We start from the raw sequence: 54,763 nt of genomic DNA, 5'->3' as shown, positions 1-54,763 counted from the left end.
GAGGACGCGCCGGACTACCGGTTCAACCCCTTCGACCTGACCAAGGTGTGGCCGCACGGCGACTACCCGCTGATCGAGGTCGGCCGGATGACCCTGGACAGGAATCCGGACGACTACTTCATCCACATCGAGCAGGCCGCCTTCGAGCCCTCGAACCTGGTGCCGGGCATCGGCCCGTCGCCGGACAAGATGCTGCTGGGCCGGCTGTTCTCGTACCCGGACACGCACCGCTACCGGATCGGGGCGAACTACACCCAGCTGCCGCCGAACCGGGCCCGCTCGCTGGTGTCCTCGTACGCGAAGGACGGGGCGATGCGCTTCGAGGCCTCCGCGGCGGCCCGCCCGTACGCGCCCAACTCGTACGGCGGCCCCGCCGCCGACACCGCCCGCTTCGGCGAGCCGGCCGGCTGGGCGACGGCGGGCGAGATGGTCCACCAGGCGTACACCCTGCGCAGCGAGGACGACGACTGGGGCCAGCCGGGCACGATGGTCCGGGAGGTGCTGGACGACGCGGCCCGCGACCGCCTGGTCTCGAACGTCGCCGGGCATCTGGCGGACGGGGTCAGCGGCCCGGTCCTGGAGCGCGCCTTCCAGTACTGGCGCAACATCGACAAGGACGTCGGCGACCGGATCGCTGCGGCGTTCCAGGGCGGCTGAGAAGGCCCCCGACGTAAAGGACCGCCCCGCGGCGTGCTCGCCGCGGGGCGGTCCTTTACGTGGCCCGTGCGGGGCCGGTTCCTACGGCTGCTGCTGCTGTTGCTGCGGCGGGTTCGGCCTCGGGAGGATGAACGACTTCGTCGGGTCCGGGGTCTTCGTCGGGCCCGACGGGCCGCCAGAGGTGTCCGGCGGCTTCGGCGAGCTCTTCGTCGGATCCGGCTTGTGCGAGCTGCCGGTCGGGTCCGGGGAGACCGGCGTCCGGCTGGGGGAGGCCGGCGCGCTGGAGGACTTGCTCGGGGTGGAGGACGGCGAGCTGCTGCGGCTCGGAGCCTGGGTCGGGCCCATCTCCGCGTCCGAGACGTCGAACTCGCCCGTCTTCACGCCCTTGAGCGCGGCCAGCGTGTACGCCTTCCAGATCTGCGCGGGGAAGCTGGAGCCGCCCGCGCGGCCACCGCCGGCGGTGCCGGTCAGGGTGACCTGGCTGTGGCTGCCGGGTTCCTCGCCGAACATCGCGACGACGGTGACGAGCTCCGGGGTGTACCCGGTGAACCAGGCGGCGACGTTGGACTCGGTGGTGCCGGTCTTGCCGGCCGCCTCGTAGGCGGAGCTCTTCACGGCCTGGCCCGAGCCGTCCTCGACCACGCCGGTGAGCACCTTGGTGACGGTGTCGGCGGTCGTGCGGCTGAGGACCTGGCTGCCGATGGGGCTGGCCGGCTTGAAGTCGGAGTCCTTGTGCTCGGCCGACTTGACGATCGACGGCGTGATCTTCTTGCCGTGGTTGCCGAGGGTCGCGTAGACCCCGGCCATCTCCACGGTGTTGGCGCTCATGGTGCCGAGCGACATGGCCGGCTTGTCCTCGGGCCAGCCCTCGCGGTCGACCATGCCGAGGGCCAGGGCCTGCTTCTTCACGGCGGCCGGCTTGGTGTCCACGATCATCTGGGCGTAGACCGAGTTCACGGAGGCGTTGGTGGCCTCCTGGACCGTGATCATCGGGTTGCCCGGCTCGCCGTACGTCCTGTCGTCCTGGTTCTGCGGGGCGAAGGGGATGTCACTGCCGACCACGGGCCGCCGGCTGGTGCCGTCGTAGAGGCTGTTCGGCGTGATCTTCTTGCCGTCCCGGGTCGACGCCCCGGTCTCCAGCGCGGTGGCCAGCACGATCGGCTTGAAGGTCGAGCCGGGCTGGTAGTCGGTGCGCAGGGCGTTGCTCTGGTACTTCTCGCTCAGGCTCGTGCCGCCGTACATCGCCACGATCGCGCCGGTCTTGGCGTCCACCGAGGTGGCTCCGGCCTGGACGCTCTGGTCCTGGGGCCGGTTCTTGGTGTCCTTGCGGTCGAGCTTGGACTCCAGCTCGTCGTTGACCGCCTTCTCCAGCGCTTCCTGCTTCTTCTTGTCGATGTTCAGCCGGATCGTCCAGCCGCCCGCCGTGATGTCGGCGTCGCTGATGCCCTGCTTGTTCAGCTCCTTCTTCGCGGCCTCGACGAAGTAGCCCTTCTGGCCGTCCAGGCCCGGGGCGGGCTTGGGCTTGATGGGCTCCTGGAACTTGATCTCCTTGCGCTTGGCCGCGTCGAGCTCGCCCATCTCGACCATGTTGTCGAGGACGGCGTTGAAGCGGATCATGACCAGCCGCTTGCCGTTGGGGCCCGCGGTCGCCCAGTCGTACTGGCTGGGGGCCTGGATGACGGCCGCGAGGTACGCGGCCTGCTCCAGGGTCAGCTTGTCGACGTCGACGCCGTAGTAGGCCTGGGCGGCGGCCTGGATGCCGTACGCGCTGCGGCCGTAGAAGTTGGTGTTCAGGTAGCCGGCGAGGATCTCGTCCTTCTTCATGCTGCGGTCGACCTTGAGGGAGATGATCAGCTCCCGGGCCTTGCGCGTCGCCGACTGGTCCTGGGTCAGGTAGTAGTTCTTGACGTACTGCTGGGTGATCGTCGAACCACCGGCCTTGCCCTTGCCGGTCACCGTGTTGAACAGGCCGCGGGCCACGCCCATCAGGTCGATGCCGCTGTCCTTGTAGAAGGACTTGTTCTCGATCGCGATGAACGCGGTGCGCACCTGGGGCGGGATCTTGTCGATCGCGACGATCTCGCGGTTCGTCTGGCCCTGACGCGCCATGATCGAGCCGTCGGAGTACTCGAAGGTGTTGCTCTGGAGTACCGCGTCCTTGTTGGGGTCGGTGGGCGGGTCGACCAGGTAGTAGAGGACGGCCAGTGCGGCCATCCCGAGCAGGATCATCCCGAAGAAGGCTCCGAGGATCTTCTTCCAGGTGAAGAAGCGTCGTATGCCGGACGGTTTGCCGCCCGGCTTGCCGCCCGGCTTTCCCGCGCGCCCGTTGGAGCGCCCGCTCGGCGCTTTCCGCGCACCGCGCTGCTGCTGCGCCCGTCGCGCTTCTGCTCGGCCCATCGCTCCCGCTCCGCTCGATTACCCCCCCGACGTCAGCTCAGAAAACTAACACCGCAGGCTGTGACAAAGGTCGACTAATCCTGATCAATACCGGTCAATTCGGACGTGAGAATCAGCACCCACACCATTGGAACCGACGCCCATAAGACCGGAAGGGTTGCGGTGTACGCAAAAAGTGATATCACTTTGCTAGGCGTTCCGGTCGATCGGCACCGGACACTCCATGGCAAACGGGGGCAGAACATGAGCAGCGCATCAGCGGTACGCGGCACGGCCGGCGCGTCGGGGGAACCGGCGGTCCCGGTACGGGAGTTCGCGGCGCACAGCGTCGGCGGCGGGCTGGCCCTGCTGCTCGGGCTGGTGGGAGTGCTCGCCGGAGCGGGCCTGGTCGTGGTGGGCGCACTGGCCGCGGCCGTGGCGGTGAAGGCCTCGCTGATCACGCTCGGGGTGGTGCTGTTCATCGCCTCGATCTTCGCAATGAGCGGGCTGAACACGGTGGCCCCCGGCCAGGCCCGGGTGGTCCAGCTCTTCGGCCGCTACCGCGGGACCATCCGCACCGACGGGCTGCGCTGGGTGAACCCGCTGACCTCCCGCGAGCGGATCTCCACCCGGGTCCGCAACCACGAGACCGCCGTCCTGAAGGTCAACGACGCGTACGGCAACCCGATCGAGCTGGCGGCGGTCGTGGTCTGGCGGGTGGAGGACACGGCCCGCGCGGTCTTCGAGGTCGAGGACTTCACCGAGTTCGTCGAGACGCAGACCGAGGCGGCGGTCCGGCACATCGCCATCGAGTACCCCTACGACTCCCACGATGAGGGCGGGCTGTCGCTGCGCGGCAACGCCGAGGAGATCACCGAGAAGCTGGCGGTCGAGCTGGCGACCCGGGTCGAGGCGGCCGGCGTGCACATCATCGAGTCCCGCTTCACGCATCTCGCGTACGCTCCGGAGATCGCCTCCGCGATGCTCCAGCGCCAGCAGGCGGGTGCTGTCGTGGCGGCCCGCAAGCAGATCGTCGAGGGCGCGGTCGGCATGGTGGAACTCGCCCTGACCCGCCTGGCGGAGGAGGAGATCGTGGACCTGGACCCGGAGCGGAAGGCCTCCATGGTCTCGAACCTGATGGTGGTGCTCTGCGGCGACCGGGCGGCCCAGCCCGTCATCAACACGGGCACCCTCTACCAGTGAGCCCCGCCCGCGGTACTCAGCCCGGCTCCGGGCCCGGCCCGGAGCCGGGGAGCCGGGGAGGCGCCGCCCAGCCCGCCCAGCCCGCCCGGGAGCCCGAGCGGGCCGCACGGGCCGCCCGGCAGGCGCGCAAGCAGGTGCTGCTGCGGCTGGACCCGCAGGTGTACGACGCCCTCGCGCGCTGGGCCGGCGAGGAGCTGCGCAGCGCGAACGCGCAGATCGAGTTCCTGCTCCGGCGGGCCCTGGCCGAGTCCGGCCGGCTGCCGGGCGGGGCCGCGCCGATCCCGCCGCGCGGCCGTCCCCGTACCTCCTCGGATTCCTGAGACGGATCCCGAGGACCGGGGCCGCCGTGGCCGCGGGGCTGCCGGGGCCGCCGGGGCCGCCGAAGACCTCTGCACAGGGTGTATACACCGCGCGTATACACCCTGTGTATAGTCCTTGACATGTCCATCGGTCACACCCTTCTGGGCCTCCTAGAGGCCGGCCCGCGGCACGGCTACGACCTCAAGCGCGCCTTCGACGAGAAGTTCGGCCACGACCGCCCCCTCGCCTACGGGCAGGTCTACTCGACCATGTCCCGCCTCCTGAAGAACGGCCTCGTGGAGGTCGAGGGCATCGAGAGCGGCGACGGTCCCGACCGCAAGCGGTACGCCATCACCGACGCCGGGATCACCGACGTCGAGGCCTGGCTCGCACAGCCCGAGAAGCCCGAGCCGTACCTCCAGTCCACCCTCTACACCAAGGTCGTGCTGGCCCTGCTCACGGGCCGCGACGCCGGGGAGCTGCTGGACGGCCAGCGCTCCGAGCACCTGCGCCTCATGCGCGCCCTGACCACCCGCAAGCGCAAGGGTGACCTCGCCGACCAGCTGGTGTGCGACCACGCCCTGTTCCACCTCGAAGCGGACCTGCGCTGGCTCGAACTCACGGCCGCCCGCCTCGACCAGCTCGGTCAGGAGATATGCCGATGAGGATCCCGCCCGGATCCCTGCTCGCCGCCGGCGAACTCCGCAAGACGTACGGAACCACCCTGGCCCTCGACGACGCCGGGTTCTCCATCCACCCCGGCGAGATCGTGGCCGTCATGGGGCCTTCCGGGTCGGGCAAGTCCACCCTGCTCCACTGCCTCGCCGGGATCGTCCGGCCGGACTCCGGCACCATCACGTACGCCGGCCGCGAGATCACCGGCATGAGCGACGCCCGGCGCAGCGCCCTGCGCCGCAGCGAGTTCGGCTTCGTCTTCCAGTTCGGCCAGCTCGTACCGGAGCTGACCTGCCTGGAGAACGTCGCCCTCCCGCTGCGCCTGAACGGCGTCAGGCGCAAGGAGGCCGAGGCCGCCGCCCTGCGCTGGATGACCCAGCTGGAGGTGGACCACATCGCCGCCCAGCGGCCCGGCGAGGTCTCCGGCGGCCAGGGCCAGCGCACCGCCGTCGCCCGCGCCCTGGTCACCGGACCCCGCGTGGTCTTCGCCGACGAGCCCACCGGCGCCCTCGACTCCCTCAACGGCGAGCTGGTGATGAAGCTGCTCAGCGAGGCCGCGCGCGCGGCCAACGCCGCCGTCGTCCTGGTCACGCACGAGACCCGGGTCGCCGCCTACTCCGACCGCGAGATCGTCGTACGGGACGGCAAGACCCGCGACATGGAGCACGTCATATGAGCCGGAGCGCGCCCCGGGTGTGGGTCCGGGACCTGGCCATGGGCGTCCGCTTCGCCTTCGGCGGCGGCCGGGAGGCCTGGATCCGCACCCTGTTCACGGGAGTCGGCGTCGGCCTCGGAGTGGCCCTGCTGCTGGTCACCACGGCCCTGCCGAGCGCGCTGACCGCCCGCCAGGAGCGCGGCGAAGCACGCCAGGGCGTGAGCGCGCCCGGCAAGACGGCCGGCCGCGACACCGTGCTCCTCACGACGGCCAGGCAGGACTACCAGGGGAAGGAGATCGGCGGCGTCGTCATCAGGCCCGAGGGCCCCGACGCGCCGCTGCCGCCGGGCTTGGAGAACTTCCCCGGCCCCGGCGAACTGGCCGTCTCCCCCGCCCTCGACGCCCTGCTGAAGTCCGGGGAGGGCCGGCTGCTGCGAGAGCGCCTGTCCGGCCCCGTCACCGAACTGATCGGCGACGCCGGCCTCGTCGGCCCGGGCGAACTGCTCTTCTACCTCGGCGACGACCGGCTCCGGAAGTCCGCGGACCAGCTGGACGGCGTACAGCGCGCCAACGCCTTCGGCTCCGACGCCCGGCCCGAGGAACTCGACCCGGTGCTGGCCCTGCTGGTCGTCCTCACCTTCGTGGCCCTGCTCATGCCCGTGGGCGTGTTCATCGCCGCGGCGGTCCGCTTCGGCGGCGACCGCCGCGACCGCCGGCTCGCCGCACTGCGCCTGGTCGGCGCCGATGCCCGGATGGTCCGCCGGATCGCGGCCGGCGAGGCACTGGCCGGCGCCCTCGTCGGGCTCGCGCTGGGCACCTGCTTCTTCCTCGTCTCCCGCCGTCTCGTCGGCAGCGTCGCCCTCTCCGACCGCAGCGTCTTCCCCGGCGACCTCGACCCCACCTGGTGGCTCGCGGCGCTCGTCGCACTCGCCGTGCTCACGGCCGCCGTGGCCGTCACCCTGGTCACCCTGCGCGGGGTGGTCATCGAGCCGCTGGGCATCGTACGGACGGCCGAGCCCGTCAGACGGCGCGTCTGGTGGCGGCTGCTGCTGCCCCTCGGCGGGATCGGCCTGCTCGCGCCGATGATCGGCCGCGAGGACGTGCTGGGCGAGCGCGGCGGCAGCTTCGACCAGGCGCAGGTCAGCGGCGGAGTCGTCCTGCTGCTCGTCGGCGTCACCGCCCTGCTGCCCTGGCTGCTGGAGCGCGTGGTCGGCCGGATCTCCGGCGGCCCGGTCTCCTGGCAGCTGGCCGTCCGCCGCCTCCAGCTCGGCAGCGGCGCGGCCGCGCGGCTGGTCAACGGCATCGCGGTCGCGGTCGCCGGGGCCATCGCCCTGCAACTGCTCTTCGCGGCCAGTGAGGCGGGCTACACCGCGGACACCGGCCAGGACCCCGGCCGGGCCACCATGTCGGTGCACCCCCGGCGATCCGGCACCGGGGCGCTCCAGGACCTGGGCACGCAGCTGGCCAAGGCCAGGGGCGTCACCGCCACCACCGCGCTGACCAACCTCACCGCCGCCCCCTCGGTGCCCGCGCAGGACAACGTCATCCGCGTCACCGTGGGGACCTGTGAGGCCCTGCGCGAAGTCGCCGTGCTGGAATCCTGCGCGGAGGGCGACGCCTTCGCGCTCACGGGCATCACCCCGGACGGGTACGCGGGAGAGCAGCCCGAGGTCACCGCCAGACCCGGGCAGAAGCTCTTCGCCGGCGGGGTGATGGGCTACGAGTTCGACCCCGCCCCCGTGGAGTGGACCTTCCCCGCGGGCTCCCGGACCGTGCCCAGCCGCGTGGACCCCAAGGGCGAGGTGCGCACGGGGGTGCTGGTCACCCCGTCCGCCGCTCCGCAGAACCTGGGCGGCGCCGGGTGGGAGACCGTCCTGGTGCAGCTCGACCCCTCGGTGCCGGAAGCCGTCGAGGCCGTCCGGACCGTGGCCTTCAGGTGGGACCCCACCTCCAACGCGGCCGTGCTGACGGCCACGCGGCTGGCCCCCCAGTACGGCGCGATCCGGGCCGGGCTGTTCATCGGCGCGGCGCTGGTGCTCGTACTGATCGGGATCAGCCTGCTGGTCGCGCAGCTGGAGCAGCTGCGCGAGCGCGCCAGGCTGCTGTCCGCCCTGGTCGCCTGCGGCACCCGGCGCTCCACGCTGTGCCTGTCGGTGCTGTGGCAGACGGCGTTGCCGGTCGCGCTGGCCATGGCCCTGGCGGTCGTGATGGGCCTGGCCCTCGGCCTGGTGCTGCTGCGGATGGCGAGCATGCCGCTCCGCGTGGACTGGGGCCCGGTGCTGGCGATGTCGGGCGTCGGGGCGGGCGTGGTCGTCCTGGTGACCCTGCTCAGCCTGCCGCCGCTGCTGCGCATGATGCGCCCGGAAGGCCTGCGTACGGAGTGACTCCCGCGCCGCCGCAAGACGTACGCCCGTTACCGGAGACGGCCTAGTCGGTGGGCCATACCGGGAGCGGGCGTACGGCTTCGCGCAGCGAGGCCGCGATCGCCCGGAACTCCTCCTGGCGGGCGGTGCCCGTGCGCATGGCCAGGGCGATCCGCCGGGAGGGCGCGGGCTCGGCGAAGTACCCGGTGGCCAGGTACTCGTTGCGGGTGGTCTCCAGCCGCAGCGCGGTGCGCGGCAACAGGGTCACCCCCAGTCCCCCCGCGACCAGTTGTACGAGCGTGGACAGTCCGGCGGCGGTCGTGGTGACGTCCGCCCCGGCCGTGCGCCCCGCCTCCCGGCAGATGTCCAGGGCCTGGTCCCGCAGGCAGTGGCCTTCGTCGAGCAACAGCAGCTGGAGTCCGCGCAGTTCCTCGCGCGGGATGTCCTTGCGGCCGGCCAGCGGGTGTTCGCGAGGCGCCAGGAGGACGAAGTCCTCGTCGAAGAGCGGCAGTTCACAGACCCCGGGCATGCCCAGCGGGACCGCGAGCAGCAGCAGGTCGAGCCGGCCGCCGGCCAGCCCCTCCAGGAGCGAGGCCGTCTGCTCCTCGTGCACCTGGAGGTCCATCCGGGGGTAGCGCCGGTGGAACAGCCCGAGGACGGTCGGCAGCAGGTACGGGGCCACCGTGGGGATCACGCCGAGCCGCAGGACCCCGGTGAAGGGGGCCCGCACCGCCTCGGCCTCCTCCAGCAGGCCGCCCATGGCGTCGAGCACGGCCCGCGCCCGCACGGCGATCCGCTCGCCCGCCGGGGAGAGCAGCACCTTGCGGGTGGTGCGCTCCAGCAGCTGCACACCCAGGGCCTCCTCCAGCGCGGAGACGGCCCCCGACAGCGCCGGCTGGCTCATGCCGATCGCCGCGGCGGCGTCCCGGAAGTGCAGGTGCTCCGCGACGGCCGCGAAGGCGCGCAGCTGCGCGAGCGTCGCCTGCTTGAGTCCTCTATTACCGACAGCCACTGATAGGCACCTCCGATCACCAGTCACTAGAGTAGCTATTTCTTTAATCAATGCAGCTGTGCCAGCATATGAGATCCGTCCAACCCCCGTGGAAAGCCCCCAAAAGGGTCACTTTCCTGTCCGCAAGGAGAGCACGTGCTCACTGTCGGTGACAAGTTCCCCACCTACGATCTGACCGCCTGCGTCTCGCTCGAAGCCGGCAGCGAGTTCGCCCAGATCGACCACAAGACCTACGAGGGCAAGTGGCGCGTGGTGTTCTTCTGGCCGAAGGACTTCACCTTCGTCTGCCCGACCGAGATCGCCGCCTTCGGCAAGCTGAACGAGGAGTTCCAGGACCGCGACGCCCAGGTCCTCGGCGTCTCCGGCGACTCCGAGTTCGTCCACCACGCCTGGCGCAAGGACCACGCCGACCTGCGTGACCTGCCCTTCCCGATGCTGGCCGACTCCAAGCACGAGCTCATGCAGGCCTGTGGCGTGCAGGGCGAGGACGGCTTCGCGCAGCGCGCCGTCTTCATCGTCGACCAGAACAACGAGATCCAGTTCACGATGGTGACCGCCGGTTCCGTGGGCCGTAACCCCAAGGAGGTCCTGCGGGTCCTCGACGCCCTGCAGACCGACGAGCTGTGCCCCTGCAACTGGAACAAGGGCGAGGGCACCCTGGACGCCGGCTCGCTGCTGGCCGGTGAGTGACGGATGTCCCTCGACTCCCTCAAGTCCGCCATACCGGACTTCGCCAAGGACCTGAAGCTGAACCTCGGTTCGGTCATCGGCAACCAGGACAAGCTCTCGCAGCAGCAGCTGTGGGGCACGGTCCTGTCCTGCGCGATCGCCGCCCGCTCCCCGCGCGTCCTGCGTGAGCTGGAGCCCGAGGCGAAGGCGGCCCTGTCGCCGGAGGCGTACACCGCCGCCAAGTCCGCCGCCGCGGTCATGGGGATGAACAACGTCTTCTACCGCACCCGTCACCTGCTGTCGGACCCGGAGTACGGCACCCTGCGCGCCGGCCTGCGGATGAACGTCATCGGCAACCCGGGCGTGGAGAAGGTCGACTTCGAGCTGTGGTCGCTCGCGGTCTCCGCGATCAACGGCTGCGGCCAGTGCCTCGACTCGCACGAGCAGGTGCTGCGCAAGGCCGGTGTCGACCGCGAGACGATCCAGGAGGCCTTCAAGATCGCCTCGGTGATCCAGGCCGTCGCGGTCACCCTCGACGCCGAAGCGGCGCTCGCCGCCGAGTAACACCGGTCCGTCGTACGGACCAGGGGCCCCCGCAGCCGTCACCGGCCGCGGGGGCCCCTGCCGTTCACCCGCGCCCCTCGCGCAGCTTGGCCATCAGCGCCCGCATGTCCTCGATCATCGCCGCGTGGATCGCGTTCTCGTCCGCTTCCGCCGCCCCCTCCGCGTGCCAGTCCACCGTGAGCGTGAAGACGGCGCCGCCGTCCAGCACCGTCAGCTGGGCGCTGGTCCCGATCTGATGTCTGAGCAGCGCCTGCTCACCGAGTCCGGGGACCGCCTCCACCTCGAAGAACTTCGCCTTCTGGTCGGGTGCGAGGCCGGGCCCGGCGGCGAACTCCGGCCGGGGGTCGGCCTTCTTGTGCAGCTCGACCAGCACCTGGGCCCCGTACCAGGTCCGGCCCTCCACGTACTCCGCGGACTGCCGGCAGTACGACCAGTCCAGCGCCGGGCTCGCGCCGTAGCTCGGCCCCAGCCCCTCGAAGTCCGTGCCGGTGACCCCGCGGAGCCCCTTCAGGGCGGCCTCCTGGCACACGTTCTCGGCGTACCGGTACGCGATGCTCGGCGCGGCACCGGCGAAACGGTCCTGCACGGCCAGGGTCCCGGCCCACAGCGCCGAGGCCAGCACTGCCCCGCCGAGCGCCCACAGCCACGGCGCACGGGCCCCCCGTAAGCGCCCGGGAGCCTGCCCGGGAGCCCGCTCCGGCTCAGGCCCGACCGCCCCGGCCGGCCCTTCCGGGTCCCAGTCGCCGACCAGTTCAGGCTCGCTGATCATCCGCTGCCCTCTCCACCGGCGACTGCGGCGACAGCTCCACGGCGGTGGCCCCGTGCGGCGCGGGTCCGACCGGAGCGGCTCCGGGGCGCGACCGGTCGCGCGAGTACGCCCTGAGGTAGACCACCACCGTGTTGGTGACCGCGACCAGCGGAACGGCGACCACGGCCCCGCCGATGCCTGCGATCATCCCGCCGGCGGCCACCGAGAGCACCACCGCGAGCGGGTGCACCCGTACGGCCCGGCCCAGGATGAAGGGCTGGAGCACGTGGCCCTCGATCTGCTGCACCGCCAGCACCACCGCGAGGACCATCAGCGCGATGAACGGCCCCTGGGTCACCAGGGCCACGACCACCGCGAGGGCCCCGGAGATCACGGCGCCGACGAGCGGGATGAAGGCGAACAGGAAGATGAAGACGGCGAGCGGCACCGCCATCGTCACGTCGAGGAAGTACAGCCCGAGGCCGATGAAGACGGCGTCGATGAGCGCGACGAGGACCGTGCCGCGCACGTAGGCGGTGAGCGTGCGCCAGGCGCGCGGACCGGCGCCCGCGACACCGGGGCGGGCGGCGGAGGGGACCAGGCCGAGCACCCACGTCCAGATGCGCTTGCCGTCGTAGAGCAGGAAGAGCGTCGAGAACATCGCGAGCAGGATGCCCGTCATCACCTCGACGAGCACCGTGACGCCCTGGAGACCGGCGGAGGTGATCTCCTCGGTGTTGGTGCCGATGGTCTCGCTGAGGTTCTTCGCGATGTCGTTGATCTGCTTCTCGGTCACGTGGAACGGGCTGTCCAGCGCCCAGGCCTTCGCCTCGTTGATGCCCTCGCGGACCCGGTCGGAGAGGTCGTCGAGGTTCTCCATGACCTGCCAGACCACGAACCAGCCGACCAGTCCGATGACGACGAAGCCCAGGATCGCGGTCACGGCGGTCGCCAGCCCGCGCGGCAGCCCGAGCCGGCGCAGCCGGACGACGAAGGGCTGGAGCAGGGCGGTGACGAGCAGAGCCGCGGCGAAGGCGAGGACGACGAGGCGGACTTCGCTGATCACCTTCATCAGCACCCAGAGCATCCCGGCGAGCAGCAGCAGCCGCCAGCTGGCCTCGGCGGCGACCCGCACGCCCCACGGGATCACGGTCACGGGATCGGGCCGCCCGCGCGGGCCGGGGCCCTCGGAGCCGTGCGTCTCGACCGCCGCCGCGGGGAGCGGCGCCGGGGCGGCGACGACGGGCACGGGGCGGTCGTCGGCGGTCTCCGCCTCGACCTCGGCCCGCCGTTCGTCGAGGCGTGCCTCGACCTGACTGAGCTTTCTCCCCAGCCGCCCGAGCCAGCCCGCCCTCTTCGCCATGTCGTTCCCTTCCCCCGCCCGTGGACACACCTCGAAGACCGTACACGCGAGGAGCCCCGCACCGTTTGACGGTGCGGGGCTCCTGGAGGTTGTGCGCCTGCGTACGGCCGTGGCCTCAGTACCAGCCGTTGGCCTGGTGGAAGCTCCAGGCCGAGCACGGGCTGCCGTACCGCTCGTTCATGTAGCCCAGGCCCCACTTGATCTGCGTGGCCGGGTTGGTGCGCCAGTCGGAACCGGCCGAGGCCATCTTCGAACCGGGCAGCGCCTGGACCAGACCGTAGGCGCCCGAGGACGAGTTCACGGCCTTGTAGTTCCAGGTGGATTCCTGGTTGATGATGTTGGAGAAGCACTGGAACTGGCCCGACGGGACCATCTGCTGGGCGATCGCCTTGACCTGGGCGACCGTGTAGGAGCCCTGGACCTCGAAGTCGCCGGCGTCACGGGACGCGGAGCGGCTGGCGACCTGCTCCTGCTCCTCGTGCTCCTTCTTCGCCTTGGCCTCGGCGTCGGCCTTCTTCTTGGCCTCCGCGGCCTCGGCCTCGGTCTTCTTCGACTTGGCGGTCTCGGCGGCCTGGATACGGGCCGCCTCCTCGGCCGAGCGCTTGGCGTCGGCGTCGGCCGCGTGGGCGATGGAGTCGGCCTGCTGCGTCAGGGACGCGCTCTGGACCTGAGCCTGCTCGCCGACCGGAATGTCAGTGAGGAGAGTCGCACCCGACGCGGTGGTCTCGAGATCGTTCGAGGTGGCGTCGCCGGTGGCAACGCCTACGACTGCGCCGACGGTGGTGACCGCGGTGGCCGAAGCCACTGCGAACCCCCGGACCGAGATCCGGCTCACACGGTGTCCTTCCAGCAGCGTCCGCAGTGACCGCGCGGGCGCAAAAGTGCCCCTCGACACTGGCCTCCACGGAGCTGCGGTCACTGGAGGCACGGGCCCGTGGGCAACTCCCTTGCGGGGGCTGCCGCGTGAAACTCGGGCGGCATACGGCGAACGACTGTGGAGTTGTGGTGCTGCGCGTACCTCACTGGAGATACAGGTATGCCGTATGCGGGGCCTGACGGAAACCAGACTCTGCCGGACCGCGACGCCGGAGGGCAATTCTGCGTTGCGTGGGAAAGGTCACACCTGGCATGTCGCCATCGATTTCGACAAAGGCCTGTGCAGCACAGCGCCGCCCGGCTAGGCTTCTGGGCCTTTGCCGGGCGGCGCCAACTCAACTTCCCGCTATGGGGGTTCTGTCCCCTTTGCGGTTACAGCGTCTCCAGCATCTCCGTGACGAGCGCGGCGATCGGCGAACGCTCGGAACGGGTCAGCGTGACGTGTGCGAAGAGCGGATGGCCCTTCAGCTTCTCAACGACGGCGACCACTCCGTCGTACCGGCCCACGCGCAGGTTGTCCCGCTGGGCGACGTCGTGGGTCAGCACGACCCGCGAGTTGGCCCCGATCCGGGACAGCACGGTCAGCAGGACGTTCCGCTCCAGCGACTGCGCCTCGTCCACGATCACGAAGGCGTCGTGCAGCGAACGGCCGCGGATGTGGGTGAGCGGCAGGACCTCCAGCATGCCCCGGTTCAGCACCTCCTCGATGACCTCGCGCCCGGCCACCGCCGAGAGGGTGTCGAACACCGCCTGCGCCCAGGGGCTCATCTTCTCGGAGGCGTCCCCGGGCAGGTAGCCGAGGTCCTGGCCGCCCACCGCGTACAGCGGCCGGAAGACCATCACCTTCTGATGCTGCCTCCGCTCCAGCACCGCTTCGAGCCCCGCGCACAGCGCGAGCGCCGACTTTCCGGTGCCGGCCCGGCCGCCCATCGAGATGATCCCGATCTCCGGGTCGAGCAGCAGGTCGAGGGCGATGCGCTGCTCGGCGCTGCGGCCGTGCAGCCCGAAGGCCTCGCGGTCGCCCCGTACGAGCTTCACGTTGCCGTCGGCCGTGACGCGGCCCAGCGCCTTGCCCCGCTCGGACTGGAGGACCAGTCCGGTGTGCACGGGCATGTCCGCGGCCTCCGGTACGTACAGCCGCTCCTCCGAGAACAGCAGGTCCACCTGCTCCCCGGACAGGGCGAGCTCGCTCATGCCCGTCCATCCGGCGTCGGTGATGGCGAGCTCTGCCCGGTACTCCTCGGCGAGCAGCCCCACGGAGGAGGCCTTGATGCGCAGCGGGAGATCCTTCGAGACCACCGTGACGTCGTAGCCCTCGGCCTGGAGATTGCGGGCGACGGCGAGGATCCGCGAGTCGTTGTCCCCCAGTCGGAAGCCGGCGGGCAGGACACCCGGGTCGGAGTGGTTGAGCTCGACACGCAGGGTGCCACCCAGATCGCCCAGCGGGATGGGGGCGTCGAGACGTCCGTACCGGACCCGGAAGTCGTCGAGCAGGCGCAGGGCCTGGCGCGCGAAGTAGCCGAGTTCGGGATGGTGCCTCTTTGCCTCCAGCTCGGTGATCACCACGATCGGGAGCACGACCTCGTGCTCGTCGAAGCGGGAGATCGCGTTGGGGTCTGCCAGCAGGACGCTGGTGTCGAGGACGTAGGTCCGCCTGTCGGGCAGGCGGCGCTTTGTGCTGGTCACCACGGAAGGACGTACCCCCTCGGAAGAGGTCGGGCCATGAAGACCGGACCGGTCATCGGCACCCATGCGCGGGCCGATTCCCGGCCCTCCACTCCGTCCGTGCGAACCGCACGTGCGTCCTGGTGCAAAGGGCCTCCCGGGCGGACGACCCCATGCCGTCCGCTGAGACTCGACACCCGTGGATCGGGCGTCGACCTGCTAGGGGTATGCCCTCGAACCGGCGCGCCCATGCCATGGCATATGACGGACGCTCGGTGAACCCCTGGTGAAGGCCTTGCGCGGAGGACAGAAGGGGGCAGAGAGGGACACAGGGGGCGGACGGGACGGGCCAGGGCGCGCCGGACTTCCGAGGGGGCGTCAGCCGCCCCCGGGATCAGGTCCCGTACCGCCGGTGGCGGGCCGCGTAGTCGCGCAGGGCGCGCAGGAAGTCGACCTTGCGGAAGGCCGGCCAGAAGACCTCGCAGAAGTAGTACTCCGAATGCGCGCTCTGCCACAGCATGAATCCGGACAGCCGCTGCTCGCCGCTGGTGCGGATGACCAGGTCCGGGTCGGGCTGGCCGCGCGTGTAGAGGTGCTCGGCGATGTGGTCGATGTCCAGGACCTCGGCGAGCTCCTCGAAGGAGGTGCCCTTCTCCGCGTGCTCCAGCAGCAGGGAGCGGACCGCGTCGGCGATCTCCTGGCGGCCGCCGTAGCCGACCGCGACGTTGACCAGTATCCCGTCGATGTCGTGCGTGGCCTGCTCGGCCTCCTTGAGCACCGACTGGGTCCGGGCGGGCAGGATGTCGAGGTTGCCGACGTGGTGGACGCGCCAGCGGCCGTCCGCGGCGAGGCCCCGTACGGTGTTCTCGATGATGTTGAGCAGCGGGCGGAGCTCGACCTCCGGCCGGTCGAGGTTGTCCGTGGAGAGCATCCACAGGGTGACGACCTCGACGTCCGTCTCGGTGCACCAGCCCAGCATCTCGGAGATCTTGTCGGCCCCGGCCTGATGGCCCTGCTCCGTCGTACCTCCGGACGCCTTCGCCCAGCGCCTGTTCCCGTCCAGGATGACGCCGATGTGCTTGGGCGCCGCGTCATGGTCGAGGCGGCCTTCCACCCGGCGTGCGTAGAGCCTGTACACCAGGTCGCGCAGCTTCACGATCTTCCAGCCCCTCCGTGCAATGCCCCCGTGCGAATTGCGGTCCTCCCCCGAGTCCGCCACATTACTGGGCTGCGGGATCGGGTACCCAACTCGGTCGGTCACAAGTCCGTGATAGGGAGGACAACGTGACTGATACCAATCCCTATCGGGCAGAGCCCTCGCGCTACGACTCCATGGAGTACCGGCGCACCGGCCACAGCGGCCTCAAGCTCCCCGCCATCTCCCTCGGCCTCTGGCACAACTTCGGCGACGACAAGGCGCTGGAGTCCCAGCGGGCGATCCTCCGCCGCGCCTTCGACCTCGGCGTCACCCACTTCGACCTGGCCAACAACTACGGCCCGCCGCCCGGCTCGGCCGAGCTGAACTTCGGGAAGATCTTCGCCCAGGACTTCGCCCCCCACCGCGAGGAGCTGGTCCTGTCCACCAAGGCCGGCTACTTCATGCACCCCGGCCCGTACGGCGAATGGGGCAGCCGCAAGTACCTGCTCGGCTCGCTGGACGCCTCGCTGAAGCGGATGGGCGTCGACTACGTCGACATCTTCTACTCGCACCGCTTCGACCCGGAGACCCCGCTGGAGGAGACCATGGGCGCCCTCGCGTCCGCGGTCCAGCAGGGCAAGGCGCTGTACGTGGGCGTGTCCTCCTACACGGCCGAGCAGACGGCCGAGGCGGCGCGGATCCTGCGCGAGATGGGCATCCGCCCGCTCATCCACCAGCCCTCGTACTCCATGATCAACCGCTGGACGGAGGAGGACGGGCTGCTGGACACCCTGGAGGACGCCGGCATGGGCTGCATCTCCTTCGCACCGCTCGCGCAGGGACTGCTGACCGGCAAGTACCTCAAGGGGATCCCGGAGGGCTCGCGGGCCAGCCAGGGCAAGTCCCTCAACCCGGACCTGCTGTCGGACGACGTGCTCCGCCGGCTGAAGGGGCTGAACGAGATCGCCGCGCGGCGCGGGCAGTCGCTGGCCCAGCTGGCGCTGAAGTGGGTGCTCCGCGACGAGCGGATGACGTCGGCCCTGATCGGCGCGTCGAGCGTGAAGCAGCTGGAGGAAAACGTGGCCGCACTGGCCGGAGCCCCCCTGACGGAGCAGGAGTTGAAGGAGATCGACTCCTTCGCCGTCTCCACCCCCGGCACCAACATCTGGGCCCAGCGCGGCTGACCTGCGCTTATGTGTGGGACCTAAGGAGAACGAAAAACGGGCCGGTCCGTGGGGGGGATACGGACCGGCCCGAGGGGGGGGTTCCACCATAACCCTTCGTAAAGCGTGATGCGTGCATTGCCGCGAAACGATTACGCTCCGAATCCGCCCAGCAGCACTCCGGTGAGGGCTCCGGCGGCCATGAAGGGGCCGAACGGGAACCCCGTCCGACGGCCCGCACGGCCCCGCAGCACAAGGCCCAGGCCGTATACGGCCCCGTATACGAAGCCCAGGAACGCCCCGGCGACCCATACCCCCCACCCGTACCACCCAAGAGCGACCCCGAGGGACAGCGCCAGCTTGACGTCGCCGAATCCCATGCCGGCGGGGTTGATCAGGAACAGCACCAGGTACGAGGCCCCGAGCGCGGCTCCGCCGAGCAGCGCGAGCCGCCAGGACCCGGCGGCCCCGGGCAGCAGCGCGGCGCCCCCGAGCAGCCCGGCGGCGGCCGCCGCGAGCGGCAGGGTCAGCCGGTCGGGCAGCCGGTGCACCGCGAGGTCGACGAGCCCGAGCAGCACGAGCACGGGCGCGAGCCCCGCGTACGCCACCACCTCGGGCCGCCCCCCGACGGCCACCCCGAGCCCGGCGCACACCGCACCGCTCACCACGACGACCCACCCCACCCGGGGGCCGTACCCGTGCGGCGCCCCCGCCCCGCCGGAGTCCGAGGCCCGGCGGCCCGGCGCCTCGGCCCCGGCGGCGTCCGAGGCGGGGCATCCCGGCGTGCCAGCCCCGTCGGCGCCCGGCTTCTCGGCCCCGGCGGCGTCCGAGGCGGGGCGGTCCGGGGGCGGAGCCCACGGCAGCGGCGGCGCGGCCGACCGTTGCGCCCCCGCGGGGAGCCGGCAGCGGGCGAGGCCCAGCCAGCCCGGCAGCGGGTGCCCCTCGGGGCAGGAGTCCCGCCACGGCTCCCCCGGCTCCACGGACAGCCGGTACGCCGCGCGCGGCAGCAGCAGCCCGGCGGCCACGCCGTACGCGGCGGCAAGAAGGACGATCACGACCAGGCCCATCCGCCGACCGTAGGCCCGGCCACCCCCAGGGACATGGGCCCGGGGGCCCATTCACCCCGCCCCCGGCCCCGGTCACCGGCCCGCCCCCGTTCAGGGCTCAGTTCCGGCCTCGGCTCCGGCCGCCGTCCAGGCCCCCGCCCAGGCCCCGTTCCGTCCCCGTGCCGCCCGGCGGGGGCCTACGCTGGCCGCCCGACACCCGGGGAAGGGGCACCGCATGGCGCGGCGTTGGCACGACGGCGAAGCCGTCCTCCGCATCGGCGGCCCGGGCGGCGCGGCGGTCCCGCTGGAGATCGCCGCCTCCTACCGGGCCCGCACCCGGGGCCTGCTCGGGCGCGACGGGATCCCGGGGGCCCTGCTGCTGACCCCGGCGGGCAGCGTGCACACGTTCCGGATGCGCTTCGCGATCGACGTGGCGTACCTCGACCGGAACCTCGACGTCATCGCCCTCACCACCATGCGCCCCGGCCGGCTCGGCCTCCCGCGCCCGCGCTCCCGGCACGTCCTGGAGGCCGAGGCCGGCGCCCTGGCCGGGTGGGGACTGCGCGTCGGCACCCGGGTGGACGTGGAGCCCGTTCCGCGAGACTGGGCCTAGGCTCCACTGCGCTCCGACGGTAGGTTGGGGCGGTTGAGCTGGGTGTTCAGGGGAGCGGCATGACGGAGAACGCGCGGATCAAGGCGCTGGAGCAGATCATGCCGGCGACGCACGGCGCCGACGAGGACATCGACTGGCGGGCCGCCGAGGCGGCCTGGGGGACCAGGTTCCCGGCCGATTTCATCGCCTTCATGGGCCGCTTCGGCTCGGGCTCCATCAACGGCGAGGCGAGCATCCTGCTGCCCCTCCCCAAGCCCGGACTCCAGTGGGACCCGGCGGAGATGGCCGAGGAGACCGCCAACGCCCGTCAGGTCTGGGAGGCCGAGGGCGGCCGGGCCGCCTTCGACGTGGACCCCGAGTCGATCATCGCCTGGGGGGTCACCGGCGGTTCCGACATCCTGTGCTGGCTGACCACCGATCCCGACCCCGACCGCTGGCCGGTCCTCGTGGTCGGGCGGCACACCGCCGACTCCTTCGCGGTGTACCCGTACGGCATGGCCGAATTCCTCCTCCAGCTCTGCTCGGACGAGTTCGACGTGAGCCCCGTCAGCATCACCTTCTGGGACGGCGGGCACCTCAGCTTCGTCCACTGGCGCAAGGCGCAGCGCCGGTGGCAGGAGGGCCGCAACCCCGAGACGGGCGAGCCCGACCCGTACGCGGGCGAGTTCGCCGACTAGTCCGTCCGAAGACCCCGTTCACCCGTTCCCTGACCGGAAACGGGCTTTTCGGCATGTCTACGCGCGTCCGATTTGTTGATCACATATCGGAAAACACCATGCGGAAAAGCCCCAGTTGGAGCATTGAACACAACTACCACCCCAATGGAATCAACCACCCTGCCGTCAGGAGAGAATTCCGGCCAACGGGCCATGGACGGACACCCCAGCCCGGAGCAACTCATAAGTAACAACGGGACTCAAAAGAAAATCAGGGGACTCCACCCGTGCGACGAAGAATCTTCGGCACGACCGCCAGCACCGCCGTACTCGGCCTGCTGATACCTCTTGCCGGCTGCGGAAGTTCCGGCGACGGCACAGGTGACGGCGGTACGCTGCGCCTGGTCGCCGCCGAATACGGCGATACTCCGGCCACCAGCTCCAAGGCTTTCTGGGACAAGATGACGACGGATTTCACCGCCGCCAACCCCGGTATCAAGGTCGAGGTGCAACTGCTTCCGTGGGCCGACATCGACCGCGAGGTCTCCCGTATGGTCAAGGACGGCAAGGCGCCGGACATGGCCCTCATGGGCGCCTACTCGGACTTCGCGGCGCAGGGCAAGCTCTATTCCGCGGACGAACTCCTCTCGGTCACCGCCGAGGCGAACTTCCTCGCGCCGCTCGCGGAGGCCGGATCGGTCGGCAACACCCTCTACGGCCTGCCCTTCGTGGCGAGCAGCCGCCTGCTCTTCTACAACGAGGCGCTGTTCACCAAGGCCGGGATCACCAGCCCGCCGAAGACCTGGAACGACCTGAAGGCCGACGCCAAGGCGCTCAAGGACAAGGGCGTGAGGTTCCCGTACGCCATGCCCCTGGGCCCGGAGGAGGCGCACGCCGAGGCGATGATCTGGGAGCTGAGCAACGGCGGCGGCTACGCCGACAACAGCGGCAACTACAGCCTGGCCTCCGACCAGAACATCCAGACCTTCAAGTGGATCAAGGAATACCTGGTCGCCCCCGGCCTGACCGGCCCGGTCCCGCCCTCGCAGCTCAACCGCGCCGACGCCTTCGCGGCGTTCATGCGCGGAGAGGTCGGCATGCTCAACGGCTACCCCTCGCTGGCCCACGAGGCGCGCGCCAAGGGCATGAACGTCGGCGCCGTCTCGATGCCCGTCTCGGACACCCTCGGCTCCGGGGAGACCCCGCCGACCGTGGGCGTGGCCGACTGGATGATGGCGTTCAAGCAGAACGGCAACGGCGCGGAGATCGGCAAGTTCCTGGACTTCGTCTACCAGGACAAGAACCTCGCGGACTTCGCCGGCCGCTACCACCTGCTGCCCTCGACGGTCTCCGCCTCCCGCACCCCGGCCGGCGGCGGGCTCGACGCGACCGACACGCAGTTCCTGACCGCCCTGCGCGGTGCCCAGCTCTACCCGGTCAACGACCCGTCCTGGGTGACGGTCAGCGACACCATCAAGCGCAACATCGGCCGCGCGGTGGAGCCGTCCGGCGACCCGAAGGGCGTCCTGGAGGACATCGCCGCCAAGGCGACCGCGGCCGGCAAGAAGCGCTGAACCACCCACCGAAGGCCCTGGGGAAACAGGACTTTCGCCCCCTGCCGCATCCCACCCCGTGCGGCACCATGGCTGTTACGGCACTTGATCCAAGGCCGCGGCCCAGTCGCCCGACAGCGCGCCCACAAGGTGCCGGGGCGGCCGGCCTCCCTCCCGCCCCTCCCCGCTCCGCCCGACCGCCCTACTTCTGCATGCCGTTGTCCTCGGAGAACGCCGTACGGTACTGCCCGCAGTCGGAGTCCCAGCGCAGCGTGCCCCGGAGCGTCCCGTAGCCGGAGCGGGTGACCGACCACTCCACCGTGTACTCGCCCGTGTCGCAGGCGATGCGCTTGCCACCGGGGACCTTCTCCCGGCCCGTCGCCGGCCGGTCCGCCAGGTCCCGGCGCACCTCGCCCGCCGTGGCCCCCTTCGCGTTGCGCAGTACGGCGTGCAGGAGGATCCGCTGCCGGCCGTCCTTCGTCGTGACCGCCCTCTTCACCAGCTTCGAGTCGGAGACCGACCAGGCGAACTCGTACGAGGGCAGCCAGGCCAGCGTCTTGGGGTCGGGCACCTTCCGCTCGAAGTCCGGGGCCTCCTTGGGGCCGGGCTTGCGGACCGTCTCGTACTGGATCGTGGGGTAGAAGCGGAACTGGCCCTCCACCTTGTGCATGTCGTCCTTGGTCCACATCGACTTCATCGCCTTCTCGTCGCCGCCCGGGTCCTGGAGGTAGGGCGTGCCCTGTGCGGCGGTCGCGGCGGACTGGCCGAGGACCGGGGCGAGGGCGGCCACGGCGGCGGCGAGGGCGAGTGCGGCGGTGCGGGTGCGCTTCATGCCCGGTCCAACGGGGGCTTGCGGCGTGCCGGAACTACGCCGGGCGCGCGTTCACCCGTAAGGGCAGCCGGGCGGGACTCGGAGATGACATATTCCCCCGGCCGCCTGGAATATCACCTGATCAGCGCCAGTTGGGGCCGTGCGGAACACGAAGAAACGATCACGGCACATCCTCAGGGGGACGCGATGAGCAACACGAACGGCACGGTGGCTGCGGGCTGGGAGTCGGTACGGGAGGAGTTCGAGGCCTTCGTGGCCGCCGAACCGCACTCGCCCGAGGCCCAGCTGGTGGTACGTCACCACGGGCGCCCGGTGGTGGACCTGTGGGCCGGTGAGGACACGGACGTGGGAACCCTGAGCGGGGTCTACTCGATCACCAAGGGCGCGGCCCACCTGGTGGTGGCGCTGCTCGTCCAGGACGGGGTGCTGGAGCTGGACCGGGCGGTCTCCTCGTACTGGCCGGAGTTCACCGGGGACGGCAAGGAGCGGCTGACGCTGCGCGAGCTGCTCTCGCACCGGTCCGGGCTGATCAACACCCCGGAGGGCTTCACGATCGAGGAGCTGGCGGACGACGCGCTGGTCGCGGCGCGGCTGGCCGCCTCGAAGCCGTACTGGGAGCCCGGCACGGGGTACGGCTACCACGCGTTCGTGATCGGCGCGCTGACCGGCGAGGTCGTCCGGCGGGCCACGGGCCGCTCCCTCCAGGAGGTCTTCGAGGAGCGGGTCCGGGCGCCGTACGGGCTGGACCTGTACCTGGGCCTGCCCGCCGCGGCGGAGAGTCGCTGGAAGCCGGTCCTGGAGCCGCTGCCCACGCCGGAGCAGCTGGCGGAGCTGGCCGCCGCACCGGCTCCCAAGCCCCTGCTGAACATCGCCTTCAACTTCCACACCGACCCGCCGATGGACCTGATCGCCTACGCCAACCACCCCGCGGTGAAGGCGAAGGGCACGGCCTCGGCGGGCGGCGTCGGCAACGCGTCCGGCATCGCGGGCATGTACGCGGCGGCCATCGGCGAGGTGGACGGCGCCGCCCCGCTGCTGAAGCCGGAGACGGCGGCCGAGTTCGCGCGGCTGCACACCCCGGGCGACGAGCTCGTGACCCGGGAGGCGGACCACTTCGGGCTGGGCTTCGAGCAGCAGCCGGCGGTGGGTCCGCAGGCCTTCGGGCACAGCGGCGCGGCGGGAGCGAACGGTTTCGCGGACCCGGTCACCGGAATCGCGTACGGGTACACGCGCCGCCGGTTCGGCTTCCCGGGCGGCCTGGCCCCGGAGAACGCCCGCCTGACGGCGGCGGTGCTGAAGGTGGCGCGCGGGCTGTAGCCGGCGCGGTGTTGAAGGGTGGCCCGCGGGCCGTGGCCGGCGCTCGGTTGAAGGGTGGGCCGCGGGCCGTGGCCCGTCAGGCCTGGCCGGTCTCGAAGCGGCTGACGTGCCCGTCGGGGGTGACGTCGAACCGCCAGGCGGTACGCATCTCGCCCCAGGTGTCGTTGCGGTAGTCGACGACCAGGGAGCGGCCCGCGTCGGCCTCGGACGCGACCGCCATGTGGCCGCCGGAGGAGAAGATCTCCCGTTCGGCCCAGTCGGCGAGGTCGCGGTCCGAACCGTCGTCGGACATGGTCGCGCCGGGGGTCAGGGCCGCCTGGAACGCGGCCCGGTCCCCGGAGTTGACGGCGTTGACGAAGGCGCGGACGGCGGGGTCGGTCAGCTGGGCCGGGTCGATCACGGAGGCTCCTCGGATGCGTGCGTACGGCGCTGCGTGCGCGACCAGGGAACACCGCGGGCGGGGCCGGGGCGGCGACCCTCACCCGTTCGCCGCCGGACGGCGTGTCAGGGGGCCGTGCGGACGGGGAAACCGGTGGGCCGGCCCTGGTCCCGGAGCCAGGCCAGCACCTGGTCGAGGGCTTCGACGGTCTGCGTGCGGTTGCCGCCGCCGTCGTGGAAGAGCACGGTCGGGCCGTTCTTCATCTCGTTCTTGACCGTACCGACGATCGCCGCGACGCCCGGCTTGCTGAAGTCCTTGCTGTCGACGTTCCAGCCGAGCGGGCGCATCCCGTTCGCGGCGGCTATGCGCCTGCTGTCGGGGGTGAAGGCGCCGCCGGGGGCCCGGTAGTACTCCACCGTGGCGCCGGCGCCCGCGGCCTCCTCTATCCGCCTCTTCGCGTCCAGGATCTGCGCCTCCTGGTAGGAGACCGGCTTCTTGTCCATGGCCGTGTCGTGGGACATGGTGTGGTCGCAGAGCCGGTGGCCGGCCGCGACGATCTGCTTGACCAGGTCGGGGTGCGCCTGGGCCTGCGGGCCGATCATGCAGAAGGTCGCCTTCACCTCGTACTTCTTGAGTACGGAGAGCACCTTCGGGGTCCACTTGGGGTCGGGGCCGTCGTCGATGGTGATGTTGACGGCGTCGCCGCCGCTCTCCGAGGCGTGGGCTATGTCCTCGGATATCCGCTGTCCGGGCTTCTGCGCCGGGCCGGGGGCCCCGGGGGCTCCCGGGGCCCCCGGGGAGCCGCCGTCGCCGTTGGCCGGGTCGTCGGTCTGCCGGGAGACGTTCTCGTGCGCGGGGTGGTGGTCCGGGCCGACGACCGTCGTCACTCCCCATACGGTCGCCGCCACGGCCGTGGCCGCTGCCACGATGGCGAGTCCGGACCGTGTGCCCTGCCTGTGCGTGCGCGCCATGAACCCCATGAGCTGTCCACTCCCCTTCGCCTTGCGGGCGTTCCGTGGTTCAAGACGTCCGGCGACACGGAGGGGTTCCAGCCAATTCCCGCATAAATTCCAGATAATAGGACCTTGGTCCCTGATCGTCCTGATTTTCGGCCCAGTTGAAACCGGGTGGAACCGGTTCAAGTTCCTACCCGTCAGCTCGGGGGTTCAAGCCTGCGCGCGGGTACGCGAAGAGCCCGGCACCGGTGGATCGTCCGTCCACCGGTGCCGGGCTCGTTCTCGTTATTCGCCCTGTCCTGGGTTCATCCGGTCGCTCAGTGGGCGAGGGACTCCTGCGGAGACTGGGCGGCCTTGCCGTCCTCGGCGCCGGCGGCCTGGGCCGGACCCGCGCCCCGGAGCGGGACCTCCTTGACGAACCAGGCGGCCGCGAAGCCCAGTACGGCGATCGCAGCGCCGAGCAGGAACGCGGAGTGCGTGCCGGCGGCGACCGCGTGCTGGTAGGCCTCGCGCATGGCCTCGGGGAGCTTGGCCAGGCTCGCGGCGTCCAGCTGGGCGGAGCCGGCCTTGGCGGCGGCTTCGGGTCCCAGCCGCTCGGTCATGGTGTCGGTGACCTGCGAGGTGAACAGGGAGCCCATCAGGGCCACACCGAAGGAGCCGCCGAGCGTACGGAAGAGGGTGGCGGAGGAGGAGGCGACGCCCATGTCCTTCATGTCCACGCTGTTCTGCGCGACGAGCATGGTGATCTGCATCAGGAAGCCGAGGCCGGCGCCGAGGATCGCCATGTAGACGCCGGAGATCAGGCGGCTGGTGCCGGTGTCCATCGTCGCGAGGAGGAAGAGCCCGACGACCATGAGCGCGCCGCCGACGATCGGGAAGACCTTGTACTTGCCGGTGCTGGTGGTGACGCGGCCCGCGACGAGCGAGACGACCATCATCGAGAGCAGCATCGGCAGGAGCAGCAGGCCGGAGTTGGTGGCGGAGGCGCCCTGCACCGACTGCTGGAAGAGCGGGAGGTAGAGCACGCCGCCGAACATCGCGAAGCCGACGAGGAACCCGATCACCGAAATGAGGGTGAAGTTGCGGCTGCGGAAGATGTGCAGCGGCATGACGGGCTCGGCGGCCTTGGTCTCGGCGAAGAGGAACGCGGCGATGGAGACGACGCCGACGGCGATCAGGCCGATGATCTCGGCGGAGCCCCAGGCGTACTCGGTGCCGCCCCAGGTGGTGACGAGCACGGTGGAGGTGATGGCGATGGTCAGCAGGGCCGCACCGAGGTAGTCGATCCTCGGGCGTTCGCCCTGTCCCGCCTTCTTGGGCAGGTGCAGGACCGCGGTGACCATCGCGAGCGCGACGGCGCCGAGCGGGAGGTTGATGTAGAAGGACCAGCGCCAGCCCATGTGGTCGGTGATGGTGCCGCCGACGAGCGGGCCGCCGATCATGGCGAGGGCCATCACGCCGGCCATCATGCCCTGGTACTTGCCGCGTTCACGGGGCGGGATCAGGTCGCCGATGATCGCCATGACGCCGACCATCAGACCGCCGGCACCGAGGCCCTGGATCGCGCGGAAGCCGATCAGCTGGCCCATGTCCTGGGCCATGCCGCTGAGCGCGGAGCCGATCAGGAAGATCACGATCGAGGTGAGGAAGGAGCCCTTCCGCCCGTACATGTCGCCGATCTTGCCCCAGATGGGGGTGGAGGCGGCCGTGGCCAGCGTGTACGCAGTGACCACCCAGGACAGGTGCTCCAGCCCGCCGAGCTCGCCGACGATCGTGGGCATCGCGGTGCCGATGATCATGTTGTCGAGCATGGCCAGCAACATTGCGATCATGAGGGCCATGAGTACGACGCGAACGCTGCGGGGCTTCACCTCCCCCGAGGTACCGGCCGTTTTAGTCAGTTCCGCCATCTCGTCCACTCCCCTGGCACCCGGTGCTTACTTGCCGCCCGGCTAGTTCACTACACTGGGGAAGGTAGACCCGTAACTAGCCGGGCGTCAAGTAAGTATCTGAGGAGCGCCATGACCAGCAGCAGTCCGCAGCAGCGCCGTGGCAACACGCGTCAGCGCATCCAGGACGTGGCTGTGGAGCTCTTCGCCGAGCAGGGTTACGAGAAGACGTCGCTGCGCGAGATCGCGGAGCGGCTGGAGGTCACGAAGGCGGCGCTGTACTACCACTTCAAGACTAAGGAAGACATCATCATCAGCCTCTTCGACGACTCGACGCGGCCGATCGACGAGCTGATCGAGTGGGCGCAGGAGCAGCCGCGCACGCTGGAGACGAAGCGGGAAGTCCTGCGGCGCTACAGCGAGGCGATGGCGGCGGGCGCCTCGCTGTACCGGTTCATGCAGGAGAACCAGGCGACGATGCGGGAGCTGAGCATCGGGGAGACGGTGAAGAAGAGGCTCTTCACCCTGGTCGAGCTGCTCCGCACCGAGGACGGCCCGCTGACGGACCAAGTCCGCTGCGTGAGCGCCCTGTTCACCCTGCACGCGGGGATGATGTTCCTCCAGCACGTGGAGGGCAACCCGGAGGAGACCCGCCTGGCGGCCCTCGAAGTCGCGACGGACCTCATCACGCAGGCCCACCGCCAGTAGATCCGGGGCGGAGCCGGGGGGCTCGCTCCGGGGCGGAGTCGCGGGGCTCACTCCGGGGCGGAGCCGGGGGTCCTGCAACCCCCACCCGTCACTCGATCCGGGGGTTTCACCCCCCAGAATACTACTCTCCGTAACCAATCCGGCTACCTTCGGTGAAGTGCGCCACCCGGACCGTCCGACGGCGCCCGAGCCAAGGACACCGCCGTGCCCGGAACCCGTCTCGCCGCCGCTGCCGTCGCCGCCCTCGCCGTGGCCGCCCTCACCACGGCCCCCGCCCCGGCCACGGCCGCACCACCACCAACTCCCCTCGACTACGTGGCCCTCGGCGACTCCTACAGCGCCGGAGCCTTCGTCCGCCCCTGGTCCACCGACGACGGCTGCGGCCGCTCCGCCCAGAACTACCCCCAGCAGACCGCGCGCCGGCTCAGCGTGCGCCTCACCGACGTCACCTGTTCCGCCGCCGAGGTGAGAGCGGGCGCCCTGGAGCCGCAGACCGAGCTGTCCGGCCCGCCGTCCGTCCCACCCGCGCAGGGCTGGTCCCCCCGCCCGGCCCAGGTCGAGGCCCTGTCCGCCACCACCGACCTCGTCACGCTCGGCATCGGCGGCAACTCCATCGGCTTCTTCGACATCGTCCAGAAGTGCGTGGAACAGGGCTTCGCCGCCTTCGGCCTGGGCACCCCCTGCTCGACCTACTACACCCGCGGCGCCGGGGCCTCCCGGCTCAACGCCGGATTCAGCTCCCTCCAGAGCGACTTCGCGGACCTCCTCAAGGAGATCCGGTCCCGCGCACCCCGCGCCAAGGTGGCGGTCGTCGGATACCCGGCCGTCGTCGATGACGGCACCGGCTGCCGCTGGGGCTCCTGGCACCAGTTCGGGACCGTCGCCAAGGCGGACATGCCCTGGCTCGACTCCGTGGAGCAGAGACTGAACACCGTCCTGCGCGACCAGGCCCGCCGGGCCGGCGCCGCGTACGTGGACACGTACACCTCCAGCACCGGCCACGGCGTGTGCGCGGGCGGCGAGACCCGCTGGATGTACGGGATCAAGGACAGCCTGACCGGCCCCGGCACGCAGAACGATCCGCCGTCCCGGTTGTGCCGGTCCGTACCCTCCGACGGCGAGGCCTGCACCGTCATCCACCCCAACCTCCGCGGCGTCACCCACCAGGCCGACCTGGTCACCGCGGCCCTGATCGGGCTCGGGGCGGGCAGAGCATGACGGCACGGAGGAACCGGAAGGATCCTCGAACACGGCCGGCGCCGACCTGATCCTGGACGGCGGCCGGACCACGCGTCGAGTCAGCCGCGGCCGTCGATGAAGGCGACGAGTTCGTCCACGTACCGCTCGGGGTGGGTGAGGTGGGGGACGTGCCCGTCGCCCGGCAGGGCCCTGACCCGTGCCTGGGGGAGCGCGGCCGCGAGGGCGGCCACGATGGCGGGGAACCACGGCAGGCCCTCGGCGCCCGTGGTCAGCAGCGCGGGCCCCCGGTAGGCGGCGAGGCGGGTCAGGTCGAGCGCGGCCCAGCCGGGGTCGGCCTGTTCGTCCGCGAAGGTGGGGGCGTGGGCGATGAAGGACGCGCGGATCGGTTCCGGAATCCTGTCCCACTCCCCCGGCCCGGAGGCGACCTCCTCCACGAACCGGCGTGCGCCGCCGGGTGCGTCGCCCGCGCGCAGGGCCGCGAGGATGCCGTCGACGCTGCCCTGCGTGGCCCGCATCAGCGGCCGCAGTTCCGGGTCGTCGGCCACGACGCCCATCAGCGGGGGCTCGTGGGCCGCGAGCGTACGGAACAGCCCGGGCCGGCGGACGGCCAGGCCGAGGGCGGTGGCCCCGCCGAAGGAGTTCCCGGCGACGTGCGCCGGGGCGAGCCCCAGGGCCTCGATCAGCCCCGCGAGATCCTCCTCGTCCTGGGTCCGGCTGCCCTGCCCCGGCGGGCAGGTGCTCCGGCCGTGGCCCCGGCGGTCGTAGACCAGTACCCGGTACGACTGCGCGAGGCGCGGGACGACCCGCTTCCAGTTGCGGTGGTCGACCCAGGATCCGTGGACCAGTACGAGCGGCTCGCCCTCACCCAGGAGCTCGTAGAAGAGGTCGACGCCGTTGACGCGCGCCCGCGGCATGTTTCCGAGTCCCCTCGTCCGGGCCGGCGGCTGCCCGCCCCGCGCCGGGAGACCTACCGCGCGGGCGCGGCGGGCAACCTCCGGGCCCGGAAGGTCACGCGTGCGGGGCCGGCGGGGCCTGCGCCGCCCCCGACGCCTCCGCCGCGCGGAGCCGGCGGTCCTCGGCGTCGATGGGGACGTCGTTGATGCTGGCCTCCCGGCGGCGCATGAGGCCGTCGTCGTCGAACTCCCACTGCTCGTTGCCGTGGCTGCGCCACCACTGGCCCGCACTGTCGTGCCACTCGTACTCGAACCGGACCGAGATCCGGTTCCCGGTGTACGCCCAGAGCTCCTTGCGGAGCCGGTAGTCCAGCTCGCGCTGCCACTTGTCGGCGAGGAACGCGCGGATCTCGGAGCGGCCGGTCAGGAAGCGGTCGCGGTTGCGCCAGACGGAGTCCTCGGTATAGGCGAGCGCGACACGGTCGGGATCGCGGCTGTTCCAGGCGTCCTCGGCGGCCTGCACTTTGGCGCGGGCGCTCTCCTCGGTGAAGGGCGGCAGGGGCGGGCGGGATGTGGCGGCGGCAGCGGTCATGGCTCGGCCCTCTCGGAAAGGGGATGGAGAACGATCGTTCTCCCGACTCGCGGCCCACCCTAGAGAACGCCCGTTCTCCAGGCAAGGGGATCTGGACTACGCTGCCCCCATGGACGACGAAGAGGCCCGCACCCGGCTGCTCGACGCGGCGGAGGCGCTGTTCTACGCCGACGGCATCCAGGCCGTCGGCATGGACCGCATCCGCGCGGAGTCCGGCGTGCCCCTCAAGCGGCTCTACCGACTCTTCCCCGCCAAGGAAGCCCTGGTCACGGCCTACCTGGAGCGGCGCGACCGACGCTGGACGGCAAGCCTGCGCGCGGCGGTGACGGGCGCCCCGGATCCGGTGGCGGCCGTCTTCGACTGGCTGGCGGCCTGGTTCTCGGAGCCGGACTTCCGGGGCTGCGCGTTCCTCAACGCCCACGGCGAACTCGGCACCGGGCCCGAGGCGGTCCTGCACGTGGTCCGCCGCCACAAGGCGGAGCTGCGGTCCCTCCTGGCCGACCTGACCGGCCGCACCGACCCCACCGACCCGGCCGGCCCCTCCGCCCCGGACAACTGCCCCCTGGCGGAGCAACTGCTGCTCCTGGTCGAGGGCGCCACCGCGGTGGCGGCCCTCGACCCCGGCCCCGCCCCGGCCCACCGGGCCCGCGAGGCGGCGGCCGTACTCGTGGCCGCGGCTACTGACCGCTCCCGCGCGGGAAGGTGATCTCGACGCGGCGGTTCTTCTTGCGGCCCTCTTCGGTGCCGTTGTCCGCGATCGGGTAGTCCTCGCTGTATCCCCGGACGTCGAAGATGACGCCGGGGTTGGTCACCGTCTTCACCAGCTCCGCCTGCACGGCATCGGCCCGCTGCTTGGACAGCTCCTTGCCGTGCTCGTAGCTGCCCTGGTCGTCGGTGAACCCGAAGACCCGCACGCGGGTCGCCTTCTGCTGGTTGATCTCGTTGGCGATGGCCTGTATCCGGGCGGCCGCCTGGGCGTTGAACACCGCGCTGTTCTCGGGGAACAGCACCTCGGACTGCAGCGCCATCATGACGGTCTGGTTGGTCTCCTGCCGCCGCTGCTCACCCCCGAGATCCTCGACGACCTCGGCGATGTCGAGCACCTTGATGGGCGCGAGGGTCCCGCCCTGAGGGATCTTCAGCCCGGGTGAGTTCGAGTCGATGGCCACGGGCGCGGCGGCGGACGGCTCGGTGCCGGGGGGCACGGACGGCTTGACGTCGTCGGCGTGGGCGCTGGTCGCGCCGATGAAGTGGGCGCCGGCGACGACGAGGCCGACGACGGCGGTGGCTGCGGATACGCGGTGGCGTTTGGTCATGGGATCACCCGGAGATTTTGATGGTCGCCGTGGCGAAGGTGGGGAGGTTGAATTCCACTTCGGAGGTGTTTGCGGGTGGAGCCGGGAACTGGACGAACATGGGGACGACTTGGCCCGCGCCAACGCTGGAGACCCCGGTGGTGCACAAGCACCTGCCATCAGTGTCGCGTAGTACGTAGTACCGCTTCTTGGCCACCTTGTCGACCAATGTCGCGCCCGCCACGGATTCGCCGCTCTGAGTCAGTTCATTGCCTCGCCACGCTGAGGTACCCGCGAACGACTGACTTCCGTTGTTCTTGATCTGCCCATTGATCGTGAGGAATCCCCCAGCTTCTCGCGTCGCCGAATTGATGACGAGAGCCATACCGTTCGCTCCCTCCACAGTGGCAATCACCTCAGCCGGGGGAGAGCTCTGACCACTGGAAGGTGAAGGCGTCTTCGAGTTGCCGTCTTGAGCCGGCGGAGAGGAGGACTTCTGCGATTCCTTGGACTTGGCGTCATCGCCGCTGCCGCATCCGGCCAGCGTAAGGGCCAAGGCAGCCGCAACCACTACGACCGTTCCCCCACGGACACTAGCCCCTTGCCGAATGCTCATCTAAGCGGGTTCCTTGTCTCTCGTTCGATGTCAGTTAGCCAGTCGCACACTGAAGAGTTTCCTCGCCAGCTGCGGCAACGGGCCGGGTTTCGAAGGGTCGAACACGAGCGGTCCGCCTCCCTTGCAGATGAAGGCGACGGACGCAGGTATCCCCGCACCGGTTTCTCCCGGTGCGGGCGTCGCGCTTGGCGTCGGGGTCGGGGTCGGCTCGGAACCCCCGAGAGTGCAGCGCGGTTCAATCACAGCCGTTGCTGTGGCCGACCCATGCATGCTCTCCGTACCCGGAATGACCGAGCTCCCGACTGTTCCGTCAGTGGTCACCTTGACCGTGAATTCCGGGATGGCAGGTTCGCATGCTGCAGTCGCGGCGTTCAATGCCGCGAACTCAACTGCCTTCGCGCAGGCCCCCTTACCGTCGAGGCGATCACCCTTGAGGATCTCCTCCCAGTCTGCCGGCTTGAGGTCGAGCAGGTTACGGCCCGAGAGAACGTTGTCCCTGGCTTCACGAGCGGCCGCAAGTGCCGCTGCGTCGGCTGCTCCCTGAGCACCGCTGCGGGTGGTTCCAGCCATTCCGACGACGAAGAAGGCGAGTGCAGCAAAAAGCAGGCCTGCCACCACCACGACATAGATGGGGAAGGCCTGCCCTCGATCGGCCAACCGTCCGACTGCGGTCACTTGCCCGCTTTGATGTCCGTGACTGCCTGCTTGATCTTGGTGGTGATCTCGGTACCGATTCCGGTGCCGATGATCGCGCCGATGATCACCACGACCACCAGGATGATGCCCAGGTACTCGAAGGCCGTCTGGCCGCGATCCGGGCTCGCGTAGCGCTTGCGCATCCGCGTCACAGCCGTGTCCGTCCAGCCGCTCACGCTGAGCTTCGTCTGCACCATGGCCTTCAGCAGCGTGTTGTGTGACATGGGGGTTCCCTCCCGGTCGGGTGCCGCTGTCGATTTGCGGACCGTACGGGGAGTTACGGGTGATAACCAAGGGTCCCGGGGCCCAATTACGGGCCCACTGCGCAGAGTGTCTACCCATGGCCGGTCACCCCTGGACGGGCGGTTCCCAGCCAGTGGGCTATGGCCTCGCTGCGGGTGGTGGTCTGGAGCTTCGCGAAGATGCGGTTGATGTGGTTCTTGACCGTCTTCTCGCTGATGAAGCAGGTGGCCGCGATCTGCTGGTTGCTCATCCCGGATGCGATCAGATCCATGACCTCCTCCTCACGTGAACTCAGCCCGAACGCGATGTGGTTGGGAAGGCGCTGAGAAGACTGTGCCACAACTCGTTGCGGTTGCGAAGAGGTACGGAGTTCCGCGAGGAGGGCGTTCGCCGCCGTCGGGGTGAAGTGGGCGCGGCCCGCGTGGACGTCTCGGACCGCGGTGACCAGGAGGTCCGGCGTGAATTCGCCGTGGACCAGGTAGCCGCCCGCGCCCAGCAGCAGGGCCTCGCGGACGATTTCCGACTCCTGGCTGTACGTCAGCATCAGTACGGGCGACAGCCGCACCAGGTGCGGCAGCGCCGAGATGCCGTCCACCCCCGGCATCCGGACGTCGAGGAGGACCACGTCCGGGGCGTGGGTCCGGGTCAGCCGCAGGGCCTCGCGGCCGTCCGCCGCCTCGGCGACGACCTCGATGTCCCCGGCCGTCGCCAGCAGGGCCGAGAGACCCGCCCGGACGACCGGGTTGTCGTCGGCGATCAGGACGCGGAGCGCGGGCATCACAGGCTCCCGAGGGGGAAGTCGAGGCGGACCTGGGTCCCGGGGCCGGTGTCAGGGGGGCCGATGCGCAGGCGGGCTCCGATCGCCGCGGCGCGTTCCGTCATGCCGAGCAGCCCGAAGTGGCCCGCGGCGTGCAGGGAGGAGAGGTCGGCGCCGCCCGGCGGGAGGCCGCGGCCGTCGTCCGTGACCGTGAGGGTCAGGGCCGCGGGCGAGGCCGCCGCCAAGACCTCGATGCGGGACGCGGACGCGTGGCGGCGGGCGTTCTCCAGGGCTTCCGAGGCCACCGCCACCAGGTGGCGGGCCACCGCGGCCGGGAGGAGGGGGAGGACCCCGCTCGTACGAAGGACCGTGCCCGGGCCGGCGTCGACGAGGGCGCGGAGTTCCGGTGCCAGCCGGACGCCCGGGGCCTCCAGGTCGGCGCGCAGGTCCCCCAGCAGTTCCCGGGACTGTGCCGCGGCCCGGCGGGCGGCTTCGGCCACCGCCTCCGCCTGGCTGCGGATGGCCGCCGGGTCGGAGGTGCGGGACAGGGCGTCGGCCGCGAGGGCCAGGCCGTGCAGGGTCTTGGAGACGGAGTCGTGCATCTCCCGGGCCAGGTGGTCCCGTTCGGCCCGCACCGCTTCGGCCGCGGCCAGCCGGGCCCGGGTCTCGGTCAGGGCCTGGCTGGCCGTACCGAAGCGGAACAGGAGGTCCCGCAGGCAGGATCCCGCCGCCCCCGCCAGCAGGCAGAGGCCGGACAGGGTCGGGCCGCCCGCCAGGGCCGCGACCACGGCCGCCTGCGCGGCCGCGTACACCGCCGAGCCGCGCCAGCCGTAGACCAGGCCGGCCAGCAGCGGGGTGCACAGGGAGACGAAGCCGAGCGGGGACTGGGGCGTGGCGGTGACGAGCAGCAGCGCGCCGGGCGCCATGTCCAGGGCCAGCAGCCAGCGGTGGCGCAGCAGCAGCGGCCCGAACCGCTCCCAGTCGCGGAACAGGACGTACGACAGCATGAAGGTCAGCAGGGCCGCGCCGCCGACGAGGTACACGGGCCCGCCGGGCGCCGTGCGGCCGAGCGCCAGCGGCGTGCCCAGGCCGATCATCACCAGCCGGAACCCGAAGACCTGGCGGCACAGGGCCTGCAGCGCGTTCACCTGGAGGCTCAGGGAGGGTACGGCGGGTACGGCGGGCGCGGCGGGTACGGCGGGCGCGGCGGGACGGCCGACGCCGTCGACGCGGCCGGCGCCGTCGACGCGGCCGGCGCCGTCGACGCGGCCGGCGCCGTCGACGCGGCCTGCGCGGTCCGCGACCGCCGGGAGCCCGAGGCTGACGGCCATGGCTCACCCGCCCCCGAACATGGCGCCGAAGTCGATGTTCGCGCCGTACACGAACCCGCAGACGAGCAGGATCAGCGTGCCGGGCAGCATGAACATGGTGACGGCGAAGGTGGCCTTCGGGACGGCCCGGGCGGCCCGGCGGCGGGCGTTCTGGGCGTCGGTGCGGCGCATGTCCTCGGCGATCGCGATCAGGGTCTCGACGATCGGGGAGCCCAGTTCCTCGCCCTGCTGGAGCGCGGTCACGAACTGCGCGACCTGCTCCGAGTCGTTGCGCCGGCGCAGTTCGTCGAAGGCCTGGCGGCGGCTGACACCCATGTCCATCTGCTGGAGGGTGATGCGGATCTCGTCGGACCACGGTCCGTCGTACTTGCCCGCCACCCGCTCCAGCGCCTGCCGGAAGCCCAGGCCGGCGCTCACCACGACCGCGAGGACGTCCAGGAAGTCCGGCAGCGTCCGCTCGATGTGGTCCCGCCGCACCCGGATCGCGGACCACAGGCCCGCCTCGATCCAGAAGAGTCCGAACGCGACCATCAGCAGGGCCGGTACCAGCTGGTCGTTCAGCAGCAGCGAGAAGGCGCCGAGCCCGCCCAGGAAGGCGTACACGGCCCGCCGGGCCGCGTAGCGGTCGATGGTGAGGCCGGCCGGGTTGCCGGCCATGTCGATCTGGCGGCGTTTGCGCGCGACGCGTTCCTGGCCCATCAGCCGCAGCACCAGCGGGGCCCAGCGGATGCCCAGGCGGTCGACGAGCGAGCCGACGGCGGTCGTACGGGTGGCGCCGACCTCCAGGGCCAGGACGAGGTCGCTCGGGAGTTTCACGTCGGCCCGGTAGAGGCGGATCCCGTACAGGGCGCCGAAGACGGACAGGCCGAGGGCCAGGGCGAGGAGGAGCGCGGTCATGGTCAGCCCCCTCAGACGTCGATCTTCGACAGGCGGCGGATGAGGATGAAGCCCAGCGCGAAGAGGCCGAGGGCGACGAGGACGGCCGTCTGGCCGATCAGCGCCCCCGTCATCCGGTCCAGCGCGCCCGGCATCATCATGTCCACCAGCAGCAGCGAGCCGAGCCCGATGGCCGGCACCAGGTACGCCGTCACCGTCACCTGCGAGAGCTGCGTACGGATCTCCCTGCGCGTCTCCTTGCGCTGCTCCAGCGTCACCGTCAGGTTGCGCAGGCTGCCCACGATCGCGCCGCCCGCCCGGGCCGACAGGACCAGGGTGGAGACCAGGACCACGAGTTCCCGCGACGGGAGGCGTTCGGTGAGCTCGCCCAGGGACTCCTCGATGGAGTGCCCGACGGCGAGCCGGTCGGCGACCCGCCCGAGCTCCTCGCCCGCCGGGGCCTCCAGTTCCTCGGCCGCTATCCCGATGGCCGTACGCAGGGCCAGGCCGGCCTGGGTGGCGTTGGCGAGGATGCGCGCCAGTTCGGGGAGCTGGTTGATGAACCGCTCCGTACGGCGGGTCCGCTGCCAGTTCAGGAAGGCGTTGGCCGCCCAGACGCCGATCAGGCCGGCCACCGGGCCGAAGAAGGGGGCCAGGAAGGACGCGGAGACCAGCCAGACCCCGGCCACGGCCATCAGCCCGTAGACGAAGAACTCGCCCGGGGTGAGGTCCAGGCCCGTCGTCGCCAGCTTGATCTCGATGCGGCGGCCCAGCCGGGTGCGGCGCAGCCGGCGGTCGATCTCCGGGAAGCGGCGTCTGCGCCCCACGGGTTCGGGGGCGCCGCTCGCGGAGAGGCGGTCGATGAGCGCGGCACGCTGGGCGCGGCCCGCGGCGTAGGCGTGTACGCCCCAGACCACGAGCAGGCAGGCCAGGAGCGTGGCGCCGAGGGTGAGGAGGATCAGTGGGTTCACAGGATGGTCCGGGTGGTCCGAGCGGTCCGGGTGGCGAGCTGGTCGTCCGACATGGCGACCCCGAAGGCCTGCGGGATCGGCTGGTTGTTCATGTAGAGCCGGTCCGCGATGCGGCGGGGCAGCGGGTAGTACTCGAAGTAGCCGCGGATCCGGCCGTCCGCCCCCATCGGCTGCGCCGCGAAGCGGCACACGGTGGTGATCCGGAACGGCTCGCGGCCGTGCGAGTCGAGGATGGAGATCTCGGTGATGCGGCGCGAGCCGTCGCCGAAGCGGGTCAGCTGGACGACGACGTTCACGGCGCTGTTGATCTGGTCCTGGAGTGCTTCGAAGGGGATCTCCACCTCGGACATGGAGGCCAGGGTCTGGAGGCGCATCAGGGCGTCCTCCGAGCTGTTGGCGTGCACGGTGGCCAGGGAGCCGTCGTGGCCGGTGGACATCGCCTGGAGCATGTCGAGCGTCTCGCCGCCGCGGACCTCGCCGACGATGATGCGGTCGGGGCGCATGCGCAGGGAGTTGCGTACGAGGTCGCGGATGGTGATCCGTCCGCTGCCCTCCACGTTCGCCGGCCGGGATTCGAGCCGGATGACGTGCGCCTGCTGGAGCTGGAGTTCCGCGGAGTCCTCGATGGTGATGATGCGCTCGCCCTCCGGGATCAGGCCGGAGAGGGCGTTGAGGAGGGTGGTCTTGCCGGTGCCGGTGGCGCCGGAGACGATCACGTTCATCTTCGCCTGGACCAGGCCGGAGAGCAGGAGCAGCATCTGCTCGTCCAGGGAGCCGAGGCTGATCATCTCGTGCAGGGTGAACGCGCGCGGGAAGCGGCGGATGGTGAGGGTGGCGCCGGTGAGGGAGAGCGGCGGGATGATGACGTTGACGCGCTCGCCGCTGGGCAGCCGGGCGTCGACCATCGGATTGGCCTCGTCCACCCGGCGGTTGACGGTGGACACGATCCGCTCGATGGTCTGCATCAGCTGTTCGTGCGAGGCGAAGCGCAGCGGGAGCTGCTCGACGCGGCCGGCCCGCTCGACGAAGATCTGATCGGGTCCGTTGACCATGATCTCGGAGATGGACGGGTCTTCGAGGAGCGGTTCGAGCACGCCGAGCCCGAGGGCTTCGTCGACGACGCGGCGGATCAGCTGGGCGCGTTCGACGGTGGACAGGACCGGGCCCTCGCGGCTGATGATGTGCCCGAGTACGCGTTCCAGGCGCGCCCGGCGCTCGGTGGGCGCGAGCGCGGACATCTCGGCGAGGTCGATCTCCTCCAGCAGCTTGGCGCGGTACGAGGAGACCAGCCGGCCGTCCTCCCGCGGGCTGTGGCGGTCGTCGGGGGTGTTGACCCGGGAACGCAGGCTCATGGTCCGGTCACCTCGGGGTCGTCGTTGGGCATGATCGCGGTGGCCGTGGCGGGGTCGACGCTGAGTCCGGGCACGATGGACTTGACCGGGATGCTGACCCGCGCGGTGACGGCGTCGGCGGTCGACGACACCGCCACCGTCGCTCCGAGGCCCGGTTTCACCGCCGCCTCGCCGGCCGCCGCCCCGGCTCCCGGCTTGCGGGCCTCCACGCGCGCGGCCGTACGGGCCGCGGTCTGCGCCTGCTGGTGGACGTACGCGACCCAGCCGAGCTGGATGCCGCACAGCGCGACGAAGAGCAGGATCGGGATGAACCCGATGTACTCCAGGGCCACCTGGCCCCGGTCGCGGTCACGGTGCCGGTTCACGTCAGTCCTCCTTCTCCAGCGCGGAGCCGCCCTCGCCCGTGATGGGGACGCCGATGTCGAGCCCCGGGAAGAAGACGGGGATGTTGAGCTTGACGGTGGCCTTGTAGATGTCGCCCGACGCGCCGCACTCCGACGTCATGTTCCAGGCGCCGCCGATGTACTTGCCCGCCGCCGCCGCGCAGGGGCCGTCGCCGTGCACCGCCCCCACCCGCGCCGCCTCGTCCGCCGCGTTGCCCGCCAGCGAGAAGGCGTACCCGATCAGTACGCACTCCCACACCGCCGCCACGAGCAGCAGGATCAGCGGCACCATCCCGACGAACTCGACCGCCACCTGGCCCCGGTCCCGGTCCTGGCCCCGGTCCCGCCCCCGTACGGATCTCCGCGCGGGCATCCGTCAGCCCTCCCGGCCCCGGCGCAGCCGGGCCATGGGCCCGGCCGCCCGTACCGCCAGTGCCGCGCCCGTGCCCGCGCCCGCCGGATCGCCCTGGGCGGCGGTGGCGGGGGCCGCGAGCAGTCCCAGTTCCGCCGCCAGGGTCCACAGGGCCTGCTTCACCGTCGAGCGGTTGTCGAGGTCCTGGACCCGGCCCGCGTCGACCACCGCCTGGAGTTCCTTGAAGGCGGCCGGGACCGGGGTGCGGGTGGGGCGCGTCCTGGTGATCTTCTCGATCAGCGCGGGCTGGATCTCGGTGTGCTTGCTCCAGCGGTTGACGACCATCGCGGTGTCCTCGGCCTTGCGCACCTGGAGGCGTTCCCACATCCGGACCATCCGCTTGGCCGCCCGTACGGAGACCACGTCGGGGGTGGTGACCAGGACGGCCACGTCCGCCATCTCCACGGCGGCGGCGTTGGCCCCGGTCACCTGGGTCCCGCAGTCGATGACGACGAGCTCGTAGCGGGCGCGCAGCGCGGTGACGACGTGCCGGGCGGCGCGTTCGTCGACCTCCTCGCCGCGTTCGCCGTCCGCCGGGGCCAGCAGGAGGGCCAGCCCGGTGCGGTCGTCGTACACGGCGTCCTGGAGGACGCGCGGGGAGATGTCCTGGATCCCGGCGAGGTCGGCGATGGAGCGGCGGAACTGCACGTCGAGGTACGAGCCCACGTCGCCCGCCTGGAGGTCCATGTCCACGAGGGCCGTGCGCCGCCCGGAGGCGGCCGCGGCCAGCGCGAACTGCACCGCCGTGAAGGTGGTCCCGACACCGCCCTTGGCTCCGGCGACGGTGACGACCCGGCCCCCGGGGCCGGTGGGCAGCTCGGGGCCGCGGCCCAGGTGGCGGCGTACGCCCACGGCCCACTGGGCGGCAGCCTGGACGCGGGCGGCGAGCTCCTCGTACGCGAGCGGCAGCACGATCAGGCCGCGGGCTCCGGAGTCCATCGCGGCGGCGAAGAATCCGGGTCCCGCGTCGGAGGAGACCAGCACCACGCCCACCGCCGGGAAGCGGAGGGCGACTTCGCGGATGAGTTCGAGCGCGGGCAGCGGGCCGATCCGCTCGTGGACGAGGACCACTTCGGGCAGTTCGTCGATGGACTCCGCGGCCAGGCGCGCGAGGGTGTCGAGCAGCGCGGTGGAGTCGGGGACGGGCCCGGCCGGCTCGGCGTCCGGGAGCTGGCTGAGGAGGGTGGAGATGGCGCGGGCGGCGTCCGGGTCGCCGGACGCGGGGAGGATTCGGGTGCTCATCCGGGCCTCACTTGTCCCCGTCGAGGGTGTACGTGCGGTCGCTCGGGCTGGGCGCCGAGTCGGTGCCGGGGGCCACCAGGGCCAGGCGTACGTGCTCCGCGAAGGACTCCGCGTAGGCGACGCGCTGGGTGTCCTTGGTGTTCAGCGCGAACGTGATCGGGACGGCCTCGGCCGGGCCCTTCTTGTCGCTGTCCTTGTCGAGCGCGGTGAGCTTGCCGACGCCGAGGACCCGGGCGTTGGCGACGATGATCACCGATCGGGAGGGGTCGGTGTCCTTGGCCCCCTTGAAGGTGGCGATGATGTTGACCTTCGCGCCCGAGGTGATCTTGCCCGCGACGCCCGTGGCCGCGTCGATCATGATGGCGATCTCCTGCTCCCCGGCCTGCAGCTGCGGTTTGTCGACGAACATGTCCGCCTGGAGCAGCGAGCCCCTCTTGAGGGTGGTGAGCGCGATCTTGCCCTTGAGCGCGCCGAGGTCGGTGACCGCGGTCTCGGACAGCCACCGCTTGGGGACCGTGACCTCCTCGAACTGGCCCGCCGTGAGCGCGCTGTACGGCGCGATGTCGCCCTTCACGCGGTAGGCGACGACCTCGGCACCGACCTTGGAGTTGACGTCGCCGATCACCACGAGCACCCCGGCGAACGCCGCGAGGGCGCACAGGACCGACAGGAGCAGGAGGATGACGCCGCGGCGCTGGCGTGAGTTCATGGGCCGTACTACCTCGCCGTTCTTCGTTCGTTCGGGCCGGTGGTCAGGGTCTGGAACGGGACTGCGCGGCCGCGGGCGGCGGTGCGGTCAGCGGTGCGGAGCAGAAGCCGCAGCGGTCGCCGATGAGCTCGAAGCCGCACCAGCGGCATTCCTCGCGGCGGACCGAGGCGACGAGTTGGTAGAGCACGGACACGTCCGGGATGGCGGCGGCGAACTCGACGAGCTTCGGCGTGGCCCACCAGGCGGGCGAGTCGGCCGGCAGCGGGTTCTCCATGACCCCCTGCACCTGCCAGGCGGGGGCCAGTTCGGCCGCCACCCAGTCGGAGGCGAGCTGCCCGCGGGCGAAGGTGAGGTGGGTGGCGAAGCCGGGACCCGCGGGCAGTCCGCCGGCCGATCCGCCGCCGCTGTGGGCGCCCGAGGACCCGGCGGAGGCGCCCAGCTTGACCAGGTGCGGGGTGGGGTGGGCGAGTACGGCGAACTGCGCGCTCGGCGACCAGGACCGGGCGTGCGCCTTGAGCCCGACCGGCACCCGGTCGAGCTTGGCGACGCTGCCCAGCAGGGCGCCCGCGTAGATGTAGTGGGGCAGCAGCCGGGCGGCGGAGGCGAGCACTCCGGGGCTGAAGTCGCAGACGCTGAGCTGGCGCAGCTGACGCACCAGCAGGGCCGTCCCCAGCGGAGGCAGGTCGATGTCGAGGAGCGCGATCCGGTCGGTTTCCAGGATGGCCCGAACGGTGTGCAACCGACGCCTGGTGGCGGGCGGGAGCCAGGGCGGTACGACGACGACGAGGTGGCCGTGCCGCTCCAGCAGGGCGGTGGTCTCGGCGAGCGCGCCGTCCAGGTCGATCCGGCCGGGCGGGCGCAGCAGGGCGGCGGAGGGGGTGTGCCGGTCGGGGGCCGGCAGCACCAGATCGGCAGTGGTGACAGCAATGGCGGTCGGCACGCGAATCCCCCCGTTCACCCTGTACGCCACGGTCGTTCGCACGCCCGCCACGTAGTCCCCAAGTACGCGCACGCACTGCGCGACCGCAAACGATCCGTGCAGCTCCCCCTTGCCTCAGCACCATATCCGCGTCCCCCCTGACAGGGCAGGGGCTTGTGGATTCCCGTGCCACGACCACAGGTCACAGGTGGCCAAAAACCCGGACAACAGGGATCGGCACACGACCGGAATACCGCGCATTTCAAGCCACTTTGCAAAGACCCTTGACACGGAGATTGGTCTGGACCAACTTGGCTGCCGGGTACCCCACTTACCCCTGCCACGCCCTTCACAGCCCCTTCTCCCCCCCACCGGAGCCTTCGTGAACCGCATACGCTCCCTCGCCCTGCTGGGCGCCGCCACCCTCACCGCCGGCGGCCTGACCGCCCTCGCCGCCGGTACCGCGCAAGCCGCCGACGTCAACGTCGCCCGCAACGGAGGCTTCGAGTCCGGTCTCGCCGCCTGGTCCTGCACCGGCGGCAGCGGGGCCGCCGTCTCCTCACCGGTCTTCGCGGGCTCCGGCGCCCTCAAGGCCACCCCGGCGGGCCAGGACAACGCGCAGTGCAGCCAGACCGTCACGGTCAAGCCGAATTCCACGTACACGCTGAGCACCCAGGTGCAGGGCTCGTACGTCTACCTGGGCGCGACCGGCACCGGCACCCAGGACGTGTCCACCTGGACCCCCGGCTCGGGCGGCGGCTGGCAGAAGCTGTCGACCACCTTCTCCACCGGCCCGGACACCACGCAGGTCACCGTCTGGACGCACGGCTGGTACGGCCAGCCGGCCTACATCGTGGACGAGTTCAGCGTCTTCGGCCCGGACGGCGGCGGCACGGACCCGGGCCCGAGCGTTCCGGGCGCGCCCGCCGGGGCCGCCGTTTCCGGCCAGAGCGCGAACGCCCTCACCCTTTCGTGGAACCCGGTCAGCGGGGCCGCCGGCTATTACGTCTATCAGGACGGCGTCCGCGTCAAGACCGTGTCCCAGGCCTCCGCGCAGATCACCGGCCTCGCCGCGGCCACCTCGTACTCCTTCCAGGTGAGCGCGTACAACGCGGCGGGCGAGGGCCCGCGGTCGGCGCCGGTGACCGGCACCACCACCGGCGGCGGCAACCCGGACCCGAACCCGGCCGTCCCCAGGCACGCCCTGACCGGCTACTGGCAGAACTTCAACAACGGCGCGACCGTGCAGAAGATCTCGGACGTCCCGGCACAGTACGACATCATCGCGGTCTCCTTCGCCGATGCCACGGCCACGCCCGGCGCCATCGCCTTCAACCTGGACTCGGCCGGACTCGGCGGCTACACGGTCGCCCAGTTCAAGGCGGACATCGCCGCGAAGAAGGCGGCCGGCAAGTCCGTCATCCTGTCGGTCGGCGGCGAGAAGGGCACCATCTCGGTCAACGACTCGACGTCCGCGAACAACCTGGCGAACTCCGCGTACGCGCTGATGCGGGAGTACGGCTTCAGCGGCATCGACATCGACCTGGAGAACGGCCTCAACCCGACCTACATGACGCAGGCGCTGCGCTCCCTGTCGGCGAAGGCGGGCCCCTCGCTCGTCATCACCATGGCCCCGCAGACGATCGACATGCAGTCCACCCAGGGCGGCTACTTCAAGACGGCGCTCAACATCAAGGACATCCTGACCGTCGTCAACATGCAGTACTACAACAGCGGCTCGATGAACGGATGCGACGGCAAGGTCTACTCCCAGGGCTCGGTGGACTTCCTGACGGCCCTGGCCTGCATCCAGCTGGAGGGCGGGCTCGACCCCTCCCAGGTGGGCATCGGCGTCCCGGCCTCCCCGAGCGGCGCGGGCAGCGGCTACGTCTCGCCGACCGTCGTGAACAACGCCCTGGACTGCCTGGCCCGGGGCACGAACTGCGGGTCCTTCAAGCCGTCGAAGACCTACCCCGCACTGCGCGGCGCGATGACCTGGTCGACCAACTGGGACGCCAAGGCGGGTAGTGCCTGGTCCAACGCGGTGGGTCCGAAGGTCCACAGCCTCCCGTAGGCGGTAGGGGTGTGAGGTGGCAGTGCGCCGGGTCATTTTGGCTGGTTTCCGATTCTTGACCCGGACATGCCACAAGAGCACGCTGTGCGCGTCCGCACGGCTACCCCACACTCCCACCCAGGAGAACGCATGCGGCTCCACAACCGCCGAAGGGCCGCCGTCACGGCGGCCCTGCTGGCGCTCGCGCTCGGCGCACCCGCCTACGGCCTGAGCGCTACGGCATCCACACCGCCCGTCCCGTCCACCTCGACCCAGGACGAGGCCATCGTCCAGTACGAGATCCAGGGCCCGTCCACGGCCGACGAGCGCACCGCCCTGCTCCGCACGGGCGTCTCCATCGACGAGGTGGACGCCCGCTCGGTCGTGGTCAGCGCCGACACCATGCAGGCCAAGGCCCTGCGCAAGCTCGGCTACACCCTGACCGCACTGCCCGGCCCGCCGGACCGCACCGAGCGGGGCGTCGCGGCCAGCCCGATGGACTTCCCCTCCGCGGACTCGAAATACCACAACTACGCCGAGGCGACCGCGGAGATCGACCAGCGCATCGCCCAGTACCCCGGGATCATGAGCAAGCAGGTGATCGGGAAGTCGTACCAGGGCCGGGACCTGATCGCGATCAAGATCAGCGACAACGTCGCCACCGACGAGGCCGAGCCCGAGGTGCTCTTCACCCACCACCAGCACGCCCGTGAGCACCTGACGGTCGAGATGGCGCTGTACCTGCTCAAGGAGTTCGGCTCCAAGTACGGCACCGACGCCCGGGTCACCAACGCCGTCAACGGCCGCGAGATCTGGATCGTCCCCGACCTGAACCCGGACGGCGGCGAGTACGACATCGCGACCGGCTCCTACCGCTCCTGGCGCAAGAACCGGCAGCCGAACTCCGGCTCCTCGTACGTAGGCACGGACCTGAACCGCAACTGGAACTACAAGTGGGGCTGCTGCGGCGGCTCCAGCAGCAGCAAGAGCTCCGAGACCTACCGCGGCGCGGCCGGCGAGTCGGCGCCCGAGGTGAAGGTCGTCGCGGACTTCGTGCGCAGCCGCGTGGTCGGCGGCAAGCAGCAGATCAAGGCCGCCATCGACTTCCACACGTACAGCCAGCTCGTCCTGTGGCCGTTCGGGTGGACGTACAACGACACCGCGCCCGGCCTGACGGCCGACGACCTCGCCGTGTACAAGAAGATCGGCACCAGCATGGCGGCCAGCAACGGCTACACGCCGGAGCAGTCGAGCGACCTGTACATCACCGACGGGACGATCGACGACTGGCTGTGGGGCAACCAGAAGATCTTCTCCTACACCTTCGAGATGTACCCGTCCGAATCGGGCGGCGGGGGCGGCTTCTACCCGCCCGACGAGGTGATCGACCGCGAGACGGCGCGCAACAAGGACGCCGTGCTCCAGCTGCTGGAGAACGCGGACTGCATGTACCGCTCCATCGGCAAGGAAGCCCAGTACTGCGTCTAGGCCGCCCGGCCCGCCGGGGCGCCCCACCGCCAGGGGGGCGCCCCGGCGGCGCGTCAGCCGAGGACGGCGAGCGCGTCGATCTCGACCAGCAGCCCGGCGGGCAGGCCCACGTACACCGTGGTCCGGGCGGCCGGGGCCTCCTTCAGCCCCTGCTCCTCGAAGTAGGCGTTGTAGAGCTCGTTCATCTCGGCGAAGTGGTCCGTGTCCGTCAGGTAGACGCGGATCATCATCACGTCGTCCCAGCCCGCACCGCCGGCCTCCAGCACGGAGCGGACGTTCTCCAGCGTCTGGAGCGTCTGCGCGCGCAGGGTCGGCCCGGCGGGCGTGGGCGGCTGCCCGTCCACGTGCGGGAGGAAGCCGACCTGGCCGGCGACCTGGAGGATGTTCCCCTTGCGCACGCCGTGCGAGAACCTCGCGGGCGGGGTGGTGTGGGTGCCGGGCGTGATGGCGGTCTTGTCGGTCACGACGTCTCCTCCTGTGCGGATCCCGGTACGGGGTCCTGTACGGGGTCCTGTACGGATCCCGGTACGGGGTCCTGTACGGAGCCGGAGCCTGAGTACTCGCGGCTGATGGTGTCGGCGGTGCGGCGCACCAGGGGCAGCAGTTCCAGCAGCGCCTCGGCGCCCACGACCACGGTGGGGGCGGAGACCGACATGGCGGCGACGACCCGCCCGTCCGGCCCGCGCACGGGCGCGCCGACGCAGTTGACGGACTCCTCGTGCCCGCCGAAGTCCGTGGCCCAGCCCTGTTCCCGTACGAGGTCCAGTTCGCGCAGGAACGCCTGCGCGTCGGGCGTGGAGCGGGCGGTGTAGGCGGGGTACTCCAGCCGGCCGGCCAGGGCCCGCCGCTCGGCCTCCGGGAGGTCGGCGAGGAGCAGCTTCGCGACGGCGGCCACCGTCAGCGGGACGGGCCTGCCGATGCGGGAGTACATGCGGACCGGGTAGCGGCTGTCGACCTTGTCCACGTACACCACCTCGTCGTCCTGGTGGAGCGCGAGGTGCACCGTGTGGCCGGTGAGCCGGTTCAGCTCGACGAGGTGCGGATGGGCGACCTCGCGGATGTCGAGGTGCTCGATGGCCTCGGCGGCGAGCGCGAACAGCCGGGCGCCGAGGCGGTAGCGGCCGTCCTGCTGCCGGTACACGAAGCCGTGTTCGTGCAGGGTCCGCAGCAGCCGCAGGGCCGTGCTCTTGTGCACGCCGAGGGACTCGGCCACCTCGCCGAGCCCGGCCGGCCCGCGGGCCAGCCCGGGCAGGATCCGCAGCGCCCGCTCCACCGATTGGCTCACGCCGTGTCCTCTCGTACCGGGCCTTCGCCGCGGCTGCGCACGGCGGCGGACGGAACCGACACCGTTGACCCGTCGTCATCCCGGATGTTAGACAGCCACAGGCACCACCCGCAACGAACGTTGCACACCACGCAACGCGAGAGGATTCCGCATGGGCAGCGAAGCAGTCCGACGGCTCGCCGACGAACCGGTCGACCACCGATTCAAGGGCCTCCCCCCGGACGCCGAGCGGGCCTCCCTCACCGTCGGGCAGCTGGCGGCCGAGCGCCGCAGCCTCCACGGCGGCGGATTCACCACCCCCGTCCTCACCCTCGACGCGGACGCGCTCGCCCACAACCTCGCCGCACTGGAGACCTACGCCCGGCGCCACCACCTCGCCTTCGCCCCGCACGGCAAGACCTGCATGGCCCCGCAGCTGTTCCAGCGGCAGCTGGACCACGGAGCCTGGGGCATCACCGCCGCCGTCCCCCACCAGGCCCGTGTGTACCGCGCCTTCGGCATCCAGCGGATCTTCCTCGCCAACGAGCTCGTCGACCCGGCCGCCCTGCACTGGGTGGCCGACGAGCTCGCCGCCGACCCCGGCTTCCGCTTCGTCTGCTACGTCGACTCCGTGCGCGGAGTACAGCTGATGGACCGCGCCCTGCGCGGCCGGCCCGCCGTCGTGGACGTCGTCGTGGAGCTCGGCGCCGGGGAAGGGGCCCGCACGGGCGCCCGCAGCGACGAGGACTGCCGCGCCGTCGCGGACGCCGTCGCACAGAGCGACACCCTGCGCCTCGTCGGCATCGCCGGCTACGAGGCCGAGGTGCCCGGCGCCGACCCGGACAGCGTGCACGCCTACCTGCGCCGGCTCACCGGCCTGGCCGCCGAGTTCGACAAGGCCGGCCGGTTCTCCTCCGACGTCGAGGAGATCGTCGTCAGCGCCGGCGGCTCCGCCTGGTTCGACGCCGTCGCCGACGTCTTCGCGCAGATCCCCGAACTCTCCCGGCCCGTCCTGAAGCTGCTGCGCTCCGGCGCGTACGTCTCCCACGACCACGGCTGGTACACCCGCCTCACCCCCTTCAACCGCGTTCCGGAGGAAGGCGGCCTGCGCCCCGCGTTCCGGCTGTGGACCCAGGTGGTCTCCCGCCCCTCCCCCACCCAGGCCTTCGTCAACGCCGGCAAGCGCGACATCGCCTACGACCTCGGACTGCCCGAGGCGGAGCTGGTGCGCGACGCGTTCGACGGGACGGAGCGCCCCGCCACCGGCGTCCGCGTGGTCAAACTGTCCGACCAGCACGCCTGGCTGGAGACCGACTCGGCGGACGACGTCCAGGTCGGCGACTGGGTGGCCCTCGGCATGTCCCACCCCTGCACCATCTTCGAGAAGTGGCCGCTGATCCCGGTCGTGGAGGCGGACGGGACGGTCACCGACTACGTCCGGACCTTCTTCTAGGCATGGACCTCGTCATCCGGGGCGCCCGCGTCGTCGACGGCACGGGCAGGCCCCCGTACACCGCCGACGTGGGCGTCCACGAGGGCCGGATCGCCGCCATCGGGAGGCTCCCGGGCGGCCGCCGGACCCTCGACGCCCACGGCCTGGCCCTCGCCCCCGGGTTCGTCGACATGCACGCCCACAGCGACCTCGCCCTGCTCCGCGACCCCGACCACAGCGCGAAGGCCGCCCAGGGCGTGACCCTGGAGGTGCTCGGCCAGGACGGCCTCTCCTACGCACCCGCCGACGAACGCACCCTGGGCGAGGTCCGGGCCGCGATCGCCGGGTGGAACGGCCCGGGCGACGACATCGACTTCGACTGGCGGGACGTCGGCGGCTACCTGGACCGCCTGGACCGGGGCGTCGCGGTCAACGCCGCCTACCTCGTCCCCCAGGGGACGGTCCGCGCGTACGCCCTCGGCTGGGACGACCGCCCGGCGACCCCCGCCGAGCTCGACCGGATGCGCACACTCGTCGCCGAAGGGCTCGCGCAGGGCGCCGTGGGGATGTCCTCCGGACTGACCTACACCCCCGGCATGTACGCCTCCGGCGCCGAACTCACCGAGCTGTGCCGGGTGCTGGCCCCGTACGGCGGCTACTACTGCCCCCACCACCGCTCGTACGGGCGCGGCGCGCTCGCCGCCTACGCCGAGATGGTCGAGATGACCCGCGAGGCCGGCTGCGCGCTCCACCTCGCCCACGCCACCATGAACTTCGACGAGAACGAGGGCCGGGCCCACGAGCTCCTCGGCCTCCTCGACGCGGCGCTGGCCGACGGCGCCGACATCACCCTCGACAGCTACCCGTACACCCCCGGCTGCACCACCCTCGTCGCCCTGCTCCCCAGCTGGGCCAACGCGGGCGGGCCCGAGGCCGTCCTCGCCCGGCTGCGCGACGACGCCGAGGCCGAGCGGATCCGGTACGCGCTGGAGGTGGAGGGCTCGGACGGCTGCCACGGGGTGCCGCTGGACTGGTCGACCATCGAGATCTCGGGCGTCGGCGACCCGGCGTTCGGGGCGTACGTCGGCACGCGCCCCGGCGGCTGGGACACGGCCCGGCGGCTGCTGCTCGGGGACCGGCTGCGGCCGACGGTCCTCCAGCACGTCGGCCACGAGGACAACGTCCGCGCGATCATGCGCCACCGGGCCCACACCGGCGGCTCCGACGGCATCCTGCAAGGCGCGAAGCCGCACCCGCGGGCCTACGGCACCTTCCCCCACTACCTCGGACACTACGTCCGCGAGCTCGGTGTGCTGTCGCTGGAGGAGTGCGTGGCCCACCTCTCCGGCCGTCCGGCGGCGCGGCTGCGGCTGCCCGACCGGGGCCTGGTGCGGGCCGGGTACCGGGCCGATCTCGTCCTGTTCGACCCGGGGACGGTCGCGGCCGGGTCCACGTACGAGGATCCGCGCGTCCTGCCGACCGGCATCCCGTACGTGCTGATCGACGGACGGTTCGTGATGCGGGACGGGCGCAGGACGGACGTCCTGGCGGGGCGCTCGGTACGGCGCACTCCACGCTCCGGCCGCTGAGGACGCACTCGGCCCGTTGGGCGATCACTTCTGACACCTACGATGGGCGACATGCTCGTTTTCGCCCCCGCTGCCGTGTTGTTCGTCGCCTTCTGCGTCAGCGTCCGGGAGGACCGCCGACGCTTCCGGAACGCCGTCCTGCTGGGGCTCACCTTCATCAGCCTGTCCCTGGCCCTGCTCTACCAGCTCAAGCACCTGCCGGACATGCTCGCCACCCTCGTCCTGCTCACGGTGTTCCTGGTGCCCGCCCTCGGGGTGGTGGCACTGGGCTGCTTCCTCGTCGCCAACGGCGTGACGATGGTCCGCAAGGAGGGCCGCAGCCTCGGCAACCTGCTGTCCCTGCTGGCCGGACTGGCGATCTTCGCGCTGCTCGCGCTGACGGCCGTCGCGATGGGGAGCGGCTCGACCAAGGTGGCCGGGATGACCGCCATGATCATCATGATCGCGGTCTACGTCTCGTTCCTCTTCCTGTGCTTCCTCGCCTACGCCTACCTCTACGGCCGGATCAAGGTCCGCGGCGACGTGGACTACGTCGTGATGCTGGGCTCCGGCCTGACCGGCGGCGACCGGGTGCCGCCCCTGCTGGCCTCCCGCCTGCGCAAGGGCATGGCGATCTACGCGGCCCAGCGCGACCGGGGCGGTGCGGTGCCGGTCCTGCTGCCCTCGGGCGGCAAGGGCTCCGACGAGAAGGTCGCCGAGGCGCGGGCGATGGCCGACTGGCTGATCGCGGCGGGCGTCCCGGCGGAGCACATCGTGCTGGAGGACCGGTCCCGGACGACGGAGGAGAACCTCTCCCTCAGCAGGACGATCATGACCGAGGCCAGGCCCGGCTACCGCTGCGTGGTGGTCACCAACAACTTCCACGCCTTCCGGGCCGCGATGATGGCCCGCAAGGCCGGGGTCAACGGGCAGGTGCTGGGCTCGCCGACGGCCGCGTACTTCTGGCCGAGCGCCACCATCCGCGAGTTCGCCGCCGTGTTCATGGAGCACCGGGCGGTCAACCTCGCCATCTGCGGCGCGCTGTTCGCCTGCGGGGTGCTGCTGACGGTGGTGGCCGGGTAGTCGGGGGCTGGGTGGCCGGTGGCCGGATGGGGCGCGCGGTGTGCCGCGGCGCCCCCCTTGGCACCACGGCACACCTGACCGGTCCGCCCCGCTACGGCCACCGGGCTACGGCCTCCCGCTACGGCCTCCCCGCTACAGCCGCTGCCACAGCGCCGGGACGTTCGGCGGCTCCCAGCCCGTCTGGGCCTGGTGGCCCTGGAGGCAGCGGTAGCCCGCCCCGCCGTACGTGACGTTCGCGCCGGCCGCGTAGACGGCGCCGGCCTTCCAGGTGCCGCCCGGCTCGGGGTCCCCGGGGCCGGGGCCCGGGTCGCCGCCGGTGACCTTGAGGGTCAGCCCGTACGTGGACAGGATCGGGTTCAGCGGCTGGAAGAACGTGGTCCCGCCGCCGGAGCAGTCACCGGAGCCGCCCGAGGTGACGCCCTGGGCCTGGCTGCCGGAGATGTAGGAGCCGCCCGAGTCGCCGGGCTCGGCGCAGACCGTCGTACGGGTCACCCCGGAGATGGTGCCCTCCGGGTACGTGACGCTGGTGTCGTGCTGCTGGACGGTCCCGCAGTGCCAGCCGGTGGTCGACCCGGACCGGCAGACGGAGGCCCCGACGGGCTGTAGAACGGAGCCGGTGACCTGGACGTTCGCCCCGCCGCTGCCCTTGACGTAGGGGGTCGAGGTCCAGCCGGCGTTCACGGCCACCCAGGCCATGTCGTTGCCGGGGAAGACCGACGCCTGGAAGGAACCCTGGGCGACCTGGTTGAACCCGCTGGTCGTGGTCCCGGCACGGCCGCAGTGGCCGGCCGTCGCGAAGCCCTGCGTGGTCCCCCTGGTGACCGGGAAGCCGACGGAGCAGCGCCCGCTGCCGTTCATGTAGTACGCGTCGCCGCCCCGCAGGTCGTAGAGCGCCCGCGGCGCCTTCCCCGCCTTCACCACGGTGACCAGCCCGGCGTCGACCCCGGTGGCCGCGAGCAGCCGGGCCGCCGCCCCGGGCTCCGCCTCCTCCACCACCACGGCGTTCGCGCGCGGGTCGACGTACCGCACCGGCGTCGCGGCGGTGGCGGCCCGGTCGAGCGCGGCCCGGGCGGAGTCGAGACCCGCCAGGGCGTGCGGAACCACCTTCGGGACCGCCCCGGAACCGCGTATGGCCCCGGCGTCGGCGGACCGCGTCGTGGCCACCGTCAGGACGCCGGCGTCGGGCCCGTCCACCCAGGCCCCGGCGAAGGCTTCACCGAGCCGCGCCCGCAGCCGGGCGGCAGTGGCCCCGGCCTCGGCCTCGTGGGCGAGCCGCGCCTTGGCCTGCGTGGGGGTCAGGCCGAGGTCGCGCTGCATCGCGGCGAGCAGCTGGGGCGGGGCGTCGGCGGTGCGCAGGGTGGCCGCGGCGGTCTGCGGCCCCTCGGCGGGGGCGCCGCCGGCGCCGGTCGTCCCGGCGAACAGCAGCCCGGCGGCGGCCAGGGCGGTACACGCCGCGCGGGCGTGTCGCTTGAGCATGGGGGATCTCCTCGGTCTCCGGAGCGGGGGGCTGGTGGAAACCGTAGAAACCCGAACAACCGCGCGGCAGCTGCCGGTTGCCCCCTCCCTCGGTGCTATGCCCGGCCGGAGCCCGGCTCGGTTCCGCGGCCGAGGTGCGTTCATGGCGATGTCGCCGCAGGATGGGGGCCAGGGGGACTGGAGGAGGTACGCGATGGACACTGAATCGGACCAGCAGCCCAAGGGGCCGGCCCACCTCTACACGGGGTCGGAGCGGCCGTTCGACCCCGAGGACCTCGTCATGGCACGCGGCCAGGAGCCGACTCCGGAGCGGCTCGAGAAGGCGCGCAAGCTGATCGAGAAGGAGGGCCCGGCGGCGCTCGAACGCTACCTTCCGTAACGGACGTTTCCCGTAGCTCACGCTCCCTTCCCCGGGGCGACCTTTCCGGGGCTCCGTCCCGGTCACACCGCGCCGCACCGCCAAGGTTCCGCCGCGGCCCGGGACGGGTACGGCGCGGTCGGCCGCGGTCCGGGACGGTGTGGCGCGGTCCGTTGCGGTCCGGGCCGGTGTAGCGCGGTCCGTCGCGGATCCAGGCTCGCGGATCCAGGCTGCGGCTCTACGGCCCGGAACCCCGCCCCGGAACCCGTTCCGAAACCCCCGCCCCGTACGCCGGCGTGGTCCAGACCCGCCGGTGTACGGGGCGGGGGCTGCGCTCGTCCGGGGCGGGGCCGCGCTCGCCCAGGGCGGGGCCGCGCTCGCCCAAGGCGGAGCCGCGCTCGCCCAAGGCGGGGGCCGACCGCGCCCGGGGCGCGGGAGCGGTATCACCCCCGGCGGACCGCGACGGTGGCCCCGGGCGCGGCAGCGGCCGCAACCCCGGTTGCGAGCCGGGGCCCGGCCCCGCCCCCGGCGGCGGTTACGACCCCGGGCCCGGCGGTCGCAGCCCCGGCTCGGGCCCCGGCTCCGGCCCCCGCCCGGGCCAGCGCGTCACCGTGCGCGGCCCTGGCGTGGGCCAGCACGGCCTCCGCCCGCGCGGCGGAAGCGGCCCCCGGGTGCCAGCCCAGCAGGTGCCGCCACACCAGCGGCGCCCCGGCCAGCGGCACCGTCACCACCCCGGGCGTCGCCGGGAACGTCGCCCGGCACAGCCCCACGGCCCGCCCCACCTGCACCAGGTGCACGCACGAAGCGGTGTCCGTCTCGTACACGCACGCCGGCGTGAACCCCGCCCGCACGCACGCCGCCGCGAAGCAGTCCCCGAAGCACCCGTCCCCCGGCACGTCCGTCCACGCCTCCGCCGCCAGCTCGGCCAGCTCCACCTCCCCGCGCAGCGCCAGCGGATGCGACTCGGCCAGCATCACGTGCACCGGATCCCGCGCCACCTCGGCCCACGCCGGCGGCTGCCCCCGCGGCGCCGGCAACGGCTCCGGCGGCGCGCTCTCCCCGCACACCCCGACCAGCGCGAAGTCCAGCCGCCCGGCCGCCACGCCCCCGGCGATCTCCCGCTCCGACCACGCCGTGTACGTGGTCACCGGCACCCCCGGCTCCGCCCTGGCCAGCCGGTCCACGAGCCCGCCCAGCAGCGGCCCGTGCGTGCCGCCGAGCCGGTAGCCGGGTGCGCCCTGCCGCGCGAACCGCACCGCCTCCTCCTGTAATCCGCACACCGCGGGCAGCACCACCCGGGCCCGCTCCAGCACCAGCTCCCCGAGCGCGGTGGCCCGTACGCCCTCCCGCCCGCGCACGAACAGATCCCCGCCCAGCGCCCGCTCGATCCGCTTCAGCTGGGTGCTCAGCGCGGGCTGCGCCAGCCCGAGCACGGTCGCGACACGCGTCAGGCTCCCCGCGTCGGCGACGGCCCTGACGATCTTGAGGTGTCTCAGCTCCAGATCCATGCCCCGAGCTTGGTTCAGACCAGCGGACGTGCGCTACGGGTCGGCCGCATCCAGAATCGATGGAGGCTCGTTAGCCGGACGGGGGCCGGAACCCGGAGGAAGCCGCCATGCAGACCGTCACCATCGACTGGGACCACCCCACCGACCCGAGACCGGGCCACGCCCTGGACCACGTACGCGACTACGTGTCCTCCGGCGGACTCGACGGCCACCTCTGGCACGGCGTCCCCACCCTCCTCCTGACCACGGTCGACCGCGCCTCCGGCCGGACCGTCCGCACCCCGCTGATCTACGCACGGGACGCCGGCCGCATCCTCGTCGTGGCCGCCGCCTCGGGCGCACCCGCACACCCGGCCTGGTACGAGAACCTCCGCGCCCACCCGGAGGTCCGCCTCCAGACCGGGGCCTTCACCTTCCAGGCGACGGCGCGTACCGCGAGCCCGCAGGAGCGGGAGATGTACTGGGAGGCGATGACGGCCCTGTGGCCGCTGTACGACGACTACCAGGCGGCCGCGGCACCCCGGGTGATCCCGGTGGTGATCCTGGAGCGGACGGGCCACGCGGGCGCGTGACCGGGGGGGCGGCGGGGACGCGGAACCCCCCCCCCCCCCCCCCCCCCCCCCCCCCCCCCCCCCCCCCCACCCCCCCCCCCCACAACCACCCCCCCCCC

55 protein-coding genes (1 of these 55 cut by a window edge) are annotated in these 54,763 nt (G+C 71.7%); 23 read left to right on the top strand and 32 right to left on the bottom strand.

Annotated elements, in window-relative coordinates; translation table 11 throughout:
- Nucleotides 1–657 carry the final stretch of a catalase gene (locus ACZ4TG_RS26245; RefSeq protein ID WP_468166950.1) on the top strand. Its footprint begins 807 nt before the window's first position, so the window shows 657 of its 1,464 coding nt (coding positions 808–1,464); the start codon falls outside the window, past its left edge; the stop codon is at nt 655–657.
- Between the two features lie 81 nt (nt 658–738).
- Here ACZ4TG_RS26245 and ACZ4TG_RS26240 read toward each other — a convergent pair whose 3' ends face one another.
- On the bottom strand, nt 739–3,054 hold the full coding sequence (locus ACZ4TG_RS26240; protein WP_468166948.1) for a transglycosylase domain-containing protein: 2,316 nt from the start codon (nt 3,052–3,054) through the stop codon (nt 739–741).
- 243 nt (nt 3,055–3,297) lie between these two features.
- Between ACZ4TG_RS26240 and ACZ4TG_RS26235 the strand changes: the two genes are divergently transcribed.
- The 5 genes from ACZ4TG_RS26235 (at nt 3,298) to ACZ4TG_RS26215 (ending at nt 8,250) form a co-directional block, all read left to right on the top strand.
- Nucleotides 3,298–4,236: an SPFH domain-containing protein gene (locus ACZ4TG_RS26235; protein ID WP_468166946.1), complete on the top strand. Its 939-nt coding sequence runs from the start codon at nt 3,298–3,300 to the stop codon at nt 4,234–4,236.
- A gap of 134 nt (nt 4,237–4,370) precedes the next feature.
- A complete protein-coding gene (locus ACZ4TG_RS26230; protein WP_468167295.1) occupies nt 4,371–4,556 on the top strand; it encodes a type II toxin-antitoxin system antitoxin in 186 nt (61 codons plus the stop codon).
- A gap of 120 nt (nt 4,557–4,676) precedes the next feature.
- Complete coding sequence (locus ACZ4TG_RS26225) at nt 4,677–5,201, top strand: PadR family transcriptional regulator (RefSeq protein WP_468166944.1); 525 nt, start codon at nt 4,677–4,679, stop codon at nt 5,199–5,201.
- Complete coding sequence (locus ACZ4TG_RS26220) at nt 5,198–5,887, top strand: ABC transporter ATP-binding protein (protein ID WP_468166942.1); 690 nt, start codon at nt 5,198–5,200, stop codon at nt 5,885–5,887. Before ACZ4TG_RS26225 ends, ACZ4TG_RS26220 begins: the two co-directional genes overlap by 4 nt.
- The gene (locus ACZ4TG_RS26215) at nt 5,884–8,250 is read left to right on the top strand and encodes an ABC transporter permease (protein ID WP_468166940.1); all 2,367 of its coding nucleotides are present in this window, start codon (nt 5,884–5,886) and stop codon (nt 8,248–8,250) included. Before ACZ4TG_RS26220 ends, ACZ4TG_RS26215 begins: the two co-directional genes overlap by 4 nt.
- Before the next feature lie 43 nt (nt 8,251–8,293).
- On the opposite strand, the gene ACZ4TG_RS26210 is transcribed toward ACZ4TG_RS26215, so the two are convergent.
- The gene (locus tag ACZ4TG_RS26210) at nt 8,294–9,241 is read right to left on the bottom strand and encodes a hydrogen peroxide-inducible genes activator (RefSeq protein WP_468166938.1); all 948 of its coding nucleotides are present in this window, start codon (nt 9,239–9,241) and stop codon (nt 8,294–8,296) included.
- Nucleotides 9,242–9,376: 135 nt separating this feature from the next.
- On the opposite strand from ACZ4TG_RS26210, the gene ACZ4TG_RS26205 reads away from it, so the two are divergent.
- A complete protein-coding gene (locus ACZ4TG_RS26205; RefSeq protein ID WP_150518082.1) occupies nt 9,377–9,931 on the top strand; it encodes a peroxiredoxin in 555 nt (184 codons plus the stop codon).
- 3 nt (nt 9,932–9,934) lie between these two features.
- Entirely contained in the window at nt 9,935–10,474 is a 540-nt protein-coding gene (locus ACZ4TG_RS26200) for an alkyl hydroperoxide reductase (RefSeq protein WP_468166936.1), read from the top strand.
- A gap of 64 nt (nt 10,475–10,538) precedes the next feature.
- On the opposite strand, the gene ACZ4TG_RS26195 is transcribed toward ACZ4TG_RS26200, so the two are convergent.
- The 5 genes from ACZ4TG_RS26195 to ACZ4TG_RS26175 all read right to left on the bottom strand — a co-directional run bounded on the left by ACZ4TG_RS26195 (nt 10,539) and on the right by ACZ4TG_RS26175 (nt 16,282).
- Nucleotides 10,539–11,243: a hypothetical protein gene (locus ACZ4TG_RS26195; RefSeq protein ID WP_468166934.1), complete on the bottom strand. Its 705-nt coding sequence runs from the start codon at nt 11,241–11,243 to the stop codon at nt 10,539–10,541.
- Nucleotides 11,227–12,585: an AI-2E family transporter gene (locus ACZ4TG_RS26190; RefSeq protein ID WP_468166932.1), complete on the bottom strand. Its 1,359-nt coding sequence runs from the start codon at nt 12,583–12,585 to the stop codon at nt 11,227–11,229. Before ACZ4TG_RS26190 ends, ACZ4TG_RS26195 begins: the two co-directional genes overlap by 17 nt.
- Before the next feature lie 115 nt (nt 12,586–12,700).
- Nucleotides 12,701–13,420 (bottom strand): aggregation-promoting factor C-terminal-like domain-containing protein, encoded by a 720-nt coding sequence (locus ACZ4TG_RS26185; protein ID WP_468166930.1) that lies wholly within the window; start codon nt 13,418–13,420, stop codon nt 12,701–12,703.
- A gap of 413 nt (nt 13,421–13,833) precedes the next feature.
- Entirely contained in the window at nt 13,834–15,150 is a 1,317-nt protein-coding gene (locus ACZ4TG_RS26180) for a PhoH family protein (protein WP_468166928.1), read from the bottom strand.
- A gap of 370 nt (nt 15,151–15,520) precedes the next feature.
- Nucleotides 15,521–16,282, bottom strand: a complete 762-nt coding sequence (locus tag ACZ4TG_RS26175; protein WP_468166926.1) for an isoprenyl transferase — start codon at nt 16,280–16,282, stop codon at nt 15,521–15,523.
- Nucleotides 16,283–16,410: 128 nt separating this feature from the next.
- On the opposite strand from ACZ4TG_RS26175, the gene mgrA reads away from it, so the two are divergent.
- Complete coding sequence (gene mgrA, locus ACZ4TG_RS26170) at nt 16,411–17,448, top strand: L-glyceraldehyde 3-phosphate reductase (RefSeq protein WP_468166924.1); 1,038 nt, start codon at nt 16,411–16,413, stop codon at nt 17,446–17,448.
- 131 nt (nt 17,449–17,579) lie between these two features.
- On the opposite strand, the gene ACZ4TG_RS26165 is transcribed toward mgrA, so the two are convergent.
- Nucleotides 17,580–18,494, bottom strand: coding sequence for a prepilin peptidase (locus ACZ4TG_RS26165; RefSeq protein ID WP_468166922.1), 915 nt, complete (start codon nt 18,492–18,494; stop codon nt 17,580–17,582).
- 214 nt (nt 18,495–18,708) lie between these two features.
- Here ACZ4TG_RS26165 and ACZ4TG_RS26160 point away from each other — a divergent pair, with 214 nt between their 5' ends.
- From ACZ4TG_RS26160 to ACZ4TG_RS26150, 3 genes are all read left to right on the top strand, one after another.
- Complete coding sequence (locus ACZ4TG_RS26160; RefSeq protein ID WP_468166920.1) at nt 18,709–19,086, top strand: DUF192 domain-containing protein; 378 nt, start codon at nt 18,709–18,711, stop codon at nt 19,084–19,086.
- A gap of 59 nt (nt 19,087–19,145) precedes the next feature.
- A complete protein-coding gene (locus ACZ4TG_RS26155) occupies nt 19,146–19,763 on the top strand; it encodes an SMI1/KNR4 family protein (protein ID WP_468166918.1) in 618 nt (205 codons plus the stop codon).
- 266 nt (nt 19,764–20,029) lie between these two features.
- Nucleotides 20,030–21,316 (top strand): extracellular solute-binding protein, encoded by a 1,287-nt coding sequence (locus ACZ4TG_RS26150; protein WP_468166916.1) that lies wholly within the window; start codon nt 20,030–20,032, stop codon nt 21,314–21,316.
- Between the two features lie 181 nt (nt 21,317–21,497).
- On the opposite strand, the gene ACZ4TG_RS26145 is transcribed toward ACZ4TG_RS26150, so the two are convergent.
- Entirely contained in the window at nt 21,498–22,127 is a 630-nt protein-coding gene (locus ACZ4TG_RS26145; protein WP_468166914.1) for a hypothetical protein, read from the bottom strand.
- 186 nt (nt 22,128–22,313) lie between these two features.
- On the opposite strand from ACZ4TG_RS26145, the gene ACZ4TG_RS26140 reads away from it, so the two are divergent.
- Nucleotides 22,314–23,444, top strand: coding sequence for a serine hydrolase domain-containing protein (locus ACZ4TG_RS26140; protein ID WP_468166912.1), 1,131 nt, complete (start codon nt 22,314–22,316; stop codon nt 23,442–23,444).
- A 76-nt stretch (nt 23,445–23,520) separates the two neighbouring features.
- Here the strand turns inward: ACZ4TG_RS26140 and ACZ4TG_RS26135 are convergent, their stop codons facing one another.
- The 3 genes from ACZ4TG_RS26135 to ACZ4TG_RS26125 all read right to left on the bottom strand — a co-directional run bounded on the left by ACZ4TG_RS26135 (nt 23,521) and on the right by ACZ4TG_RS26125 (nt 26,689).
- The gene (locus ACZ4TG_RS26135) at nt 23,521–23,844 is read right to left on the bottom strand and encodes a nuclear transport factor 2 family protein (RefSeq protein WP_468166910.1); all 324 of its coding nucleotides are present in this window, start codon (nt 23,842–23,844) and stop codon (nt 23,521–23,523) included.
- Between the two features lie 104 nt (nt 23,845–23,948).
- A complete protein-coding gene (locus ACZ4TG_RS26130) occupies nt 23,949–24,794 on the bottom strand; it encodes a polysaccharide deacetylase family protein (RefSeq protein ID WP_468166908.1) in 846 nt (281 codons plus the stop codon).
- A gap of 302 nt (nt 24,795–25,096) precedes the next feature.
- Nucleotides 25,097–26,689 carry an MDR family MFS transporter gene (locus ACZ4TG_RS26125; RefSeq protein WP_468166906.1) on the bottom strand — a complete coding sequence of 531 codons (1,593 nt, stop codon included), beginning with the start codon at nt 26,687–26,689 and terminating at the stop codon, nt 25,097–25,099.
- A gap of 111 nt (nt 26,690–26,800) precedes the next feature.
- On the opposite strand from ACZ4TG_RS26125, the gene ACZ4TG_RS26120 reads away from it, so the two are divergent.
- Both ACZ4TG_RS26120 and ACZ4TG_RS26115 read left to right on the top strand, forming a co-directional pair.
- Nucleotides 26,801–27,376, top strand: coding sequence for a TetR/AcrR family transcriptional regulator (locus ACZ4TG_RS26120; protein ID WP_468166904.1), 576 nt, complete (start codon nt 26,801–26,803; stop codon nt 27,374–27,376).
- Between the two features lie 204 nt (nt 27,377–27,580).
- Nucleotides 27,581–28,594 carry an SGNH/GDSL hydrolase family protein gene (locus ACZ4TG_RS26115; protein ID WP_468166902.1) on the top strand — a complete coding sequence of 338 codons (1,014 nt, stop codon included), beginning with the start codon at nt 27,581–27,583 and terminating at the stop codon, nt 28,592–28,594.
- 80 nt (nt 28,595–28,674) lie between these two features.
- Here ACZ4TG_RS26115 and ACZ4TG_RS26110 read toward each other — a convergent pair whose 3' ends face one another.
- The gene (locus tag ACZ4TG_RS26110; RefSeq protein WP_468166900.1) at nt 28,675–29,490 is read right to left on the bottom strand and encodes an alpha/beta fold hydrolase; all 816 of its coding nucleotides are present in this window, start codon (nt 29,488–29,490) and stop codon (nt 28,675–28,677) included.
- Nucleotides 29,491–29,584: 94 nt separating this feature from the next.
- Entirely contained in the window at nt 29,585–30,061 is a 477-nt protein-coding gene (locus tag ACZ4TG_RS26105; RefSeq protein ID WP_468166898.1) for a nuclear transport factor 2 family protein, read from the bottom strand.
- A 109-nt stretch (nt 30,062–30,170) separates the two neighbouring features.
- On the opposite strand from ACZ4TG_RS26105, the gene ACZ4TG_RS26100 reads away from it, so the two are divergent.
- Nucleotides 30,171–30,767 carry a TetR/AcrR family transcriptional regulator gene (locus tag ACZ4TG_RS26100; protein WP_468166896.1) on the top strand — a complete coding sequence of 199 codons (597 nt, stop codon included), beginning with the start codon at nt 30,171–30,173 and terminating at the stop codon, nt 30,765–30,767.
- Here the strand turns inward: ACZ4TG_RS26100 and ACZ4TG_RS26095 are convergent.
- The 14 genes from ACZ4TG_RS26095 to ACZ4TG_RS26030 all read right to left on the bottom strand — a co-directional run bounded on the left by ACZ4TG_RS26095 (nt 30,739) and on the right by ACZ4TG_RS26030 (nt 41,884).
- Nucleotides 30,739–31,377 (bottom strand): OmpA family protein, encoded by a 639-nt coding sequence (locus tag ACZ4TG_RS26095; RefSeq protein WP_468166894.1) that lies wholly within the window; start codon nt 31,375–31,377, stop codon nt 30,739–30,741. The two genes, ACZ4TG_RS26100 and ACZ4TG_RS26095, sit on opposite strands and share 29 nt — an antisense overlap.
- A 4-nt stretch (nt 31,378–31,381) precedes the next feature.
- A complete protein-coding gene (locus ACZ4TG_RS26090; protein ID WP_468166892.1) occupies nt 31,382–31,741 on the bottom strand; it encodes a hypothetical protein in 360 nt (119 codons plus the stop codon).
- A 261-nt stretch (nt 31,742–32,002) separates the two neighbouring features.
- The gene (locus ACZ4TG_RS26085; protein ID WP_468166891.1) at nt 32,003–32,647 is read right to left on the bottom strand and encodes a pilus assembly protein TadG-related protein; all 645 of its coding nucleotides are present in this window, start codon (nt 32,645–32,647) and stop codon (nt 32,003–32,005) included.
- The gene (locus tag ACZ4TG_RS26080) at nt 32,644–32,892 is read right to left on the bottom strand and encodes a hypothetical protein (protein ID WP_468166889.1); all 249 of its coding nucleotides are present in this window, start codon (nt 32,890–32,892) and stop codon (nt 32,644–32,646) included. Before ACZ4TG_RS26080 ends, ACZ4TG_RS26085 begins: the two co-directional genes overlap by 4 nt.
- A 110-nt stretch (nt 32,893–33,002) precedes the next feature.
- A complete protein-coding gene (locus ACZ4TG_RS26075; protein WP_468166887.1) occupies nt 33,003–33,689 on the bottom strand; it encodes a response regulator in 687 nt (228 codons plus the stop codon).
- Entirely contained in the window at nt 33,689–34,999 is a 1,311-nt protein-coding gene (locus ACZ4TG_RS26070) for a sensor histidine kinase (protein ID WP_468166885.1), read from the bottom strand. The genes ACZ4TG_RS26075 and ACZ4TG_RS26070 overlap by 1 nt, the downstream gene beginning before the upstream one ends.
- Before the next feature lie 3 nt (nt 35,000–35,002).
- A complete protein-coding gene (locus ACZ4TG_RS26065; protein ID WP_468166883.1) occupies nt 35,003–35,896 on the bottom strand; it encodes a DUF5936 domain-containing protein in 894 nt (297 codons plus the stop codon).
- An 11-nt stretch (nt 35,897–35,907) separates the two neighbouring features.
- Complete coding sequence (locus ACZ4TG_RS26060; RefSeq protein WP_468166881.1) at nt 35,908–36,846, bottom strand: type II secretion system F family protein; 939 nt, start codon at nt 36,844–36,846, stop codon at nt 35,908–35,910.
- A complete protein-coding gene (locus ACZ4TG_RS26055) occupies nt 36,843–38,198 on the bottom strand; it encodes a CpaF family protein (protein WP_468166879.1) in 1,356 nt (451 codons plus the stop codon). Before ACZ4TG_RS26055 ends, ACZ4TG_RS26060 begins: the two co-directional genes overlap by 4 nt.
- Nucleotides 38,195–38,563 carry a TadE/TadG family type IV pilus assembly protein gene (locus ACZ4TG_RS26050; RefSeq protein ID WP_468166877.1) on the bottom strand — a complete coding sequence of 123 codons (369 nt, stop codon included), beginning with the start codon at nt 38,561–38,563 and terminating at the stop codon, nt 38,195–38,197. The genes ACZ4TG_RS26055 and ACZ4TG_RS26050 overlap by 4 nt, the downstream gene beginning before the upstream one ends.
- A gap of 1 nt (nt 38,564) precedes the next feature.
- The gene (locus ACZ4TG_RS26045) at nt 38,565–38,954 is read right to left on the bottom strand and encodes a TadE family protein (RefSeq protein WP_468166875.1); all 390 of its coding nucleotides are present in this window, start codon (nt 38,952–38,954) and stop codon (nt 38,565–38,567) included.
- Nucleotides 38,955–38,957: 3 nt separating this feature from the next.
- Nucleotides 38,958–40,235, bottom strand: coding sequence for an AAA family ATPase (locus ACZ4TG_RS26040; protein ID WP_468166873.1), 1,278 nt, complete (start codon nt 40,233–40,235; stop codon nt 38,958–38,960).
- 7 nt (nt 40,236–40,242) lie between these two features.
- Nucleotides 40,243–40,944, bottom strand: a complete 702-nt coding sequence (gene cpaB / locus ACZ4TG_RS26035; RefSeq protein ID WP_468166871.1) for a Flp pilus assembly protein CpaB — start codon at nt 40,942–40,944, stop codon at nt 40,243–40,245.
- 43 nt (nt 40,945–40,987) lie between these two features.
- Nucleotides 40,988–41,884: a hypothetical protein gene (locus ACZ4TG_RS26030; protein WP_468166869.1), complete on the bottom strand. Its 897-nt coding sequence runs from the start codon at nt 41,882–41,884 to the stop codon at nt 40,988–40,990.
- A 361-nt stretch (nt 41,885–42,245) separates the two neighbouring features.
- Here ACZ4TG_RS26030 and ACZ4TG_RS26025 point away from each other — a divergent pair, with 361 nt between their 5' ends.
- Both ACZ4TG_RS26025 and ACZ4TG_RS26020 read left to right on the top strand, forming a co-directional pair.
- Nucleotides 42,246–43,937 (top strand): chitinase, encoded by a 1,692-nt coding sequence (locus ACZ4TG_RS26025; RefSeq protein WP_468166867.1) that lies wholly within the window; start codon nt 42,246–42,248, stop codon nt 43,935–43,937.
- A 129-nt stretch (nt 43,938–44,066) separates the two neighbouring features.
- Nucleotides 44,067–45,404 carry a M14 family metallopeptidase gene (locus tag ACZ4TG_RS26020; RefSeq protein WP_468166865.1) on the top strand — a complete coding sequence of 446 codons (1,338 nt, stop codon included), beginning with the start codon at nt 44,067–44,069 and terminating at the stop codon, nt 45,402–45,404.
- 53 nt (nt 45,405–45,457) lie between these two features.
- Here ACZ4TG_RS26020 and ACZ4TG_RS26015 read toward each other — a convergent pair whose 3' ends face one another.
- Both ACZ4TG_RS26015 and ACZ4TG_RS26010 read right to left on the bottom strand, forming a co-directional pair.
- Nucleotides 45,458–45,868, bottom strand: a complete 411-nt coding sequence (locus ACZ4TG_RS26015) for a RidA family protein (RefSeq protein ID WP_468166863.1) — start codon at nt 45,866–45,868, stop codon at nt 45,458–45,460.
- Nucleotides 45,865–46,689: an IclR family transcriptional regulator gene (locus ACZ4TG_RS26010; RefSeq protein WP_468166861.1), complete on the bottom strand. Its 825-nt coding sequence runs from the start codon at nt 46,687–46,689 to the stop codon at nt 45,865–45,867. The genes ACZ4TG_RS26015 and ACZ4TG_RS26010 overlap by 4 nt, the downstream gene beginning before the upstream one ends.
- Nucleotides 46,690–46,840: 151 nt before the next feature.
- On the opposite strand from ACZ4TG_RS26010, the gene ACZ4TG_RS26005 reads away from it, so the two are divergent.
- From ACZ4TG_RS26005 to ACZ4TG_RS25995, 3 genes are read left to right on the top strand one after another with little or no spacing between them, the layout of a single operon-like run.
- Nucleotides 46,841–48,121 (top strand): amino acid deaminase, encoded by a 1,281-nt coding sequence (locus tag ACZ4TG_RS26005; RefSeq protein ID WP_468166859.1) that lies wholly within the window; start codon nt 46,841–46,843, stop codon nt 48,119–48,121.
- A 2-nt stretch (nt 48,122–48,123) separates the two neighbouring features.
- Nucleotides 48,124–49,689: an N-acyl-D-amino-acid deacylase family protein gene (locus ACZ4TG_RS26000; protein ID WP_468166857.1), complete on the top strand. Its 1,566-nt coding sequence runs from the start codon at nt 48,124–48,126 to the stop codon at nt 49,687–49,689.
- Between the two features lie 51 nt (nt 49,690–49,740).
- A complete protein-coding gene (locus ACZ4TG_RS25995; protein WP_468166855.1) occupies nt 49,741–50,751 on the top strand; it encodes a YdcF family protein in 1,011 nt (336 codons plus the stop codon).
- A gap of 132 nt (nt 50,752–50,883) precedes the next feature.
- Here ACZ4TG_RS25995 and ACZ4TG_RS25990 read toward each other — a convergent pair whose 3' ends face one another.
- The gene (locus ACZ4TG_RS25990) at nt 50,884–52,227 is read right to left on the bottom strand and encodes a carbohydrate-binding protein (protein ID WP_468166853.1); all 1,344 of its coding nucleotides are present in this window, start codon (nt 52,225–52,227) and stop codon (nt 50,884–50,886) included.
- A gap of 193 nt (nt 52,228–52,420) precedes the next feature.
- Here ACZ4TG_RS25990 and ACZ4TG_RS25985 point away from each other — a divergent pair, with 193 nt between their 5' ends.
- Nucleotides 52,421–52,606: a hypothetical protein gene (locus ACZ4TG_RS25985; protein WP_468166851.1), complete on the top strand. Its 186-nt coding sequence runs from the start codon at nt 52,421–52,423 to the stop codon at nt 52,604–52,606.
- 422 nt (nt 52,607–53,028) lie between these two features.
- Here the strand turns inward: ACZ4TG_RS25985 and ACZ4TG_RS25980 are convergent, their stop codons facing one another.
- Complete coding sequence (locus tag ACZ4TG_RS25980; RefSeq protein WP_468166849.1) at nt 53,029–54,093, bottom strand: LysR family transcriptional regulator; 1,065 nt, start codon at nt 54,091–54,093, stop codon at nt 53,029–53,031.
- 107 nt (nt 54,094–54,200) lie between these two features.
- Between ACZ4TG_RS25980 and ACZ4TG_RS25975 the strand changes: the two genes are divergently transcribed.
- Nucleotides 54,201–54,665, top strand: coding sequence for a nitroreductase family deazaflavin-dependent oxidoreductase (locus tag ACZ4TG_RS25975; protein WP_468166847.1), 465 nt, complete (start codon nt 54,201–54,203; stop codon nt 54,663–54,665).
- Nucleotides 54,666–54,763 lie beyond the last annotated feature (98 nt).

The sequence above is a fragment of the Streptomyces sp. NPDC028314 genome (assembly GCF_055565795.1).
Note: the sequence above shows the minus strand (reverse complement) of the source record. Positions and strands in the feature narration are given on the sequence as shown.

What these genes read in the sequence shown, in the direction of transcription:
- ACZ4TG_RS26240 (WP_468166948.1), bottom strand. Translation starts at nt 3,054, where the DNA reads ATGGGCCGAGCAGAAGCGCGACGGGCGCAGCAGCAGCGCGGTGCGCGG.
- ACZ4TG_RS26235 (WP_468166946.1), top strand. Translation starts at nt 3,298, where the DNA reads ATGAGCAGCGCATCAGCGGTACGCGGCACGGCCGGCGCGTCGGGGGAA.
- ACZ4TG_RS26225 (WP_468166944.1), top strand. Translation starts at nt 4,677, where the DNA reads ATGTCCATCGGTCACACCCTTCTGGGCCTCCTAGAGGCCGGCCCGCGG.
- ACZ4TG_RS26220 (WP_468166942.1), top strand. Translation starts at nt 5,198, where the DNA reads ATGAGGATCCCGCCCGGATCCCTGCTCGCCGCCGGCGAACTCCGCAAG.
- ACZ4TG_RS26215 (WP_468166940.1), top strand. Translation starts at nt 5,884, where the DNA reads ATGAGCCGGAGCGCGCCCCGGGTGTGGGTCCGGGACCTGGCCATGGGC.
- ACZ4TG_RS26200 (WP_468166936.1), top strand. Translation starts at nt 9,935, where the DNA reads ATGTCCCTCGACTCCCTCAAGTCCGCCATACCGGACTTCGCCAAGGAC.
- ACZ4TG_RS26195 (WP_468166934.1), bottom strand. Translation starts at nt 11,243, where the DNA reads ATGATCAGCGAGCCTGAACTGGTCGGCGACTGGGACCCGGAAGGGCCG.
- ACZ4TG_RS26190 (WP_468166932.1), bottom strand. Translation starts at nt 12,585, where the DNA reads ATGGCGAAGAGGGCGGGCTGGCTCGGGCGGCTGGGGAGAAAGCTCAGT.
- ACZ4TG_RS26165 (WP_468166922.1), bottom strand. Translation starts at nt 18,494, where the DNA reads ATGGGCCTGGTCGTGATCGTCCTTCTTGCCGCCGCGTACGGCGTGGCC.
- ACZ4TG_RS26160 (WP_468166920.1), top strand. Translation starts at nt 18,709, where the DNA reads ATGGCGCGGCGTTGGCACGACGGCGAAGCCGTCCTCCGCATCGGCGGC.
- ACZ4TG_RS26155 (WP_468166918.1), top strand. Translation starts at nt 19,146, where the DNA reads ATGACGGAGAACGCGCGGATCAAGGCGCTGGAGCAGATCATGCCGGCG.
- ACZ4TG_RS26145 (WP_468166914.1), bottom strand. Translation starts at nt 22,127, where the DNA reads ATGAAGCGCACCCGCACCGCCGCACTCGCCCTCGCCGCCGCCGTGGCC.
- ACZ4TG_RS26140 (WP_468166912.1), top strand. Translation starts at nt 22,314, where the DNA reads ATGAGCAACACGAACGGCACGGTGGCTGCGGGCTGGGAGTCGGTACGG.
- ACZ4TG_RS26130 (WP_468166908.1), bottom strand. Translation starts at nt 24,794, where the DNA reads ATGGCGCGCACGCACAGGCAGGGCACACGGTCCGGACTCGCCATCGTG.
- ACZ4TG_RS26125 (WP_468166906.1), bottom strand. Translation starts at nt 26,689, where the DNA reads ATGGCGGAACTGACTAAAACGGCCGGTACCTCGGGGGAGGTGAAGCCC.
- ACZ4TG_RS26120 (WP_468166904.1), top strand. Translation starts at nt 26,801, where the DNA reads ATGACCAGCAGCAGTCCGCAGCAGCGCCGTGGCAACACGCGTCAGCGC.
- ACZ4TG_RS26110 (WP_468166900.1), bottom strand. Translation starts at nt 29,490, where the DNA reads ATGCCGCGGGCGCGCGTCAACGGCGTCGACCTCTTCTACGAGCTCCTG.
- ACZ4TG_RS26105 (WP_468166898.1), bottom strand. Translation starts at nt 30,061, where the DNA reads ATGACCGCTGCCGCCGCCACATCCCGCCCGCCCCTGCCGCCCTTCACC.
- ACZ4TG_RS26100 (WP_468166896.1), top strand. Translation starts at nt 30,171, where the DNA reads ATGGACGACGAAGAGGCCCGCACCCGGCTGCTCGACGCGGCGGAGGCG.
- ACZ4TG_RS26095 (WP_468166894.1), bottom strand. Translation starts at nt 31,377, where the DNA reads ATGACCAAACGCCACCGCGTATCCGCAGCCACCGCCGTCGTCGGCCTC.
- ACZ4TG_RS26090 (WP_468166892.1), bottom strand. Translation starts at nt 31,741, where the DNA reads ATGGCTCTCGTCATCAATTCGGCGACGCGAGAAGCTGGGGGATTCCTC.
- ACZ4TG_RS26080 (WP_468166889.1), bottom strand. Translation starts at nt 32,892, where the DNA reads ATGTCACACAACACGCTGCTGAAGGCCATGGTGCAGACGAAGCTCAGC.
- ACZ4TG_RS26075 (WP_468166887.1), bottom strand. Translation starts at nt 33,689, where the DNA reads ATGCCCGCGCTCCGCGTCCTGATCGCCGACGACAACCCGGTCGTCCGG.
- ACZ4TG_RS26070 (WP_468166885.1), bottom strand. Translation starts at nt 34,999, where the DNA reads ATGGCCGTCAGCCTCGGGCTCCCGGCGGTCGCGGACCGCGCAGGCCGC.
- ACZ4TG_RS26065 (WP_468166883.1), bottom strand. Translation starts at nt 35,896, where the DNA reads ATGACCGCGCTCCTCCTCGCCCTGGCCCTCGGCCTGTCCGTCTTCGGC.
- ACZ4TG_RS26055 (WP_468166879.1), bottom strand. Translation starts at nt 38,198, where the DNA reads ATGAGCCTGCGTTCCCGGGTCAACACCCCCGACGACCGCCACAGCCCG.
- ACZ4TG_RS26045 (WP_468166875.1), bottom strand. Translation starts at nt 38,954, where the DNA reads ATGCCCGCGCGGAGATCCGTACGGGGGCGGGACCGGGGCCAGGACCGG.
- ACZ4TG_RS26040 (WP_468166873.1), bottom strand. Translation starts at nt 40,235, where the DNA reads ATGAGCACCCGAATCCTCCCCGCGTCCGGCGACCCGGACGCCGCCCGC.
- cpaB (WP_468166871.1), bottom strand. Translation starts at nt 40,944, where the DNA reads ATGAACTCACGCCAGCGCCGCGGCGTCATCCTCCTGCTCCTGTCGGTC.
- ACZ4TG_RS26020 (WP_468166865.1), top strand. Translation starts at nt 44,067, where the DNA reads ATGCGGCTCCACAACCGCCGAAGGGCCGCCGTCACGGCGGCCCTGCTG.
- ACZ4TG_RS26005 (WP_468166859.1), top strand. Translation starts at nt 46,841, where the DNA reads ATGGGCAGCGAAGCAGTCCGACGGCTCGCCGACGAACCGGTCGACCAC.
- ACZ4TG_RS26000 (WP_468166857.1), top strand. Translation starts at nt 48,124, where the DNA reads ATGGACCTCGTCATCCGGGGCGCCCGCGTCGTCGACGGCACGGGCAGG.
- ACZ4TG_RS25995 (WP_468166855.1), top strand. Translation starts at nt 49,741, where the DNA reads ATGCTCGTTTTCGCCCCCGCTGCCGTGTTGTTCGTCGCCTTCTGCGTC.
- ACZ4TG_RS25990 (WP_468166853.1), bottom strand. Translation starts at nt 52,227, where the DNA reads ATGCTCAAGCGACACGCCCGCGCGGCGTGTACCGCCCTGGCCGCCGCC.
- ACZ4TG_RS25985 (WP_468166851.1), top strand. Translation starts at nt 52,421, where the DNA reads ATGGACACTGAATCGGACCAGCAGCCCAAGGGGCCGGCCCACCTCTAC.
- ACZ4TG_RS25980 (WP_468166849.1), bottom strand. Translation starts at nt 54,093, where the DNA reads ATGGATCTGGAGCTGAGACACCTCAAGATCGTCAGGGCCGTCGCCGAC.
- ACZ4TG_RS25975 (WP_468166847.1), top strand. Translation starts at nt 54,201, where the DNA reads ATGCAGACCGTCACCATCGACTGGGACCACCCCACCGACCCGAGACCG.